Raw genomic sequence first — 57,671 nt, 5'->3', positions numbered from 1 at the left:
ACCTCACAGAACGTTATTGTCATTATTACGTGGAATACCGTATCTGAAAGTTATGTTGATCCTGCGGGAATTTCTCTGGCTGTACAACAGAATGTTGCGGATTACATCAATGCGATAGAAGTCGGTAATCCAATTAATCTACTTCAGATTCAGGATATTTTCAGGGATTCGGTGAAACAGCTTGTTGATGCATCCTTAATATCCATGATCGACGTACAGATAGGAATTAACGGCAATATTGTTTCGCCTACAACAGGTTCGAGTTTGGTTTACGGTGATACATATGCTTACTTCACAACAATAACTTCGCAAATTCAAGTTCAGAAACATGCAATTACCGATTGATAAAATCATTCCTGCTTATCCTTTTATTCAGTACCGAGACGATCCGAATGTTGTCGCATTCTTTGAGGCTTATAACGAAATTGCGCAAGAATATCTGGATTCACTGAATAATCTTGCTTTGCCTTGTTGGACGTCCGAGTCAATAACAGGTTTGTTATTGGATTGGGTCGCTTTAGGAATTTATGGTGTTGAACGGCCATTACTTCAGGTATCGGAAGAGGCTATTGCACGCGGAGTGTATAACACTATTGAATATAATGTGATCCCTTATGCCGTTATGAGAAATTATGTTCCGGGTTCATCTTCGTATGTTCCGGATGATTACTTTAAACGCATCCTGACATGGGATTTTTATAAAGGTGATGGTTCTCATTTTTGTATTGATTGGCTGAAGAGACGTATTGCGCGATTTATTCATGGTGCCAATGGTATTGATCCACCATTACAAAGCACATTTGATATCAGTGTGACGGTTGCGAATGGAGTCTTTGTTATCGTGATCCCTGATTATGGGAATGGTGTGGGTTATTTCCTTAAGGACGCAATAGATCAACAGCAGGTCAAACTTCCATTTATTTATAAATATTCGATAACGGTGATTGAAAAATGATTATCGGTTTCGGGAATAATGTCATTTCCTCATTAGCTTCGGATATTACAGCATCACAAACCCAAATTACTGTAATGCCGGGAACAGGGGAAACATTTCAAAAATTATTAACAACAGATATATCGAACGACAGTATTTCCCATCATATTTACGCCAAAATAACGCTGACAGATAGTCAGCAATCGGTATATGAAATTTGCCATCTTACCGCTGTATCGCAAGACATGTTAACGGTTGTTCGAGGTCAAGAGGGAACAACGGCTAGGGGCTGGCATTTAAATGATGTGGTAGCAAATTTTGCCACTCGTGGCTCCGAGCAACATTTTGTCCAGGTTGAGCAATTACAGGCCGGTGATTACCTTTCGGCAGTGGCTGGTGGCACAGAGAATAATCTGACAATATCGCTTCCATCGACATCTTCTGCAAATGACTGGGTGCTCAGGTCTCCGATTCTTGTCTTGCCGACAAAAACCAATACAGGGAAGGCAACTTTAATGGTGACGCTTGCAGGGAGAGTCATGGGAGCTTATCCCTTATGTAAGGGGAATAATGTTCAGTTGTGGGCCGGTGATATTGTAAAAAATGTTCCTATAGTCGTTGTTTTTGCACCAGAACTGTCTTCATTCCTGATTTTAAACCCCGGTAATGGCGTTGTAGATGAAGGATTATTTCTAAAGAAATCAGAAAATGGCGCTGATATTCCGGATAAAACACTCTTTATTGATAATATCGGCTTACGAAATACTGTCAATAAAGCCGCTGGTGCACTGCAAAAAAGCCAGAACGGCGCTGATATACCTGATAAGAACCGCTTTACGCGCAACATAAACGTATTTACCCAGACTGAAAGCGACGCTCGTTACTTAAAAACAGCGGATAACTTGCCTGTCGGTATCCCTCTGCCTTGGCCTTTGGCTACACCGCCAGCAGGCTGGCTGGTTTGTCATGGTCAGGCATTTAATAAGACACAGTTCCCGCAACTGGCAAAAGCCTATCCGAATGGCGTATTACCTGATTTGCGCGGCCTGTTTATTCGTGGCTGGGACAATGGACGCAACCTTGATGGCGGTCGTGCATTGCTCAGTTTTCAAGGGGATGCCATCAGGAACATTACCGGATTCTACATACAAAATCTGGCCGGTAACTCATATTGGAATGGCTGCGGAGGCGCGTTCTATCAGGAAGGTAATGCTTTTGGACACCATGCCAATAATAGTGGTGGTAATGGAGCAACAACCAAGAGATTTGATGCGTCCCGCGTAGTGCCTACTGCCCATGAAAACCGTCCCGTCAATATGGCATTTAACTACATTGTGAGGGCAGCATAACCATGACTTTTAAAATGTCTGACAAAGCGCAGATTGTCACTGTCTTTAATTATCACTATAAAACCAAAGAGTTTACCGGAGAAACGGATGAATATATTGCTCCTTATACTGGTATTCCCGGCTCCAGCACCCTTATAGCCCCTTTGCCGATTAAAGCAGGGTATGCGGTTGTGTTTAATGAAGACGCCCAACAGTGGAAATATACCGAAGATTATCGCGGTACAGAGGCATACGACACACAGACGGGGTATTCACGCCCGGTCATCACTTTGGGGCCACTACCCGAAGGCTTCACATCACTGGCACCAACCAGTCAATTTGACTGCTGGGATGGCTCACAGTGGGTGAAAGACGAAAACGCCGAGAAAAAGCACCATCTGGCCGAAGCAGAGCAGAAGAAACGGGCTTTGCTCAACGAAGCAAGCGCCAAAATTCAAATCCTTCAGGACAGTATTGAATTGGGACTGGCTACGGAGACCACCGAAGCCGAGTTATTAGCATGGCGTAAATATCGCGTCTTGCTCGACCGAGTAGATATTTCAGTCGTGCCCAATATTGAATGGCCTGCAAAGCCAGAGTATTAACGGTATCTTGATGATGACATAAACCGCTTCGGCGGTTTTTTCATTTGGAGTTGAATATGTCAGTGAAAATATCCGGTGCGCTAATTGATGGCGCAGGCATCCCCATGTCTGGATGTCAGATTATTTTAAAAGCGCGAGTGAACACCGCAGAAGTGGTGATGCGCACTATTGCAACAATTACCACGGGCAGGAATGGGGAGTATTCATTTGAAGCGCAAGTGGGAAGGTACTGTGTTTATCTACGACATGGATGGAGTAATGAATATTGTGTCGGTGATATCACGGTTTATGACGATTCAAAACCCGGCACCCTGAATGATTTTCTGATTGCTCTGGACGAAGGCGATTTAAAACCTGATGTCGTCAAACGATTTGAAGAGCTGGTTGCACAAGCACAACAAAGTGCGGATATGGCCGCCGAAAGTGCTCAACAGGTAAGCCAGAGTGTGCAAGATGTGACGAAAGTTAAAGACGACGCAAAGAGATATGCTGCTGATGCACAGACCAGTGCGACAGCGGCGGCCGAAAGTCAGAGCACAGCCACAGAGAGTGAAAAGCGGGCCGCATCAAGCGCACATTCTGCAACTCAGTCAGCGCAGAACGCGCAGGAGAGCAAAGAAGCAGCACAACAGGCAGCCCAAAATGCACAGAACTGTCGCAATGAAGTAGAGGAAGTTGCGAATAATTTGGCAAACGAAGTACAGACAAAAGCCCCTCTCGACAGCCCTGCATTGACAGGCACCCCCACAGCGCCCACACCTGATATATCCGCGACAGGGGGAGAAGTGGCAACGGCTGAATTTGTCAAACAGGCGGTATCAGCGCTGGTTGACTCTTCACCCGAAGCACTGGATACATTGAATGAACTGGCTGAAGCGTTGGGGAATGACCCGAATTTCGCCACCACAATGACAAATGCACTTGCGGGTAAGCAGCCATTAAACCCTGCTCTTACATCTCTATCCGGTCTGGTTACAGCCGAGAACAAGCTGGCATATTTTAGTAATAAAAATGTGATGTCTCTCGCGAACCTGTCAGCGGTCGGGCGTGTGATTATTGGTCAGAACTCAAAAAGTGAAGTGCTTGAGTATCTAGGTGCACTGAAGAGCACCAACAACCTGTCAGAAATTGCCACTGCCGGAACTGATGCACAGCAACAAACACGTCAGCATCTGGGGCTGGGTGATGCAGCGACAATGAATGTTCAGTCGGATATCCATGACCGCACAGAGGGACGGCTGGCGTTACCGGGGGCCTTTGGTTATGGAGCGTATTTTCGGCAGAGCAAAACGTTCAGTGGAAATAACGGGCCAGCAGAATTTCTGGCATGGGTAAGGGAAACGCCACCCGGACGGTATTATGTTTCTCAGTTTGCGGGCAGCCAACAAATTATACCGGGCGTGGTTTTTTCGGGAATGATTGAAATCATTATTCCGTCCACAGTAGGTCACAATGAAGACCAGAGGCAAAAAGGGAAGCTCATCCTGTTTAGCGGGGTTAATGGCGACCTTTATCTTAACCGGTTATATACCAATAGTATCAGCGCCGATGGCTTTATCGGTTGGGAAAATCTCAAGTTAAAAATCAGTGATTTTACTAACGCATTGCGTTCAACCACCGGTAATTCGTGGAGGTCACCGGGTGTCGGCGGCCTAATTTTTGCGGCTTACTGTGGTGATTCAGATAATGACAATCACCGTAACCTTCCCAGAGGAAAAGGTGTTTCAGGTTCGCGATTGGGAATGTTATCAATTTCAGCAAAATGTAGCACATCAGGTTCTTATGCCTCCACGCCACAGTTTATTGTTACATCGCCAAACTCACACCCACAAGCAGGAAGTTTTATTGCACTTTCAGGTAGTGCCCTGACAACAGTCAGCAAAACGGAAGCCTTTGTTGGACTATTCATACGCATAGCGTGAGGTCAAATGGACATTAAAAACATTATCAATCCTCGCTATCTGGAAAGTGGGGCAATTGATTGCGAAGTTCAATTTGCAGGAATGGAGGAATACTTGTCCTATACTGCCACTCCCGACGATACCACCGAAACGGGACAGAGCATTTGGCGGGCACTGATCAGGGGAGATTATGGCAATATTGCCCCTTTTGAAGTCACCCCCGCAATATTACAGGCCGCCAGAGAGCAAAAATGGCAGGAAATCAACATGTGGCGACTGGAACAGGAGGCACAAAGTATCACTTTTGAATATGCAGGTCGGACATGGAATGCTGACCAACAGTCAATGGCGCGTTTATCTCCTGTGGCCGCTGTTGCTAACACAAACTCGCGTGATGTGATGTCGTGGGGTGATGTGAATAATAAATTAGTATCACTGAGCGTGGAACAACTCAAGGGGCTCAGTGAGGCAATGGCACTGGCCTTGATGGAACATAATGACAGGATTTACCAGCGACAACGGGAAATGAAAGATGAGGTGGCGGGGTTAACGGACTTAAAACAAGTGAGGGAGTTTGTCGTTATTTGGTGAAATGCCGATTTGTACCGAAAAATGTTAAAGCCCCGAGTATCTAGGGGATTCGGGGCATTGTATAAGTAATGTTATTCTTTGCGAGATGTAGAAGAGGGGAATAATCCTCTTATTACGCCCAAAAAGGCAGCAAAAACATTAAGAGTAACAGCGGTGGTAATTGCTATAAGCACTTTATCTGAAAAAATATCAACACCAATCAGAGAGAACCATCCTTGAATAAAAAGAAGTAATGCCCAACCATAGAGTGATTTTTTGGCTACTTTGTAGGCTTTCTCTGCGAAAACCTCCCTGAGCTTTCTATAAGATTTTGCATCTTCTACTAGCTGAGGTGCAATATCGTCAGCGCCGGTAGAGGATTCACTACAAGGAGGTTCATCACGAAGACTTGGTGTTGATAATGAACCCAGTGATTCTTTCCCGCTGGGGATTGAGATATCTTCGAGCCAAGACATTAGTGAATAAATTCCGCCATATCTTTGTGTGATATAGGTCCACCGTCAGTAGCCCCTTTGCTCCATGCTGTATTGGGGGCATGAGTCATGCTCGATAATTCAGGGCCGCTATATTCACCATACACTTCGATGATTTTATCGACGAGTTTTCTGGTTTCCTCATCATCTTTCTGAATAGATGGCGTTATACGTTCAAAGTCGCCATCGCTTTCTTGAATAAAGCTAATCTTGCTATCTATTTCATTGGCACCGTATTTTTTTAGTAGCCTATATAATGTTGGTATAACTGGTCCAAATTTCCAGCGAGCAAACAGATCATCAAAAAGTGGTGTTCCTCCACGCAATTTCAGATGCCATGACTGTGTGTAAAACAGTAATTTTTGCAGTTTCATTGGCGTGAGCTCTTTAAGCTCACCTTTGAGTGCCTTTTCAATGAAGGCATTTGCTACTGCAACAGCTGAATAAGCCATGTTATGCCCCCTATCCCATTGGTTCAGTGGATATTTTCTACTCTTTGTATAGTCGTTATGGTGCAAAATATGCTGTTCTTGTTTTTTAGTGTCAACAGGCTTCGAAAAAATTTTTCCAGAGGATAAGTCAGTGTTTCTGTGGGGGAGGGATGAAGCCTTGTGGGCAGCAGCTAGATATTGTGTAACCAGCACCATCTAAAAGTGGTTGGCCGTACAGTTGTACTGTGTTGAAAATTTCGGTCCGAGCCAGAAGTAGTTTAATGTCTGTTTTTGCTCATAGCAGGCCTGACAGCAATTCAGACAGGCTGCTTTGTGCCAGAAGCGGAAGTTTGCGATTTTAACTTATAGACAGTTAATTGAGTATATCATCTGGAATATTTAGTCCTACAATTGAATCACTATTGGTCGCATTACATACTCACTTCAAGTGTTAGATATTAATCAGAATCTAAACGTACACTCAGAAAATATCAGTGAAATTAACTTTATTCGGTGGTATGAATCAGAAACTCTTACGTTTAAAAAAATACCAGCCCGATACCACACAAAGAACATCTTGTAAGTTACATAACGTAGTGCTGAATTGGGGAGTTTACGGATTGACTCAAAAAAGACCGACGATTTTAATAAAATACTTCATATGCTTAAATGGAAAAGTAGATGTAATTAATATTGGACTTATTAGTGAGGCTCCTACTAAAAATTAGAACTTCAATATCAGCACGGCTAATCCACTCATTAATTTTAAATGTATTTCCTTTCAATTTTACTCAACTCCACAACCTGATGGCTAAATGATAGATTCACTGTATCAATATACTCAAAAACTTGCCCCTCAATATCGATAAAAGTGTTTTTTGGACCATTGCTAATGCGTATGCCTATTTCACCAAGTACTGTGATTATTTTTCTTTGATGGGTTTTATATTTGTAATCTTTATTTTCATCAGTTATGTATGCATTCGCCTCATTAATAACATCCTGAATATTATTGATTATAGCCAGGTAATGATCAGATACGGAAATATCCCCATCTTTTGCCTTTGGAAACATTATCTTATACCACCGAAATAGGTTTATACCTTCAGGGTAGATACTCGTTCTTTTGGAAAGTTCAGCACTAGAGAATTCGCGAAACATTGTAAGGTGAGCAGTGTAATTACTATTATTATTATTTTTAACACCGGAATAATAAGTCATCAAGGCAATAATTACACCAAAAACAGTTACAAAAGTCGTCATTAGGTAACCAAATGCTTGAAAATACAGCGTAATTCCTGAGACCTCTTTTGCAAGATTTTCCAGACATTGACTACTAAGGCAAAAACTTCTTTCATAAAGTCTTTTACCATCAATCGTCTGATACAATGATATGATTGTAAAAATAACAAAAATAATGGTTGCGAATACAACTATATAAATTAACGCTTTTAACTTCCCATTCACGCTGGCTTTACCTTTTTTAATCGTTCTTTAAACGTATCGACTATTCTATCAAATACTTTCGAGCGAGTTAGAATGATTAATTTATATAATGTAAGATTATATTTTCTCTTATACCAATGTTTGTTGCCATTGCCTTTTGAACATGAAGTTTCGAGACTAGTTACAGCAGACTCAACAATTGTAATATCTCTTGGTGATGGCATTGGTTTTATTGCCAACAACTGTTCTTTAAATAACTCATACTTATCATGACCAACACGCCCTAGCTTGTTTATGCGTCCCATGCATCTGTTAAATTCTTTTCTGTATGCCATGCTTGTTTTGGTGTTGTTTTTTACAGCAAGTTTTTTGAGATTATGTAGAGACGCTCTAATACGCTTCACTTCATCGCTAGGTAGTCGTGGGGAATTGTAATCCACTCGTAACCCATGTATTTTTATCGGCTCTGATGAACAGTGAAATATTTTAGTCTTACGTTTATTTACAGGTAAATCATGAGTGGAAAGCATATTTTCAATATGACTTAATATTTGCGTAAAATCATAACCATTAATTTGTGATGATACAGTAATATCATCAACTAAACGGGTGTATACAAGATTTTTTCTTATGGCTCTTTGATAAACATTCCCTTCTTGTGCGTAAAGACATAGAGTTGCTATATAACTTGATGTTAATGCTCCCTGAACTACAAAGTCACCCTTACAACATAAATTTGTGACATATTCCAAAGCTTCGTCTCGAATATTCAACACATTGTTAAATACATCACGAACCAAATCCTTATGAATATTATCAAAGAAATTACTTATATCTACTTTTAAAACTGTTTTTGCTCCACAATGAGCCTTTGCACAGGATACATAATCGCGTTTGATATTGGAATTTGCACCATCATTTTTACCAGGTACAGAACCAAAAAGAAACGGAGGGAAAATCACTAATTCTTTGAAAATTCTCTTGTTAATTCGAGATTGTAACAATCTCATCTTTGGATGAAGGGAGTAGACTACTCTTTTACTTCCATCTGCTTTTGGAAGTTCTTTTCTTACGTATTTTTCATCTTCCGGTAGTGCTGCAATTCCATTCAACTCATCAATTGAGATAGATAAAGTTTCAGCTAGTTTCTGAAGCGTTGAAATAGGGGCTTTTGATTTACTGTATGGTTTGAATTTGTCCATAATTTCACCAAACAAAGTTACGTACGGTCTACCCATGCTCAAGGGTGGAGACAACAAAGATGTTTACATCAACAATCGTCAGTAGCAGCCAGTGTTGTCTTTTCGACCGTACGTAATGTCGTCGGCTACGGCACCATCGTAGGTGGCGATGGTGGGGCCTTACCGATAGGTCCATAAAGGACGCTTTAATTAAAAAGCAAAATCTAACGATTTAAAAAGTTGATTGTCACATACTAAGCGGAACGCTAGTGCTACGTGTATGTTGCAATGAAATTTATCAGATTTCAACCAAATTTTATTGCAATTGAGACTTGCATGGTCGCGCAATACTTTCCCAGCCAGACCTTATCTCTTTAAATGGTGCTTACTCTTTAATGTCCGCTCCTAGTAAATCGCGAACTTCCGCTCCTCGCTCTTAGCTGACGGTTGGCTATTTATAACTAGTCTTGTCACTACGAAATCCTTTGAGAAGTTTGATATTACATGTTCGGTAGAATAATTAAGCGACAGGTTTGAAACCCTCGTTCCCGAGGGTTTTCGCCAAAAAATAGAAACAGAGAAATTATTTTAACTTAAGGTGATTTCTGTTGATTCTACTGAGCTTTAGAAATTGGTCTAGCGTCATTTTCATCATATCTTCGCTATGAATAACCAGATATCCAGCTTTTTCGGCGCACTCTTTGAAAGTCTCGAATGAAAGAAAGCATTCATCTTCCCTGGGCATTCGCACGCTAACAACTTTTCCATCTCTTACTGTGGTGAGAAAGGAATAATTTAAACGATTGGGAATTTGTTGCGGGGAGGGTAAACGATGCTCTTTGTTTTGGCTAAAGTAGCAGTCTTCCAGTTTTTCGAACACTTCCCAAGCTTGGTTTGTTTCAAGCATTTTGGCATGACGGGCAGCACCGCGTTCTGTCCAGAGAATGAGGGAACGAGTTTTGGGGGAAATTTGTGAGTAACCGAAAGTTACCCGCAAATTTTTCAGGTCATCTCCAACTAGCTTGAAGTAATGTTTTCCATCCTCGAAGCGAGTCTGGTTTCGGGAGTAGTTCATCTTGATGTTCGAAACATCGGTGCCATACAGTTGTGCTAGTAACTCAGTAGTAATAACAGGGATTTGATTATGCAGAATTGGTTTCAGCGTATCGATGCTGCTCATTTGGCACCTCCCATCACTACTTTAGCGACAAGAGAAGTTTTAGCATTAGATACGGCCTGATCATGGCTGGCAATACGCATTGCCTCGCGCTCTATAGCTTCGGCCAGCCGGAAACGATCAGCATATGAAGATTTTTTGAGAAGGATTTTTACAAGGTTGACGTAATAGTTATGAGGAAGGTTTGTCATAACGACCTCCGTTGCTTTTTTCGAATTACCACAATTGGGTGTGGTGCCAGGAGGTTCGAAACGGCGCAACAGAAGCCGCGGACTTATTTCCCTTTCGGGTGTTGTATTCGTCGCCCTCCCGACATTGATCGGGGATGTGACCGCACTTAGTGCCATCACTAAATGATGGGCATAAAAAATCCAACACTGACGGGGTTGGGGGTGACCGCTGTTACGAGGTTTCGACGCCTCTAGGCGGAGTATAGTCAGTGTTAGATATTTGAGTCAATCGTTGGGTGGTGAGACGTATAGGGTTGGAACTACCGGATCACCGACCGGCGAGCTTTTTAGCTCTCTGTACGCCCCACCATTGAATAGGGAGTGTCACTATTCCTGCCAGAGAACTAGTCTCTCATAGCTTTTTCGTACTGATAGTTGCAATCTCCACATAACCCATCATTGATTTGATCATCTTGATTAAGTGATACTTCACAACAACTACATTCTTTATATTCAAGCTCACAACTACACCAAAGACATTTTTGTTCAAAATTAGCAAAAGCTTCATGATTGCATTCATTACAGCTTTCGATTGACGCTTCTCCTCCATCTCTGGGATCGAAATAATGAATTTCATTTAATGTTTTAATTAGCAACTGAGCGGCTAGACTCGAATGCCCACACACTAAACAATCGTATCGAAATTTTTCTTCATCATACTCAACTGACCAATCGTCTTCTAATTGTTCTGCATTTGGTATTATTAGCAGAGAATTGCATGATTCACATTTAATTTCTTCAGTTAACGAAAGCAATCCTATTGGTACCCCTGCCTGATCCCAACGCCTGCCACAATTAGCTCTTGTATCAACAAAAAACTGATGGTGTTCCAACATGCTTTGCCACACATGACCGAGAAGTACACCTGGATGCTCTCTTAATTGTGACTGAATAAAGTCCCTTAATATCGGAAACAGCTCTGCTACAAAGTTTGCTACTTCACCATGAGTATTAGCAGGGTGAAGATGTTCTAAATGGTTTCGACATTCTTGAAGCTTTTCGATCACCACCCATTCAACCTCAATACCAAATCCTTCAAATCGTTTTTTTATTGTCGCTAGATCTATAGTTGTTTTTTTGAATTTACCGCTAGGAACCCATTTAACACCGCCTTCCCCATCAGTAACTGGTAATACTTCTGGAGGATTAAAAATTAATGATGATGCGTATTCTGGGTCATCAACAGAAATAGCAATTTTATATTTAAATAATAGAAGCACACCTGAAAATAAATTTCTTATCGCTGATAGTGCTCTAGACGGATCACCTCCTTCAACCAGATCTTTTCGGCATGTATTAAAATCTTCTACTCCAAGACGTATTGAGGTTAATGCATTTTCTCGCAACCGATCAGCATCCAGTTCAGGTATTATTTTATTGTGGCTCATGAGCCAAACCTCGTAGTTAAAAGAATTGATGATTTTAGACCCTTAGTACTTTATACCAAGAAAAGCATGAAGTTCATGTGCATTGCAAAGTAGGGGCGCTTTGGAAATGATATGGCATGGTATTTATGTTCGAAACTTGTCCGAATTCATCCGAAAATAATGATAATTATTTGATTTTTTGTGTATGAAAAATAACATTTTTCTGAACAAAAAATAATCGATATCTATATTTAACTATTTGATTGTATTCAGGTTTTATCATCCTCTTGCGAAATTAGGAATCGTATTCGGTCTTTTTTTAACTTGTTGACTTTAAAGGTGAATTTTTAGTAAAAACGAAAATACACGAAAATTACACGAATTTTGATATTCGGTCTTTTATAGCATCACGTATTCTTTTCCCCTCGTATCAAGATACTTGTTCGTCATCTTCTCCGATTTATGCCCCAGCAGTTTCATCGCAAATTCCTTACCTTTTTCCTTTTCATACAATCGTCCGGCTAAACTTCAGATCTCATGAAAAGTTGGCGGACTCTCATCAAAACGAAAATCTGTTCCTTTTCTCGCCGTTACGAATTTCTTTGTTAGGCTAGAGATTATGGCTTAAACACGATGGATGACTGCATGGACTTCAATAAATCCAGCGAAGCGGCCGCAAAATATCTGGCAGATCTACTCAAAGATTTTGATGGTGATGTGAATAAGGCAGTAGCTTCCTACAATTGGGGACAGAATAACGTCAAGAAATATGGATTAGGAAAAGCATCCACTGAAACTCGTAACTATCTCCAGAAGATTATGCCGGGCTTGCCCGCCATTCACCCTCAGCAAAACGAGTTAACTACCGGCCTCTCGGATATTAACGCATTACCTCCAATATTCTATAAACGCTCCACAACAAAGCTATGTCGGTGGTGCTGATCAGATTGCCAGCGCTATCGTCCAAGCTATGAGAGATAACAAAGCAGAGGTAGAACTGACGATTATTGATAGTAGAACGGGTGAACGCCGGGTTATTGCTGGGGATCAAAGTGGAAAGGTGGCAACTTCCATGAACTATCCATAATCTGATAGTATGTGAAAAATACAATTTTAGGGGATAGAAATGAGTGCTTGGCAAACTTTGTTATTTTTCTTCTTTGTTTTTCTGGTGGCTTTATTTTATTCATTCAAAAAAGAACCATCCAGAAAGCGGACTGTAATGAGGTTTATTGCAATAGGAATTGCGGTCTGTGGCGGGATAATATTCTTTATACTTTATAATAAAATGCAAGAGTTAAAAGTGTGCCCCAGTGATGTAAATAATTTTTATGCGAAGAATGGAACACTATGTTTTAGTTATCAAAATGTATCAAAAATGCTTAATGAGCAAAAGCAGATGGAAATTGCCAGCTTCAGGATTGTTAATCTTAATCTAGTCGTTATAGAAACACCCAATAATGGCCGGTTTAAAATAACAAAGGAATCCGGTGAGGATGGGTTTTATATTAACCCACTGGAATGAAAAAGTTATAAATAATTGTTGAAGATACTGACTCGCCTTGTGCGGGTTTTTTCATTTATGGAGGGGAGTGAAATGTCGCTGATCAGTAATGCACTTTCTGATTTATTAGGTACCGGTGGTGATAGTTGGCAGTGGTCAGAACGCTTGCATCCCGCATCTTTTCGTGGTGTTCCTTTTGCTGTATTGGCCGCTGACGGGTTTTTTGGCCGTCGCCAAGCCATTCATGAATATCCTTATCGAGATACTGCGTGGATTGAAGATTTAGGTCGTACTACTCGCAGCCTGACTATCCGTGGTTTTCTTATTCAGAATAGTGGCCTTTATAACGCGCCCGATGTCATGACTCAGCGTGACTCACTAATTGCTGCCTGTGAAATGCCGGATGCGGGAACATTAGTACACTCAACGCTGGGTCAGAAGCCGGTTATTCCTGATTATGAATGGATCACATACGGGGAGCGGGTCATGAAGCGGACATTACGAGCATCGCAGTATATTAAACAACGGGGAGCAGGTCAGAATAGCTGGTGAAGAAAACGGCATACCCTACGGTTTTACCTTCACTTTCACAGATCAATGCTTCGGTTTTACTTCCAGCGCTAAACAGTGTTTCGCGGATCTCATCCGGCGTGGTGACCACTTCTTCCGGCGCTTTTTCATACACCGCCAGTTCATAGATCATATCGTAAATTGCCGTTGCGTCTTCCGGGCGGGCCTGGCGAATCGTGATGCTCATTAGTTTTCCTGTCATTTCTGTATAGTGTCGGCATTGATAGCGCCAAGCATAAGCGTTATTGTCAGAAGAATTAAGTGCAATGAAATCACTCAATGATGAATATTATGCATCCAACGCTAAGACGTCTTGATTTAAACCTTCTGCCTGTTTTTGACGCGATTTATCGTCACCGTTCCGTTCGTCTGGCTGCGGATGAGCTGGCGATGAGCACATCGGCGCTGAGCCATGCGCTTTCGCGGCTGCGCATCACACTCAATGACCCCTTATTTTACCGGGAAGGCCACCGTATGTGCCCCAGTGTGTATGCTATTCAGCTCGCTCCGTCTATTGCTTCGGCACTGAACTACCTCAATCAGGAGCTGACTCCGCAGCCGAAGTTTGAAGCCTCCAATAGTACGGAGTGTTTTCAAATTGCGATAACAGATTTTACCGCGTTTTGCATTTTTCCTACCCTGATGCACAAACTACAGCACGAAGCGCCCGGCTTGCGCTTTGAGTTACTTTATTTGCCGCATAGCCCAGCGCTGACGGAACTGCTGGCGGGCGAAGTCGATTTGGCGCTTGGATTCAGCACACCGGATGAGATCCGGCATCCTGAACTGGAAGAGATCAACTGGTTCGAAGATAAGTATGTCGTCATCAGCAACAAAAGCCGAACACAGCTGACACTGGAAGATTATCTCGCCGCCCGGCACTTGGTTGTAACGCCTTGGAATGAAAAGAGAGGTGTTCTGGATTTACAGCTTGAGCAGATGGGTTATACACGGCAGATAGCGATCAAAACGCCGTCCATGCTTAGCGCGCCATTTATTGTTGCGGAAAGCGATCTGCTGATGGCGATTCCCCGTTTTGCCGCTGAGAAGCTGATTCCAGCAATGAATATCAAGATTTTTGCATTACCGTTCGAGATACGCTCGTTTGAAGTGAAGATTTATTCGCATAAACGAAGCGGTAAGCGAGAAGCGACTAACTGGCTGAAGGCGGTACTGCTAATGCTGGCGGAAGAGGCTAACTCAGGGCGGTAATGCGGAAAAGCTGATATTGTGAGGAGCCTTGCTTTCTTGAGTTTGGAGCGCTTTGTTTGGCTGTGACTTACGCCCCATGCATTAACATAAGTCATTAGAATCGAAAGTTTCACCTAAACTTTTTTCGCGGACTTTGTTTTTAGTCAAACTTTCATTGTTATCTGATTGCCTTGCTAAATTGCGGCTGGTATATCCGCTTCTCGCTCATAGTTGACAGTCAGTATTACTAACGAGTCCTTTCAGTACAAAATATTTTGAGAAGCTTGATTTTGCATGGTCGATGGAATAATCCTGCTTTTTCAGCGCACTCCTGGCAGTCCTCCAGTTTTTCGAACATTTCCCAAGCCCTACCTATTTCAAGCATTTTGGCATGGCGACAGAATTTATAAGTGGTAAGGGAATTTGGGTGGGGCGCGTTGGAATAAACTTGGCATGATATTTATATCCGAAATTTGTCCGAAATTTCATATTCGGTCTTTTTGGCGAGGGGATAGCCCCGTCTTAAAAACGGAGGAAATGTTATAGCATCACGTATTCTTTGCCCCGTGTATCAAGGTATTTATCGGTCATTTTTTCTGATTTATGTCCCAGAAACTAATTACAGTGAGCTGCAATTAAAAAGGTAGGAATAATCGACTCGTGTGACAAGGTTTAGTTACGCTCAGGGTACTGTATCAATATCCATATTTACATATATATCATGGGTTTGGCATCATTCTCTTCGCCATATCAGTGATATGGTTGTTGTGTTAGATATTGTTATAATGATCCGGATGATTTTTATGAAAAAGACATTATTGGCCAGTTCTTTGATTGCCTGTTTATCAATCGTGTCCGTTAATGTATACGCTGTAGGTGAAAGTAGTATTTCTTTAGGTTATGCGCAAAGTCATGTAAAGGCGAATGGACATTCTTTAGATAAAGACCATAAGGGTATTAATGTAAAATACCGTTACGAAGTTAACAATGACTGGGGAATGATTAGTTCGTTTACTTATACTGATTTGGATCACGATTCTTATCAGGGAAATACTAAGATTGGTGAAGGTGATTCTCGTTATTATTCACTGACTACAGGACCTATTTTCCGTATTAATGAATATGTTAGTCTGTATGGATTAATGGGGGTAGCTCATGGGAAAGTTAAATTTTCCACACCTGATGAATCAGTGAGTGCGAGCAAAACATCAATGACCGCTGGTACAGGGGTACAATTCAACCCATATCCAAACGTTGTTTTTGATGCCTCATATGAGTATTCCAAACTCAATGATGTAAAAGTTGGTACCTGGATACTTGGTGTAGGGTATCGATTCTAATCGTCCCCTTAGACAGTGAAAACCCATCTAAATGGTGGGTTTTTTGCTATGGCGGTTCACATTACAGGCGGTTCTTGCAAGAGTTATCGATAATGCGCACGCAAAGTTATTAACGGCACCCGTCGCTCAATCTGACCATTGATGACTTTTCTTATTTAGGGAAAATGGGTGACAGCCAGCAGAGGTTACTGTTGGCTGTCATCATCATATCTCTAGCATAGTGTCCGGTTTGCTTAGACCATTATAATTAATCAACGGAGGAGCAGGTCACACAAGCACTTGCGAGATATTTTTTCATATCAAATACCGGTTTTATATTGAGCTATTCGGCAGCATTATTAATACAATGACTGAAGAATATAATTAGCCGCTTCTATTCGGACAGGATTAGGGTAATTTTTATTAGCTAACATCACTATTCCGATCTTCTTCTCTGGGATAAAAGCAATATATGCGCCGAAACCATTAGTGCTACCCGTCTTGTGTACCCAAGATGCTGGAACCGCAGAATATGGAGGCATCAATGCGTTAATTTTATGGGGTTGCAAGGCAATCTCATTGCTACTGGAATCAATGACTTCTTGTGGATTAATAGGCCAGTCATACATTTCCCATCCCAGACCTTGGAACATGTTCCCTGAGCGGTAATAACGCGATTGGGCACTGATGATGGCTTTCTTTAATTTATCATTATCAGCAAGAAGTGTTTCCGGCTCAATATTTGCCTGCATAAACTTTACCATATCTTGTGCAGTAGATTTTACTCCGTAGGCTTCAGCCGCCAGCACACCCGGAGTGACACGAACAGGTTGGCCATCTTTATATCCCCACGCGTAGTCTGACTGCATGGAATCGGGGACAGTTATAAAGGTATGGGTTAACTTTAAAGGTTGAAAAACATGTTTGACCATATAGTCTTCAAACGACAAATTACTTTTTGTCACTGCCAGGGCGCCGAATAATCCAATACTGGCGTTGGAGTAATTTCGCATCACGCCGGGAGCCCACTGCGGCTGCCATTGTTGATAGTATTGCCACAATAGTTTCATGCTAGTGACAGAATCAGGAATCTGAAGAGGGAGACCACCCGCGGTGTATGTCGCCAAATTCAGCATGCTAATATCTTTCCACTGACGGCCCGTTAGCTCTGGGCTGTATTTTGTTACAGAGTCACTTAGGTTAAGAATACCGGTTTGCTCAGCATATCCACCGACTACCCCAGTGAATGTTTTACTGACTGAGCCGAGTTCGAATAAGGTATTTTCCGTTACAGGGCGGCGATTTTTTATATCGGCAACGCCATAGTTAAAGAATAAGGGTTTGCCGTCGTAAAACACAGCAACGGCCATACCGGGAATATCTTGTTTTTCAATTAATGGGGCCAGGGTGTTATTGACAATAGTGGCTATCTGCTGCTGGGTGAGAATCTTTTGTTCAGATGCATAAAGCGGCGAAGTTGCAAGAGTGGCAAAAATTAGAGAACTGATAATAGAGGTTTTCATTGTGAGGACATCTTCCATGGGTTATTAAACGGCAAACAGTCACTTCTGTCCGTATCTAGTTTAGCTTGTATATTATAACGCACTATGCGCTGTTGACCACTGAGTCAGAAAATGAATAATTGAACTAAAAATTACAACGTAATTAATACGTTAGATTGGGTGTTAGTCTATGTTGTGAGAAGAGTGAGGAGAAATTGTACTGCTGAACGGTCGCATTAGTAATGTAGTAATCAGCTGAGTAAGGCGGAATGTACCGCCTTTACTGGTTATTATCCCTTGGTGGCAATAACATCACACTCCGTAGTTACGTGGTTTTTCTCTGAAAGGAGATACATGCGAAATTTAGATTCAGTAATGGCTGTTACGCTAAGTCGATTGGACCGGAGATAAGACTCGGTATTATCCCTGAAACTCAGTTCGTTTGCGGTGTTAATACCTTGGTAAGTCATTTTAATACCATGGAATTCCATGACAACATCACCATCTTCCGCCACGTACTGATGAGCCTTTGTACCATCGTTGCATTGATAGAAGAATTCTTCTACGGCATAAGAAGATAAGGGCATTACCAGCGCAATAAACAACAAGAGCCTTTTCACTGGGCATCCTTTTGATAATTAAATTATGAGCCGTAGATTTTACAATAAATTTCAATTTCCAAAAAATCATTGATCCTCAATATCAGCGCTAGCACTAATCTCTAAGCGCTTTCTGTGATGTTGCTATGACTCCGCTATCTCCCAGCTAAGCAGTTTTGTAGAATTTGTAACGTATCGTGGTATAGTCCGATTTTTACGGAAAATTATGCTGACTAACTCATCCATTCGTCTTAACAAATACATTAGCGAGAGCGGTATCTGCTCGCGCCGCGATGCTGATCGTTACATCGAACAAGGAAATGTTTTTATTAATGGCAAGCGGGCTGCGGTTGGCGATCAAGTATATGTCGGGGATGTGGTGAAAGTTAATGGCCAACTTATCGAGCCGCGTGACGAAAACGACTTGGTGCTGATCGCGTTAAATAAACCGGTTGGTATCATAAGTACTACGGAGGATGGTGAATCCGATAACATCGTTGATTTTGTTAACCACAGCAAACGCGTTTTCCCTATCGGGCGTCTCGATAAAGACTCTCAGGGTTTGATCTTCCTGACGAATCACGGCGATTTAGTCAACAAGATCTTGCGCGCTGGGAATGATCACGAAAAAGAGTATGTAGTGACGGTTAATAAACCGGTGACTGATGAGTTTATTCTCGGCCTGGGTGCGGGTGTGCCAATGTTGGGAACGGTGACCAAAAAATGTAAAGTAAAAAAAGAAGCCGCCTTTGTATTTAGCATCACGCTAGTGCAGGGGCTTAATCGCCAGATTCGTCGTATGTGTAAGCACTTTGGTTATGAAGTGACTAAGCTTGAACGAACCCGCATTATGAACGTCAATCTGAAAGGCTTGCCACAAGGCGAGTGGAGAGATTTAACCGACGATGAACTGACAGAATTATTCAAGTTGATTGAGAATTCGTCGTCTGATGAAAAACCGTCAAAAAAGCCGAAAGTCAAAGTTGTTGCAGATAAAAAGCCCGTCATTGCCCGAGCTAAAAATACTGAGAAATCAGAAGGTAATTCTGCTGCCCGTAAGCGTTTCACTCAACCAGGACGCAAGAAGAAAGGGCGCTAATTACGCGTGATTTTTACTCCCCTGGTGGCTAATTAATCGTATTTTTTGTGAACCAAATGGCGTTGTATTTTATAACAACGCCAAATTTTGAGTTCTTTTTAATCGGGTACTTAATTGAATCAACCTAATGGGGTAAACATCGGGAGTAATAAAGACAACTTAATCACGATAGCATTGGCTATATCCAAGAAAAATGCCCCGACCATCGGAACAATAAGAAACGCAACATGAGATGGCCCGAAACGGTCGGTTACTGCTTGCATATTGGCAATTGCCGTTGGTGTAGCGCCTAAACCTAAACCACAATGCCCCGCAGCAAGAACCGCAGCATCATAATTTTTCCCCATAACTCGGTAAGTCACAAATATTGCGTATAATACCATTAACAGTGTTTGCACCAGTAAAATAGCCAACATTGGGAGGGCCAGGGAGGCTAACTCCCATAACCTTAAGCTCATCAACGCTATTGCCAGGAAAAGGGAAAGGCTGACGTTACCCAATATAGAGACTGCACGGTCAAATACCTGATAAAACCGAGTGTAAGCGAGTATATTACTGAGAATAACCCCAACAAACAGGACATAAACAAAGACGGGTAATTCAAATATTGACCCTGCCAGCAGTTCCCTAATATAGCCGCCGATCATCAGACAAATGGTAATCATGGCAATGGTTTCGACCAAAACCAGTGAGGTGATCATTCGCCCTGATTGAGGTTTTTCGAAAGTTGTTGGTTGCAACGCATCCTCTGGTCTTCCATTAGGTGTCGCAGAATGCTTAATGAGATAAAGTGCAACAGGCCCGGCGATTAATCCACCTAATACCAAACCGAAGGTCGCACAGGCCATCGCAACTTCAGTAGCATTAACTAATCCATAATTCTCAACAAATACACTGCTCCAGGCGGCCCCAGTACCATGTCCGCCAGACAGAGTAATAGTCCCGACTAATAATCCCATTAAGGGTTCCAGTCCGAGTATTTTAGCCATACCAATGCCAATCGTATTTTGTAATAACAACAGACCAATAACGACGATGATAAATTTTATTAATACTTTTCCACCGGCCCTTAAACTGGCGAGATTAGCATTAAGACCAATTGAGGCAAAAAAGGTCAACATCAATGGATCACGTAATGATGTATCAAAGTGAGCTTCCCAACTTGTGGTTTGGTGTATAAGCAGAAATATTAATGCAACCAATAGGCCACCAGCGATGGGGTCAGGGATAGCATATTTTTGTAATAAAGGGATTTTTTTGACGCATTGCCGTCCTAGTAATAGAACCAGACTTGCAGCGACGAGTGTGCTATAAGCATCAAATTGGAACATTTTTGGAATCCTTTATATGTAAAAGTAATAACCCGTTATTTACGGTGTTCTTTACACATATTCAGATATTTTATGAAGGAGGATTCATTGTAAAACTCCTGGCAAAAGGGATGCTTACTTATGGTCTTTTTTGATGAATATTTATATACCATAATTCAATGCTTATATTGCACTTGATGCTTAATTAAAGCGTAGCAGGGATTTTTATTTTATTACTCCCAGCGCCATAAAAATTTTCGTATAACATGTTGTTTACACTATGAAGAGGGCATACGGGGTTATTACTGTAGGGAGAGTTAAATTTAGGCAGTAAAACTAACTCTAAATGTATTACTCAGATTTATCGCTATCAGAGTGGCGGTAGACTTCACCACAAATCAATACTACATCGGGCCTTCTTTCATGAAGACGAGCAGCTACAGCCATACACTCATGACGTGTTGCATAAATATCGTCAGTGACGGGCAGAGCCTCGCAAGCATCCATTCCGCAGGTGCTAACCAGTAAAGCAAATCCTATGAGCATATATTCTCCTTATTTATAGGATTTATATGAGTATAGCGTATTTACAGAAGAGGTCGCTCACTCGTTTTTTATCGAAGCGATAGGTATTCCCTTGGAAGGTGAAAAATTAACCAAATTTGGTAATGGCCACTCCGGCCATAATAATGGCACTGGCTATAAGCCGTAATACCGAGGGTTTTTCTTTTAACATCCAGATAGAAATCACCATCGCGAAGAGGACGCTGGTTTCACGAAGTGCGGCTACTAAGGCGATTGGCGTACTTTTCATGGCCCAAATGACAATGCCATAAGCCAGTAATTGCATGGCCCCCCCGATGATGCCGTGACGCCAATGTTGTCGGATTTCACGAAAAACCACATTGCGATGCAGAATCCAAAGTAGCCCAAACATGGTCATGCCATTGAACATAAATAGCCATAAAATATAACTGAGCGGTTCAATACTGGCACGACTCCCCGCCCCATCGGATAGGGTATAACAGGCGGTAAATGCCGCAGTTGTTAATGCATAGAGGGTAGCCCTGAGATTAAGTTTATTTGGGCCATGGCGGCCATCAAATGTCATCATAATGACCCCAGAAACCAAGATAACAGCCCCTAATAATGCCATTGCTCGTGGGATTTCAGATAAAATTAACCACGACAGCAGGGCGCTTAATAATGGTGCTACACCACGGGCAATCGGATAAATTTGTCCAAACTCTGCTTGTTCGTAGGCTTTGCTGAGAAAGAGGCAATAACCGGTGTGAAAAGCGACAGACAGGAGTAACCAAGGGATCGCGCTAAGTGAGGGTAAACCTACAAAGAAAATACCGAAGAATGAGATGACACCGGAAAAAAAGGCCATCACCGAAATAGCCACTAAACGGTCAGTACCAAATTTGACTAAAGCATTCCAGCTAGCATGCAATAGCGCTGCACCCAATACCGCAATAAATATTTCCGTGCTCATTTCATCTCCTTATTTAGGCGCATCAGTTTACCGTGGATTACTTTGTTTGGCATGAAAATTAGTGGGGTAAAAATCAAATAGGACTCTTACCATTATGATTAGAGGGTGTTTGAAATTTAATGAAAAGGAATATATCTATCGAACGTCCTCCATATAAAAAGGTATTGAAAATGAGACTGAATAGCCTGAAGGCTAGTGCTTCCTAAAAAAGCGGTATTTTGGCATTATACCGGTATGCAGTATTTTTTTAGGATAAGTGATGAAACAGTTCCCTTTTGATAAACGTTATGAGATTGAAGATGCTAGCGGTGTTGTTGAGTACTATATTGATGGCGATGAGTATATTCGTGGTCAGGATGGTGTGCCGGGTTATCGAATTGCAGGTTATGAAGTGTACGAACATAATGCTGAAGCCAAACTCGCTGGTTTCCTGGAAGGGAAACATATCACAACCCCGGATGCGGATATTCTGCTGACGATTTTAGATGATATTCCCACAGAAGATTAATCTTCGTTAGTGTATTTTTCGGCTATGGGCTGCGATATAAATGTTATTCGCAGCCGATGAAAAAGCGAGAAGTCACACATGAGATATGTTTGAGGGCATAAAGCATATGGTTGCTCAATTTACTATGGAAAACCTTGTCGGGCTGGTTGTGGTAATCAGTTGTGTCATTGCTTTATTAATCGTCTCGGTGTGGGGAATGAGACGGCACCATTCTCGTTATAGTTTTATATTACAATTTGTCAGCTTCCTGCTGTGGTCTGTCATGGTGATTGTGGTGGGGAAGATCATCAATAATGCACTTGCTGATATAAAGATAAACTTTATCACGCCCAAGACAGTTAATTTTATCTGTATGTCAGTTATCCTGCTGATGTTGATGCGCCGGATGTTTGTATTATTTGATGTATTGGAAAAGCGACAGATAGCAAAAGGGAGTGATATCACCAGCGCTAAAATTATCTCGCGCATGCTGAAAATTACCTTTGTGGTGGTGGTCGTTCTGCTCTATGGTGAGCATCTGGGCATGAGTTTTTCCGGGTTGGTTACCTTTGGTGGTATTGGGGGGCTTGCCGTCGGTATGGCTGGAAAAGATATTTTGAGTAATTTCTTTTCTGGTGTGATGCTTTATTTTGATCGTCCTTTTAATATCGGAGACTGGATACGTTTGCCAGATCGCCATATTGAGGGTGTTGTTGTTGAAATAGGTTGGCGGCTGACAAAAATAATGACGTTTGAAAACCGTCCACTGTATGTTCCTAACTCCATATTCACCGATATTAGCGTTGAAAACCCAGGCCGTATGACCAATCGCAGAATAAAAACTACTTTGGCGCTGCGGTATGAGGATGCGGATAAAATGGGGAAAATCGTCGATGAGATGCACACTTTTTTAGCCAATAATGATGACATTGACCATCAACAGACCTTATTGGTCTATTTCAATGGGTTTGGCGAGTCTTCTCTCAATATTATGGTTTATTGCTTTACTAAGACAAGGGTATGGGCTGAATGGTTAGCCGTTCAGCAGAGCTGTTATTTGAAATTTATTGATATAGTACATAAGCATGGCGCAGACTTTGCGTTCCCCAGCCGCACACTTTATCTCGAAAATAACACAGAACCACCGGAAACTTCGGCGAAACAGTAAAATCGACTAATGTATCTTTTAGCAATAATCAGATGGAGCCACAATGAGTCAGCAAACCATTACGTTGTATACTGATACGGATTTTTTCAGCCCTTATGTTATGTCTGTTTTTGTATCACTGACAGAAAAAGCCCTTCCTTTCACTCTAAGTGCGATTGATCTGTCTGCTGGCGAGAATTTGCGTAAAGAGTTTGGCAAGCTCTCGACCACTCGTCGTGTACCAACCCTGATAATTGATGATTTTCGATTATCAGAATCTTCAGCTATTTCTGAATACTTAGAAGAGCGTTTTCCTTCACCGGAATATGCACGGATTTTTCCACAAAATAAGCAAGAGCGCGCTAAAGCGCGTGAAATCCAAGCTTGGTTGCGCAGTGATCTTATGCCGATTAGAGCTGAACGTCCCACGGAAGTTGTCTTTGGTGGAGTGAAAATGCCCCCCTTATCAGATGCGGGGCAACAAGCGGCGCACAAACTTATTTCAGGGTTGGAAACTTTACTTTCGGATGGTCGGAAGAATTTATTCAGTGAATGGTGCATTGCAGATACTGATTTGGCGTTAATGCTTAACCGGCTGGCGCTCAATGGCGACGAACTGCCGGTATACCTGCGTAAGTATGCAAGTTATCAATGGCAACGGCCATCAGTGCAGCAATGGCGTGCGTTGTCACATAAAGAGTAATAGCCCATACGGTGGGGGGAGAAACTCCTGAAACCGCAGAGTAGGGGGGATGACTCGTACCACTCACAGCAACAGTGGCTTAATCGATAGCCCGCATTTAGGCGATCTTCATCAAAGTAATATAAAGTTAGTGAGTTACCTATGGCCGTATTGTTGGAAAATATAATGATAAAAAGTGGGAAGTTAATACGTGCCGTGGTGCTACTGACAGGTTTTTTTTTATTAGGCGCTTGTAGTCAATTACCTAGAAATCCAGTACCTGTGGCGTTAATGCCTGAAGCGGAAATCCCTGGAATGCCTAATGTTCGCGCGGGAGCTGGGCATATTAGCCCAATATTTGAAGCTGACTTACTGCAATCTTATAAAGACGAACCGAAAGAGATGTTCCGCGTGGCTGATGGGACTCATGTTTATCCTCACTTAGCCTTATCAGGCGGAGGCCCTAATGGCGCTTTCGGTGCCGGTTTTTTGAATGGCTGGACTAAAACGGGCAAGCGGCCGATTTTTAAAGTGGTGAGTGGGGTATCAACCGGCGCTCTGATTGCGCCTTTTGCCTTCTTAGGCAGTGATTATGACCAGGCGCTGCATGACTTTTATACCACAACGACCACCCAGGATATTTTCCATCTGGATAATCTGCTGTTTCGTCTATTTTTCCGCGAATCCTTGGCTGATACTAGCCCACTCTCTCAGCTCATTGATGGCCATATCACCCCTCAATTACTGAGTGAAATAGCCAAGGCCCATCAACATGGGCGGCGGTTGTATATGGGCACGGTTGATCTTGATTCGCAGCGCTTTATTGTGTGGAACATGGGGCTGATTGCCACGAAAGGGACACCAGAAGCTTTAATATTATTCCGTAAAGTAATGCTTGCCTCTTCCTCTGTACCCGTCGCTTTTTCACCTGTATTTTTTGATGTGGTGGCTAAAGGTCAACATTACGATGAAATGCACGTCGATGGTGGAGTTGCGGCACGAGTTTTTTACAATGGAGGGGTATACAGCTCGAAAGTGGTGCGTGCCAGAGCGGGCTTAGCCGAGAGTAAAGAAGATATATATATTATTCACAATGGTCAGCTTGGCCCACAACCCGCACCCACTCCGCGATTGGTCCGGAATATTGCTTTACGCACACTGGATTCAACCAGTAAAGCGGCATTAGTCGGCGATTTATATCGAATTTATGCTTTCTCATTGGCTGAAAAATCAGGATTTCACTGGATAACTATTCCATCGGATATTGATATTAACGGCGCAGAGATTTTTGATCCGGTGAAGATGGAGCATTTATATCAGGCGGGTTATGCGCAGGCTTTACAGGGACCTAAATGGGCGTTACGGCCACCGGGTGCTATTGAAATGGGGGCTTTATTGCAATACGCGCTCTCTAATGAGAACGGGGTTACAGATTCACATTGAGTTACATCAGACTAAAATAACTACATCTGGCTAAATAGGGGCAGCGAGCCATCAACAACTGCGGCACTGATATAGATAATAAAAAGTGAATAGAGAAAGAAATTGCTGATCATTTGACACCTCGGTTACCTACAGGGGTAAAACATGTGACTATGTCAGAACCCTTACACTATAGACTTTAATTGAATAAAAAGCGCACAACAAATGAATAAATAATGAATTTATTGTTGCGGATTTGCGACAAAATAGGTTTTTTTAGAAAATATCGAGACTGCAGGTCAAATTTTGCCAGTCAATAAGGGCATGGGGTCAAACGAGCTAGAGGTATGAGTGGCTAATGATATTTATTGGATCTCGTTTTTTATCAATCGGTTAGCACAAATAGAAAACAATTTAAGCAGCATATGAGCAGAGAGAGTGAGATTGTGCTACACTATGCGACCGATAATCAAGGATAAAACATGAAAAAAGTCTCAATCATTGCTCAGTGCTTAATAAACGCTAAGAGTTTCAGTGAGATGTCCGAAGCTGAATCCTCGATAAAAAAGGTTTTCAACGACAGTTATGCCGATCATTCGTTTGATGAATGGAATACGGATGTTTCTACGTTGAGCGCGAACCGTATTATCAGCCTGGTTGCTGGTGCTTCCAAGGTTCGGGTCAGAGGGTTGATCCAAGAATTATGGAATCACTGATCCCAGACCAAGGGTTTCCAATAACCTGCCTACCATTTCACTACGCCAAGCATGCCAGCCATGCAGCGTGGTGAATATTCCCCCTCGTATCTTTCCATTTCCTGCTTGTTTCTTTCCATTGTCTCCTGCAAAACCGGTTATTTCCACTGAGTCACATCTCATCCGGTAAAGATAATCTGAGTAACGCTGACCACTCCACGGTTTAGGGGCGTTGGTTAACGAAATCTAATGAGGTTGTACAACTGAGAGGCGAGCATATGTCATTTCTTGATAGCATCAGAAAATTGGTTAGCAGTGTCAAAGTGAGCATTAAGTGCCCGGATTGCGGCGCGACATCTGAGCAGAGCACAGAAAAAGTGCACAAAAATACAGCGCTAGTGTGCCCAAAATGTGGTTGTTTATTCTTGCCTAAAGACAAAAAATAGTGGCGCTTCACTCAGCCAAAAATCATAGATGCCCACCGCAACAGCATTAATGCGCCACAGATGCAAAGTAACACCACAAACATTTTCCAATGTTTTTTATGCAAGCGTTTGGTCACCATAGGTCTTTATTTTTACCTCGATAGCTTTGTTTGATTTGAAATTGCTTTGCGGGATTTATTTTTTTACCGCAATTTAGGTATAGTAGCGAAAATTTATGTTGATGCGAGAGTGAGTTCGTAGCGTTAAAGCATAATATGCGCTGCATCAATAATATTACGAATAGGAATAATGAAACTATGGCTGCAATTCCAAAAAAATATGAAAACGCCGAACGTTGGGCTTTTGGTGATACTGAACAAGTCGCGGATGATTTATTGGCATTAGTCCTGAATGGCACTAAAACAGCAACTTGTGCTGCATTGGATGAAGAAGGTGTCCCACAGGCGGGTGATGTATTTGTTGTGGTTAATGGCCGCAATGAGCCGGTTTGTGCAATCGAGCTGACGGATGTTGAGTTGAAAACTTTTGATCAGGTTGATGAGGCGCATGCTTTGGCTGAGGGGGAGGGCGATCGTTCTCTGACGTATTGGCGTAAAGAACATCAGCGTTTTTTTGAAGAATACGAACTATTTTCGCCGGATATGATGTTGATTTGCATGCAATTCAAAGTGTTAGAAATATTCTGATAACAGCGGTTGTGATGCAAACATCAAGTGATTTTTAGCCGTCGGCTTTATCGGATGTAGCAGTTTTATTGAATGTAAAATGAAGAAACCGCCACTCATAAATTTTAGCTATGGGTGACGGATCTTTGAACAATCAAGTTACCCTCATCACCCAGGCGTCTTGATGTTGGTCATAATGTTTTTTGTAGAGCAGCGTATCTTTACCGTCTAGTGTTGCAGGAATACTGGTATTTTCGTCCCACCCATCTAGCTGCATACACAATTCGGGATCTGATTTACACGGGATACTGAGCGTGTTTTCACCTTTATCCAATGGTGCGGATAATACTGCGTCATCCACTTCGAAACTTCTGATTTTTACCACAGTTTTTCCCATAAAGACTCCTTCTTTACCGAGTGGTATGAGGTATGACCAGATTGGCCACCTTATTGAGAATAGCCGAGCTAAAAAAAAGCGCCAGAAGAGTACACGAAAAAATACCGCTCGTCATTCGTCTCTAACGGGGAAGTTCGGCCAAATTAAACTGATTACGACCATTCTTTTTAGAATAGTAAAGCGCCTGGTCAGCTGTCTGCACCAAGTCAGCCTGATCAGTAATACTGCTGTGCAGCTGAGATTGATAGACGGTGACCCCCAGGCTGATGGTAACTTTGCGGAATTTGCTTTCACCGTGCTTGATACCCATTGCCCGGATAGATTGTAAAATATGCTCCGCAACCAAACTGGCACCTTTTGGGTCTGTGTCTGGCAAGATAGCGGCGAATTCCTCTCCGCCATAACGGGCGACAATATCGGTGCTGCGTTTCAATGATTTGCGCAATGCCCTGGCGACCAATCGCAGACATGCGTCGCCAGAAATATGGCCGTAACAATCATTGAAATTCTTAAAATAATCTATATCAATCATTAAAACGGCCAATGGCGAACTTGAGCGCCTTGCCCGCATAAATTCATGAGCCAATACTTTCTTGAACTCTCGGCGATTAGGTAATTTGGTTAGCGAGTCTGTTCGAGCTTGAATTTCCAGACGTCGATTAGCCTTAATCAGCTTAAGTTCTAGTAACTTGCGTTCATGGATATCTTCCGCCGTGCCGTACCAGCATTCCACATTACCGAGCTCGTCAATGCTAGGAACGGCGCGGATACGCATCCAGTTCCAGCCTTTTTCTACATGGCAAAAACGTATCTCGACGTCGAGTGGCTCTTGTGTTTGCAGAGAATGTTCCCAACTTATCAATGTAGGGTGGCGGTCATCCACATGGATGGTTCGCAGCCATCTGTCTGCCAGTGCTTCTTCACGAGTTAACCCCGTAATTTTTTCAAAGCGAGAGCTGATATTGGTGATCATACCGTCTGGCGAGGCCGTCCAGGGGATCTGTGGGTTCAGTTCCACCATATTGCGATAATGTTGTTTACTGCTGCGTAGCTTTTCTTCCATCTTTTTCAGTGCAGAGATATCGATCATCGCGACAGACAGGCCACTGACCTGACCGCTCGGATATCTGGCGGCATTGATACGCATGAAAAATACCCGTTGTTTATCCGGCATCTGAAACTCAGCATCTGGGATGCTATCGTTACAATAGGCTTTTAGCAGGGCATTTTGCAGAATAGGAACGATGCCAGGTAAGAACTCTGCCACTTTACGACCATTAATATCTACGGTTTTTTTACCCAATAATTCAGCAAGATAGTCGTTTACTGTAAGGTAACATATGGTTGTATCGATAAAACACAGCCCGGCTGGGGCACTGGAATAAATCGATTCCAACTCAAAGAGGCGTTGACTGGCATTATAAGGTAAATTGCTCAGATTACGGTCTATCCCCCGATAACCTTTGAATTCCCCATTATCGTCAAAAAGCGGGATACCACTGCTTTCTACTAAGACTTCGCTGCCATCTGCACGGATACTACGATTTTGTATACCCGCAAACGGAATACGTGCTGCCGCGATCTCGGCAAATATCTCACCCACCCGGTTAGCCTCATCTTCGGGCATAAAATCAAATGGGGTTTTACCAATCACGTCATGCGGAAGACGACCTAGTAGCTCGATAGATTTTGCCGATGAAAACGTATAATGGCCGGTAACATCAACCTCCCAGATCCAGTCTGAGTTATTTTCGATGATATCCCGTAAGCTGTTCATTTCTTTTAATAGAGTAATGTCAGCTGATTTCTCCCGATTATCATAATCAGTCATGGTGCCCACTCCTGTTTAATCGCGGCTTTCCTTAGGTAGAAGTCTTTCGGCTATTATTTAAGCCCGCAGATTGTATAACAGGGATAGATTTAGTACAGCTCATTCGGAATTTTCTTAAATTTAAGTTGTTTTTTAACTTTTATTACACTGAAAATTAAAGGGAAACTCATAATGTCCTACTCCAATACAGGATAAATATGACGTCCCCATAATTAACAATTAATACACAAGTACCAGACTCACATTATCCTGATAGTCACCTGGAGTGCGTTGGTGCTGATTGGCGTTAATCACGGCGTGATAAGGAACGAGTTGCGCGGTGCCAGTTCCTGAACCGGGTTGCATTGAGGTTGAATCCCATAATGTGCTGCCAGAAGCACCTTGGTACAGCTGATATTGTAAATAGTCAGTGACGGTCGTGGAGTTTAATTTCATTTGCCGCCAATTGGTCACAGGGTTATCCCCAGCGGTGACATAAGTATTAAAGGTCGAGCCTTTGGTACAGGTGAGGGTGATATTTTGGCTGACAGGGTTGAATTGGCCGACTAAAGCAAAACCACCGAAATTGACGTCTGGGGTGCTATTAATCGCACAATCTTTACTGACTACTAAGGTGACGGTCACTGTTGTGATATCAGTTCCAGTGCCATTCCCTGACCAGGAGCCAATACATGCCCCCAACAGATTTAGCACCTTGCAAATATTATAATGCCACCCCAAAGTGATCACATCGGTATAGGTTCCTGCACTAATGTTGGAGCTAATCACGCCATTGACGCCGGTACGAATATAGATAGGTAAGCTGGCGTTCAATGACCCTAAGTTAATTGAGAGTAAACTGGCGCTGCTATAATCGAGTGAATCACCCACTTTCAGTGCCGGGTTAAAAGATCCCGTGCGATAAATAGAGTAAGGGATAAGGTCGCCAGCCGCGTTTTTAAGGTTCAGGCTGTTCGTCGTGCTGGATATTGTGGCTGATAAGGAAAATGTCCCTAATAGTCCAATCGTGATTAATGCCCCAGAACAAGACATCGCGCTGTTTCCTTGAGCATTGACCGCAGTGGTGCCAGCAGCCACAGACGAACTGGGGGGAAGGGTGACGGTGCCGGGGGAAAAGGTGCAAGAATCAGCTCGAGCGGCCGGAGCAATAAGTCCTGCCAGTAATATTAGCAACGCGATAATAGCCGAAAGATTATCTGCAAAGCTTATTCCCACTTTATTCTGGGTCATATTTTCTCCATTATTTTCGCCAGGGTTGAATTATTTGCATATCACGCTGCCGATATTCTGTATTCCTACACTATTTTTCAGTGTGAATTGCACAGAGCAATGCGCACCATTATCCGCTCGGATTATTTTCAGTTTGTTATGGGGATTCGTTTGTTCAATATAAGCAATACCCTCCCAGCCCACATAGCTGACGGGGGGGGTATCGAGGCCAAATATCGGGCTGCCTTTGGGTAAATCTTTCCCCGACTCATCAGTAATATGTAGCGTCGCGGCAGTAATTTGTTCCAGCGGGAAATCGACTAAATAACCGCTACGTTCGCTAATAGCCAAGCGGCGCTCAACTTCTGGCATGGAAACATCCGCCGGTAGGCTCATCGGATCTATCTGGAATTTAGCCTGATAATAAGAGGTGACATTCGGAATTAATAAATAACCGTCGTCATTGGTGGTGCCTATTAACTGATTTTCATAACTTACAGGAATTTTGCCAAAGCCGCGGGTTGATACCAACGCAAATGCATCATTAATGGTATTACTGGCATAGATTCCATGGTTCATCATGACCAGTGATCCGCTGACTTCTCCCCAGCTACGATATTCGTTGGCATTGCCATACACACCAACCCGGCTCTCCATCACACGGGTTCGCCAGATGAGGTCGGCCTGTTGATAACTGCTGCTTTCACCGGTGCCATTGGCATAAGCCAGATTCCAGCCAAACCCACCATTCGTCGGGGTGGCGCGGCTATAGTTGACACGTTGACTCCAGGCGTTGTTGGTATCACGCACGCTGCTGATACTGCCCGCACCCCAATCTCCCAGAGGGAGACTAAAGACCATCTGCGCGTTGTAGCCTTTTGTGCCCAGTTCCCGGTTGACCGAGAAATAAAAACTGGTGTTACCCATTACGGTGGTGCTGTAACTGAGGTTGACCAGACGGGTTCGCTCCCCTAATGCATCACGGACATCAAAGTAACCGGAACCGATAGAACCATAGGCACCTAACCCGAGGCTGCCGGTGATTTGGTCTGTGCGGCGACTGGGCCGGTATTCACTTTTATAATTTGCCAAGTCGCCGTAGTTTTCACTGCGAGTAATACGCTGCGCATTCAAGCTGAAAAATGCATTGCTATAGCTGTAACCGAATGCGTATTGATCACCGCGCCCGCCATAGCGCAGAGACGAGGAGGCGGCCGGTAAATCGGCATTTGTTTCGGTGGGGGCGATGCCGCTGCCGAGCACGTCATCACCGGCTTCACTGATACTGTAGGAACCATTTAAAACACCATAATTACCGACACGTAAGCTGGCGCCACTTCCCGCGACATTCAGTTGTTTGGCAATATCTGCCCGGCCCTCAAGTGTTAGCCAGGGAGTGGTGCCATAGCGAAGCACTCCGCTGGCTACTGGGGAACCATAATCAGTAGAACGAATACCATAGTTTTGGCGTAGCATGCCGCTAGAAATACTGAAATCCCATAAACCGGGCTTGAGCAGATTACTGGCGACATAAAAAAGGATTGAGGTGCTGACCTGACGGCCTAATGCATCGGTGGTGACCACTGTTGCTTGCCCGGCACCATTGATTCTTGGCCCATTATCAATGACAAAAGGGCCGGGGTTAACGATTGCCGATTGGGTTCTAAAATTATCAATGTAGAGGTCAACGGTACTGGGGATTGCTGCCTGACCGGCAAACTGGGGCAGTGGGTAAGTGACTAAGTCCGGGCGGATGGCAAAGTTGCGCGATATCTGAACCCCACCCAAGCGGACTGAACTGCTCCACGTTAATGAGTTGGTTATCAGATCACCCGCCGTGTAGCTGATCATATGATTTTCATCATTTAATCGCCACTGAGTATCGTATCGGACATACCCCTTTTCGACAGTGATGTTATCGGTATCCGTCAAACTAGTGCGATAAACCCCGGTGTTACTGAACAAACCGAAGTGGTCGAATAGGCGCTGTTCCGTCCAGGCCGAAACATTACTGGGGTGGCCACTGTTATCTCCCTGACTGGCATAGACATCGTAGTTAAATAGCAGTCCAAGGCTGCTTTGAGCCAGATTATAGTCCTCCGTAGCGGCGGTATTGACCCGCTGCTGTGGTAACCATTCACTAGGGATATCAATGAGTAACCGTTGGTTATCGCCTTGGTAGGTAACATGCACTTTCTCCATAGCATCAATGGCAACTTCAGATGTATTCGCTACGGATGAGGGGAAACCTACCGCTTTTAGCTGCTCGGAGGTCAGATAATAATGCCCGCCACGGTATATCACTGGCACAGCTTCGCCGAAGTTGCGGCCATTAATCACCAGTTCAAGATATAAGGTCGTGTCAGGCATTACCGCAGCAGATGGCGGAGGGGGCAAATCATCCCCCAATACCGTTAGTGGTATAAATACAGGAGATATCATTGAGGCATACATCAATGTCAAAAATGGCGACAGCCTGAACTTGATAATCATGCCCAACCCTAACGTGTTTACAGTTATTCTTGTTTATCAATGCATTAATCCTGCATCATTCAATAGAAACTCTTCATCTGGATAATCTATTGATGGGGAATAACAATAGGTTTGGAGTGACTATTCACCAAGGCTGTCAATTGACCACCACTTGCTGACGCCGGAACTTGAAAACGCATTTCATTACCTGGCAGTACATAGCCCATCAGTCCGCTATTAATATTTTTATTGTATAAACTGACGCGAGAAATTCGGGCATGAGTCTGTCCTTGATTACGGATCGCCAACCACGATTTACCGTTATCCTGAATGAGTTTGTAACTAAGATTCAGTGGAAAGAAGGTCGCGGGGTTATTCGCATCTTCAGATTTCAGACCCGCACCATAGATAAATAACGGGATGGAGTAGCGCATCTGAAATTTCAGTCCCATAGCCAAAGAGGGCATCGGCGCGTCTTCGTTAGGGTCTTTGCGGGGTATTTCATCAATCAATATCCGGAAAGCTTGTTCCTGGCCTGCGGGTACCGGGGTGTTTTTAATCAGGCGGATCAACTGGCGCTTACCCGGCAAAATAGTCGCTACTGGAGGGCTGGCGATAATAGCCGATTGATTGCTGTAATCTTCTTGTCCGGCTTTTTGCTGCCAGCCTAATACGCGGATTTGCATATAAACCGGCTGACTGTCTTTATTTTCCAGCCACAGCGCCGTAGCTTTCTCATCACTGTTTATCACCGGATCAATCGGCCAAATTAATACCGAGGAAGCGGCATGAAGTGGGCTGCTGGCAAGGGCTGTGGCGAATAAAACTATTGATGCGAGTGATGTTAATTTAATCATGGCAAACTCCTTGTCGGTAAAGTACCCACATTAAATAAAGAGTTATTTAATAAGTGACAGTCACTAATAGCGTATCGGTATAATTCCCCGCAGTGGGGAGTGTGCTGCTGGCAAACAATTGCGCATATAAAATGATTTGTTGTAGCGTGCTGTTCGCACTAATGACTTGCGCCGTTCCGCCATTACTGCCATTGCCCCAAATAACACTGCGGGCGCTATCTTGGAATATTTGGTAAAACAGATATTCGCCCGTGGCACTATTGAGTAACCGCCTGCCAGCGGAAATATTGCCGGTGGTATTTGCCCCGCTATTGAGTGCCAGAGTGATACTGGGGGTGCCACTACATTGAATAATGATTGAACCGGCGTTTTGGCTGGAGACGATATTAATCGCTGTTGACAATGAAGAGATATTGCCAAAATTGAGCGAGCCAAAACTGCTGCTATCGGCAGTCCCACTGCCTAAAATACAACCGGGTAATATCGTTGCTTTGACGGCGAAAGGGCTATTTAAGGTATCGCCATAACTGCCGCTGACGGGCAAGCCGAATAAGCTAAACACCAGCAATTGAATTAAGGTGGGATAGAAACCGTTATATATCATATTGCGCCCTCCCTACCAATTGACAGTGACTTGAATGGTATCGGTGTAAATACCCGCCGCTGGTGTGCTTTGTATCGGGATCAGCCCATAAACCGGGAGGGTGACGGGTTGTCCGGTGGCAACTTGTGACACGCCCACGGTGTTGTCCCAAATATGGCTATGAGCGGCGTCGGTATATAGGTTGTAATTCACACGCTGACTTGTCGGCCCGCCCGCCAAATAGCGACTACTGACACTGCCGCTTTGGCCGGGGCTTAACAACACGGTAAAGCTGGTGTTTTTGCTGCATTGGACGGAAATCGCCCCGGTGTTGGCTTGGCCGGTAACCGCTATCGGGGTGTTCAACACGGTGGTTGAGCCAAAATTTAATGTGCCAAAGCTGGTGGCACCACTCACTGAGGTTCCCGCCATGCAGGTGGGCAATAACGTGGCATTGACCGTGATATTAGCGGTTTTGGAAACGGCATAAGCCGGATAAGTTCGCAGTAATAACAGCGAAAAAATAAACCATAATAGGGCCGTTTTATCACGATTTATCGGTGAGTTCGCCGGGATGCTATCCAGTGTCATGCCGGTTACCAACTGACGGTCACATTAACGGTGTCGGTATAGGTACTGACACTCGGCGTCGCCTGCACCGGAACTTCAGTGTAGACAGTGAGTGGGATAGGCGTGGCGATAGCGGTTGCGGTTCCAGCGAGAAGGCCCGCACCACTGGTCCCCCATGGGACAGTATAAGCATTGTCGTTATACAAATTGTAATTCACAAACTCGGAAGTCCCGCCAGCCAATCGACGTTGGGTACCGGAAGCATGGGCTCCATTATCTATCGCGATGCTATAGAGCGTCCCGGCGCTACAGTACAAATTCAGCGTGCCGTTGGCTGTGCTGCTATACGGTTGCCTGATCCGAACATTCAAGTCTGGTACCGAGCCAAAGTTGACTGTGCCTAAGTTAGCCAGGCCGCCAGGGGCAGAACCGTCATTGATATAACAGCCAGTAATAATCGTTAATGTCGCGCCTAACGTCCCGTTGACCGTACCGGCACTTTCTGCTGACGGAGCTGACTGTAATAAAACCATCGCACCTAGAATAAGTAAGGGTTTCTTCATTGTTGCTTCCTTAATCATATAATTTACAGCCAGGCAATCTAGAGTTGAGTTGGGCCAATGACATAGCGCAACTTATGATGACGACACGAATGATTAAAAAATCTAGATAATTAATTAATAGCAGCAAGATGTGAAAAGTGTCTAATTTTAATAAAAAATTACGCATCCATCTCATATTTATCATTTAATATGTTTTTTACTGGAAAAATAATGTGGGTGGCCTAAAGTCTATTTTCAAGGAAAATTGATGTTTTATGGTTTTGATTTTGAATGTGAATCCTTTCAGCAGAGTCATAAGTCTGCCGTGTCTGTGGGGTGAAAATCCTTATTGATTAGTTTTATTACTTAATGGAATGATGGAAATTCCTAATGCTAACGCGGCTAATAGTGCTGTGACGCCATAAGTTAATTGCATTCCTTGGGTAATATTCATCACTGTTGCTAATTGGCTATTTTGAGATGCTGACGCGAGGGCGAAAACAGCCCCCATGCCCGATGCGCCGGTTATCAGCCCAAGGTTACGTGAAAGATTGAGCATGCCGGAAACAACCCCTCGCCGTTCTGCGCCAACTGATTGAATCATTGAGGTATTATTGGCTGTTTGGAAAATGGCATAACCCGCCGTCATCACACAAACGGGGATGATATAGCCAAGCACACCCAAACCTGTGGGGATTATCGCCAATACTATGGCCGCGAAAGTTATTCCGACCAAACCGCAGGTAACCATGATTCGAACCCCCAATTTATCCACCCCATAGCCAGCCGGAATACCGCACAGCGCCGCGACTATTGGGCCAGCAGACATCGCTAACCCAACCCACTGCGCGGGCAAGCCCAAAGCACCTGAAAGATAAAATGGCCCGACAATCAGGGTCGACATCATGATGGTGCTGACCAACGCGCTCATGATTAAGCCCCCGCGCAACACGGAATGGCGCAATATGGCGGCTTGAATCAAGGGGTTTTTCGCGCTCTTTTCTGCCCAGATCAATAATCCGGCACTGATAGCTGCCCCGCCTAATAGCCCTAAATTATCAGCAGTGAACGTGCCATGCCCCCAAGTCATTGACAGCGCATACAGTGCGAGAGTCAGGCCTAACAGCAACATTCCGATGGGATCAAAACCTGAGCGAGGTTGCAGTATTTGAGTCTGATTGGTGGGTAAGTAACGCAATGCCAGGAATAGTGCCAATAATCCAAACGGAATATTGATGAAAAACATAGCGGGCCAGCCGAAGCCCGCAATTAGCATGCCACCGAGAGAGGGGCCAAGGGCGGTGCCGAGAGCGGATACTGTGCCGAGCATCCCCATGGCGCGCCCTGTTTTTTCCTGACTAATGGTTTCACCGACTAACGCTAAAGTGAGTGTCATCATGGCGGCGGCCCCTAAACCTTGCAGGATGCGGGCTGTAATCAACATTTCGATGGTGGGGGCAAATGCACACCCCAGTGACGCTAGGGTGAATAATCCGATTCCCGCGATTAACAATAGGCGCTTGTCGATAATATCGCCCATGCGCCCAATACTGATTGCCGAGGTGGTCATCGCCAGTAAATAGGCCAATACCACCCATTGCGCCTGTTGAAACGAAGCATTTAAAGCTTGGGTCAATGTGGGTAATCCGACATTAGCAATACTGGTGGCCAGGGAAGAAAGCAACATCGGCAGTGAGAGACTGAGAATTGTTTTTCGTAGCGCGGCATTGTCAGCTTTGAGTGAGTTTAGGCGGTGGGAAATCGTTTTCATGTGTGGATTAGCTCCAAATAAGACGTATTGAGGAGACTATTTCATTACATGGTAGGGCGGAAGACGCACTGGATGCAGTTTATTGATGCATACAACGCTATGTCATGGCGTTATATGCTAGAGTCACTGGATGACAAAACCTGATCTCAATTTGCTTATCACGCTCAATGTTCTGCTCGCGGAAGGTAGCGTGGTGCGAGCCGCTCAGCGATTGGGGCTGAGCCCATCGGCGATGAGCCGGGCACTGGCCAGATTGCGCCAAACCACCGGCGACCCTTTATTGGTTAGGGCGGGGCGGGCGTTGGTTCCGACGCCAAGAGCACTTGAGCTGCGTGAGCAAGTGAGCCAATTGGTACAAGAGGCCACATCGGCTCTGCGCCCGGCGGAGACACTGAATCTTGCGCAACTGACGCGCATTTTCACCTTGCGAACCAGTGATGGGTTTGTGGAAAACTTTGGTGCGGCGTTGTTAGCCCGAGTTAATCAGGATGCGGCGGGTGTGCGGTTGCGCTTTATGCAAAAAATGAACAAAGACAGTACGTTACTTCGCGATGGTATTGTCGATTTGGAAACCGGAGTGGTGGGGGCTTCTACCAGCCCTGAATTGCGCACGCGGGCGTTATTTGGGGATGGTTTTATCGGCGTGGTCAGGGCAGGGCATATATTGAGTGAGGGGGAGATAACCGCTGAGCGCTATGCTGCCCAAGGCCATATTATGATTTCACGGCGTCAGGGTCATAAAGGGCCGGTTGATGATGCGTTGCAATTATTGAGTCTTGAAAGAAACGCGGTCACTTATGTTGATGGTATCTCGACCGCACTGGCCTTAGTGAAAGGCTCTGATTTAGTGGCCACGGTTCCTGAACGTCACACCCTGAATTTGCGCGATGGAATGTACAGTTTCCCGCTGCCAATAACCTCACCGACTATCAGGGTTGCTATGCTGTGGCATCCACGAATGGATGCTGACCCAGCACATCGCTGGTTGCGAAAATGTGTGTTGGATGTCTGTGATGATAGCTATCAGGGCAGCACATTCGCTGCCCTGTAGGCCTGTTGTATTAGAACCGTGGTATTGCCGTCCCCCAGTTTCGCCAGTCTTTGGGCTCTTGTGGATTCAGCAAGAAGTGTTGATTCGCATTGGCTTTCGGGGCCAGTGGTGTGGTGGGGGGGGGTAGCGAAAGCAATGCCACCGCGAATAAATTGCTGGAAGGTGCCACTTTTCACTACTCCGCCAGTCAAGCCGAATTCAAGGTTATAACCGGATGCCAACCAGAATACGGTATTTTGCCGCACTAAGTGCTGGAATTTCTGGCTGATGCGCAGAGAAACTTGCACCCGATCAGACATTGCCCCCAGATTAAACCCAGTGACGGTACCCACCTCCAGCCCACGGAACAGCACTGGAGTGCCAATTTGCAACGAACCTGCTTCTGCGGTATCGAGAATGATACTCAGGCCATCAAGATAGCGCGAGTCGGTAATGGTGGCGGTTTGCAGCTCAAACGTGCGCAATGTATTACCTTTACCCGGCTCGACATTAATGTAGGGCTGGAACAGCGTATCCAGATTATTGACCCCTGCTGCGGAGATCTCCGGTGACACAATCGAGAAGCGGGTACCGGCGCGGGTAAAACTTTGCACGTATTCTGGATAGAGCACCGCTTTGGCTAATACTTCATTGCGCTCAGGGGCCAGTTTGAGTGATTCAACTTGACCAATATTGATGCCGAGATAGCGAATTGGCATACCAGCTGCCAGTTTACTGGCATCAAAGGTGCGTAAGATAATCTGGCTGCCGACGGCGCGAGCGGCGGTTTCATTAACATAAAGTGTGCGTTTTGCGCCTTTATCCAGCGAGACACCCTCGAGATTATCAAAGCTGATAGCGCCTTTTAATGCCCGATTCAGTGGGGAGGCCTGCACGGTGAGGCCACTGCCATTAAATTGCACTTTCGCACCGCCCTCGGCCCAGAAAATACTCTTATCGGTGAGCAGCTTGCGATACTCCGGCTCAATATAAACCTCCACTTCGAATTCATTGGCTTTCGGCCTAATCTGGGTAATTTCACCCACCTGGAATTTCCGATACAGCACCACGGAGCCGGTTTGCACATCGGGCAAACTGGTGGCCGTCAAGGTGAGGGTGGTCGCCGGGCTGTTGCCTAAAATGCCATCAAGGGCTTTGTCCACACTGCTGTACAGCGGGTATTTATTGAGCGGCTCGCCTTTGCCGCCCGGCAGAATCAGAATGCCGCCATCAATCCACTCCTGCGCACTGGCACCTTGGATGTCAATGCCGTCGATGCCGAGTTTTACATTCAGTCGACTGTTCACCACAAACTTACTGTCTTTATGCACTAAATCCCGGTATTTCGCTTCAATTGCTGCCGTAAAGCTGACGCCATCGGTGGACAGGTCGCGCGTCAAAATCTGACCAATCTTAATGCCATGCAGTGAGATTGGCTGACCCACATCAATGCCATAGCTTTCCGGTGCGGTGAGTTGCAATTCAAGCACATTGGGTTGTTGTAACAGGCTTTTGTTGCTGGGCAGCACGGTAAAACGCTGTTGGGGTTCACCCTCGCCGGGGATAAGTTCCAGTGTATTGCCGGTTAAAAGTTCACTCAGTTTGGCATCATTAAGGCTGATTCGTGGGCTGTTCATCTCAATACGCGTGCCAGTGCGCATTAAATCCACCACTGACGGATCAATGGTCAATTCGCCGGTCACTTTACTGTCCGGCTGAAGGGTCATTTTTGTCAAAGTTCCGACTTGTAAACCCTGATAAATCAGTGGGGTGCGCCCCTCACTCAAGCTGCTACCGCTGGGTAAATCCAGGGTAATAGCCACACCGCGCTGGCTATGCGCTAAATCGGGATAGAGCTGGAAAGGCTGATCGGGCTTTGCATTCTGACTGTTTGGCGGGGAATCAAAGGCAATAGCGCCATTGACTAAGGCGGCCAGGCTTTCCATTTGCACAGAAGCGCCACTTAGGCTGAAATCGCCTTTAAAACCAGACACATTCCAGAAACGGGTGTCATTCTTGACCAGTTTGGCAAAACGCCGGTCAATCAGCACATCAATGACAACGCCGTTATTATCAGGCGCGATGTTGTAATCATAAACTTTGCCCACCGGAATTTTACGGTAATACACCAGCGAACCGCTATTGAGCGAACCTAAATCAGGCGAGTGAAGATGCACCATTAACTCACCGGTATTCAGACGGAATTTGGGCTGGGTATCTAACGCGGTAAAGTGGCTTTGGGGTTTGCCTTCTCCCGGCATCATGCCGATGTAGTTGCCGCCCACCAAGGCATCTAGCCCGGAAACGCCAGCCAATGAGGCTTTTGGGGTCACCAACCAGAATTGAGTCCCTTCGCGCAGCGAATCTTCCATATCATTTTTGATACTGGCGGTGACTTTAATATTGCGCAGGTCATCATCCAGACTGATGGATTGCACCATGCCAACTTCCACACCTTGATAGCGAATCGGGGTACGCCCCGCGACAATCCCCGCTGCTGATTGGAAATCAATAGTGACTTCGGTGCCACGTTCCTGCCAGTTGTTATAAACCAGCCACCCCGCAATCAGCAGGGCAATAAAAGGCAGTAACCAGAACGGCGATATCCGGCGTTTATGTTTAATTTGTGCCTCAGTCGGTGTATTCGGCGTTTCCTGTTGCATGTGCATCCCAAATCAATCGGCTATCCAGCCACTCAACAGCAAGGATAGTCAAAATGACCGCAGACCCAAAATAGAAGGCTGCTGGCCCCATAGTGAAAGAAAGGAGCTGATCGCGATTAATCAGCGACATCATTAGTGCAATAACAAAGAGATCCAACATCGACCAGCGGCCAATCCAGGTTATTAGGCGCAGCAACCGCATTCGGGTTTTCAGACTGTGCTGTGTCTTGAGATGAATACTCAGCAACAATGTTATTAAGACAATAACTTTGGTAAAGGGCACCAGCACACTGGCGATAAACACCACGGCGGCAATAGGCAGGTTACCCGATGAAGCGAGAGAAACCACGCCTGAGAAGATAGTATCTTCCATGCGCACGCCGTTGGCATAAACAATTGATATCGGCAATAGGTTAGCGGGCAATAACAATACAATAGAGGCAATTAATGCCGCCCAAGTTTTTTGGATACTGTGACGGCGGCGATGGCGCAAAGGTGTATGGCAACGCGGGCAGCGCCCCTGCACATCAGGGTGCCCAGTATAATGACAGGAGAGACAAGCTCGCAGTGTCTCTCGAGGGCCGGGGGGGGGCTCTTGCGGATAAAAGCGCTCCCACAATTGCTCCAGATTCAAATGCACCAGCACCAGAATACTCAGCAATGTTAAGGTCAGATAGGCTATTAATCCGCTACCGGCCATTACGTCGGCGTATTCTTTGACTTTAATACAGGCCACCGCCATGCCGATAAGATAGATATCCAGCATGACCCACTCTTTCAAGCGCTCCAACATCAGCAAAATGGGACGCAGGTTCATGCCAATCCGGCTACCAATCCGCAGATACAGTATTGAGACGGTCAATGTAATCGGTGCACCCAAAATACAAAATGCCACCATACTGGCGGTAATCGGGTGGCCCTGACTGCTCATCTGCCAAATCCCCTCCAGCAAACTGGCATCAATGCGCGTACCGAGCAGGCGGATAGTAATGAGCGGCTCAGTAAAGGCAAACGGCATCAATAACAGCATAGCGACAGCGATGGCTGTCAGGCGGGTCAATGACCAATCGCGACCGCTGGCTATTTTCGCACTGCAACGCGGGCAATAGGCAGTCTGCCTGCTATTGAGAGGGGGCAAGGTAAACAGCGCATCGCACTGACAGCACCGCTGACCCCTCGCGGTGGACAATGGGCGTTGAATGGCATGTATCTTCATCAGATAAGAACCCTGACCCAATATATAAATAATAAAGCGGATGGTAGCAGAGCAATGAGTCAAAACAAGGGGCAAAAAGGGGCAAACCCCTCTGTGAGCAAATCTTTTACAGGGTAAGCGCCGAATAACCTTGTAGCAACGCGCATTTAATGATTATTTTATATAAGCTAGGCGTATCAATTGTCTCTAGCTATTCTTAGGTTTCTAACGGTTATTACATGAAAAAAGCAGAATTCTACGCGGAATTAAAACGTGATTTGAGTGCCCTGATTGCAGGTGAAACCAACTTTATCGCCACATTGGCTAATGCCAGCGCTTTAATTTATGAACGCCTTGAGGGTTTGAATTGGGCGGGGTTTTATTTGCTCGATGGCAATCAATTGGTATTAGGCCCTTTCCAGGGGAAAATCGCTTGTGTACGCATTCCTGTTGGGAAAGGGGTGTGTGGAACTGCGGTGGCAGAAAATCGCGTTCAGCGGGTCGGTGATGTGCATGCATTCCCCGGTCATATTGCTTGTGATGCCGCCAGTAATGCTGAAATTGTGCTGCCAATCACAGTTAAAGGAATAGTTATCGGCGTTTTGGATATCGACAGCATTGTTTATGATCGCTTTGATAAAGACGACGAATTAGGCTTAATCTCAGTCGTGGCGGGGCTTTGCGAGCATCTTGAGCTTTGTGACAGTTCAAAATATGTTACAAAGAGTGCAAGTTGATAGACGGATAACGTGGCAATTGCTGATGGCGTCATTATAATGACGCCTGTTCATGCCTGCGCTGGTTGGCAAACCCGTTGTAATCAGGAAATTTCATGGAAAATCAACCTAAGTTGAACAGTAGTAAAGAAGTCATAGCCTTTTTGGCTGAGCGGTTCCCGCTTTGTTTCACCGCCGAAGGCGAAGCACGTCCACTGAAGATCGGTATTTTTCAAGATCTGGTAGAACGTGTTCAGGGGGAACAGAATTTAAGCAAAACGCAATTGCGTTCTGCGCTGCGTCTCTATACATCTAGCTGGCGTTATCTTTATGGGGTCAAAGTCGGTGCTGAGCGTGTTGATTTAGACGGCAACCCTTGTGGTGTGCTGGAAGAACAACATGTCGAACATGCCCGCAAACAGCTGGAAGAGGCGAAAGCCCGTGTTCAGGCACAACGTGCTGAACAACAAGCTAAAAAGCGCGAAGCTGCCATTGCTGCGGGTGAAACCCCAGAGCCACGTCGCCCACGTCCGGCAGGTAAAAAACCTGCGCCGCGTCGTGAAGCGGGTGCTCCGGTGGAAAACCGCAAGCCGCGTCAGTCACCTCGCCTACAACAGGCTAATCAACAACAGGCTCGGCCACCTCGTCCACAGGCCGAGGAAAACCAGCCACGCCCTGTGCCGGTCACAGATATCTCTAAACTGCAAATTGGTCAAGAAATCAAAGTCAGAGCAGGCAAGAGCGCGATGGACGCAACCGTATTAGAAATCGCTAAAGATGGCGTACGGGTGCAGCTGTCTTCAGGTCTGGCGATGATTGTGCGCGCAGAACACTTGCAGTTCTGATACGGAGGCCAACCTAGGCATGAACAAATTTGTCAGACTAACAGCAATCGCAGGCTTGTTACTGGCGGGGGCAAGTTACGCGGCTGATACAACGTATCGCATCGATCAACTTCCTCAATTGCACCAGGAACCAGAGCATGCAACCGTGAGTGAGCGCGTAACATCGCGCTTCACTCGCTCTCACTATCGTCAGTTTGCATTGGACGATCAGTTTTCCGCCAAAATATTTGATCGCTTCCTCAACATGCTGGATTACAGCCATAACGTGTTGTTGGCATCAGATGTGGCACAGTTCGCGGATAAAAAACATTCGCTGGACGACGAGTTAAAATCCGGCCAGCTAGATACGCCGTATGCATTATTCAATCTGGCGCAAAAACGCCGTTTTGAACGCTATCAATATGCGCTGTCAGTTTTAGACCGGCCAATGGATTTCACCGGTAATGACACCATTGATATTGATCGCAGCAAAGCGCCTTGGCCGACTAGCGAAGCTGAGCTGAATAAGCTTTGGGACGCTAAAGTCAAGTATGATGAACTCAATTTGAAATTAACCGGTAAAACGGATAAAGAAATCAAAGAGACGTTGACCAAGCGCTATCAGGCTGCCATTAAGCGCTTGACGCAAAGTAATAGCGAAGACGTCTTCCAGCTGATTATGAATGCGTTCGCTCACGAAATTGACCCACATACCAATTACTTATCCCCACGAAACACCGAACAGTTCAATACCGAAATGAGCTTGTCTCTGGAAGGTATTGGTGCAGTTCTGCAAATGGATGATGATTACACATTAATCAACTCCATGGTTCCAGGGGGCCCGGCAGCGAAAAGTAAAACTATCGCCGTGGGTGACCGGGTGATCGGTGTAGGGCAAACCGGCAAACCGATGGTGGATGTCATCGGCTGGCGTCTGGATGATGTCGTCGCGCTAATTAAAGGGCCGAAGGGCAGTAAAGTCCGGTTGGAAATTTTACCTGCTGGTAAAGGGACTAAACCGCGCACTGTGACCTTGACGCGTGAGCGTATTCGTTTGGAAGACCGCGCGGTGAAAATGTCGGTGAAAACCATCGGCAAAGAACGTGTCGGGGTGCTGGATATTCCGGGCTTCTATGTTGGCCTGACCGAAGACGTCAAGGTGCAATTGCAGAAGCTGGAAAAAGAAAATGTCAGCAGCATTATCATTGACTTACGCAGCAATGGTGGTGGGGCTCTGACTGAAGCTGTCTCGCTGTCGGGTTTGTTTATTCCGAGTGGGCCGGTGGTTCAGGTACGGGATAACAATGGCAAAGTGCGCGAAGACAGTGATACTGATGGCGTGGTGTATTACAAAGGCCCGCTGGTGGTCTTGGTTGACCGCTATAGTGCCTCTGCTTCCGAGATTTTTGCTGCTGCAATGCAAGACTATGGCCGTGCATTAATTGTCGGTGAGCCGACCTTCGGTAAAGGCACGGTTCAGCAGTACCGTTCGCTGAATCGCATTTACGATCAAATGCTGCGCCCTGAATGGCCAGCATTGGGCTCACTGCAATACACTATCCAGAAATTCTATCGGGTAGATGGCGGCAGTACTCAACGTAAAGGGGTTGTCCCAGATATCGTGATGCCAACGGGGGTTGATCCGGCAGAAACCGGTGAAAGCTTCGAAGATAATGCCTTGCCTTGGGACAGCATTAATGCTGCCAGCTATACCAAGACGGGCGACTTGAAACCGCTGGAGCCGGAGTTGCTCAAAACGCATGCCGCACGTATCGCCGCTGATCCTGAATTCCAACATATTCAGCAAGATATTGAGCGTTATAAGGCACTGAAAGATAAGAAGAACATTGTCTCTCTTAATTACGCTCAACGTGAAAAAGAGAACCATGAGGATGATGCCACGCGGCTGAACCGTTTAAATGAGCGCTTCAAACGTGAAGGTAAAAAGCCGCTGAAGTCATTGGAAGATTTACCCAAAGACTATCAAGAGCCGGACCCTTATCTGGACGAGACAGTTCATATCGCCTTGGATTTGGCCCATAAAGAAAAAGCGCAGCCGCAGGTTGAATCCCAACCAGCAGCACCTGCGCAGTCAGCAACCGCCGCAAAATAATTAGCGGATGATAAACATAATCCGGGTTCTTAGAGCTCGGATTTTTTTTACTTTTTTTTCATGCCACAACCCTTTGATTGATGAAAAAATAGCTTAATATGTAATAAAAAGTATCCAAGTTTGTAAAGTTATGTTGATTTCCTCTCTTAGAACTTAACAAGCCTTGAAAATTTGTCAGATGCCCATACGATCAGCATATCTCAGTAATCATTTAGCTAAGTCATCATGACGATTTTGGCTTATACGATGTCGATTTAATACGGTCGTCAATTAACAGAATAAGGAAATAACTTTTTATGATGCGTATCGCTCTATTCCTTCTCACCAACCTGGCTGTCATGTTGGTGTTCGGGTTGGTGCTTAGCCTGACAGGTATTCAGTCCAGCAGTGTGCAGGGGCTGATGATCATGGCCGGTCTGTTTGGTTTCGGCGGCGCATTCGTTTCGTTGCTGATGTCCAAGTGGATGGCGCTGCGTTCCGTGGGCGGTGAAGTGATTGAACAGCCGCGTAATGAAACTGAACGCTGGTTGTTGGAGACGGTTCGCCGTCAGTCTCAGCAGGCAGGCATTGCTATGCCACAAGTGGCTATTTACCAGGCGCCGGATATTAACGCCTTCGCCACCGGTGCTCGTCGTGATGCTTCACTGGTCGCCGTCAGCACCGGTTTGTTGCAGAACATGAGCCGCGATGAAGCCGAGGCAGTTATTGCCCATGAAATCAGCCATGTGGCAAATGGTGATATGGTCACCATGACCTTGATTCAAGGTATTGTGAATACCTTTGTTATCTTCATTTCGCGCTTGATTGCACAGGTGGCTGCCGGCTTCTTGTCGGGTGATCGTGATAATGAAGGGAGCAGTTCAGGTAACCCAATGGTTTACTTTGCGGTATCCATGGTATTGGAGCTGGTGTTTGGTATTCTTGCCAGCATTATTACCATGTGGTTCTCACGTCATCGTGAATTCCATGCCGATGCCGGCTCAGCCAGATTGGTCGGGCGTGAGAAGATGATTGCCGCATTGCAGCGGTTAAAAACCAGCTATGAGCCGCAGGAAGCAGGGACTCTGATGGCTTTCTGCATTAACGGTAAATCTAAATCATTCAGCGAGCTGTTTATGTCCCATCCACCGCTGGACAAACGTATTGAAGCTTTGCGTTCGGGTGAATACCTGAAATAACCTGCATTGAAGCTCAATAAAAAACCCCGCTTCGGCGGGGTTTTTTTATGGTTGAGCAGCCAGGTTAACTGCGTTTCTGGCTGACTCGCAGTAGGCTGACCAGTGCTGCAATACTGGCGAAACAGCCCGCCAGGATGAGTGATGCATGTGTCCCATTAGTTGCAAATAGATTAAACATCAAAGCGACCAATGCAGCCCCTGATGTCTGCCCCAGAAGGCGTGCGGTGCCCAGCATACCACTGGCTCCACCGCTGCGATTTTGGGGGGCAGCAGAAATAATCGTGTGGTTATTGGGTGCCTGAAACAGGCCAAAACCTGCACCGCACACCACCATGCGCCAAATAATATCCATATCACTGGGATTGGTTGGCAATATGGCTAACAGAAATAGCCCACTGGCAAATACTGCCAGACCAATCCCACCGAGTAATCCGGCATGATAACGCTCAACTAATCGCCCGGCGATAGGGGCGATCACCATGGTGGCGAGTGGCCACGGGGTTAATAGCAGCCCGGTGGCGACTTCATCACGGCCCAATACTGTTTGTAAAAAGAAAGGCAGCGAAACCATGGCCAGCATTTGTGCGGCAAAGGAGCACACTGATGTGCCGATCGACAGCGCAAAAATAGGAATGCGTAGCAAATCCACGGGCAGCAAGGGGAAGGGCTGGTTGAGTTGGCGGCGCACAAAGAAAAAGCCGATGACCAGCAATGCAATCACTTCAGCGGCAATCAGTGTCGGGCTTTGCTCCTGGGCAAAACCACTGATGGCGGTTATCAGTAAACCAAAGGTCAGCGCGTTCATAATACTGCTGGTGACATCGAAACGGTTGCCGTTGCTTTTCATATTGTTGGCAGGTAAGAACTTCATGCCCAGCCCCCAAGCGACCAGGCCTATCGGCACGTTTATGGCAAATAGCCACTGCCAGGAGGCAACTGACAACACTGCGGCGGCAATGGTTGGCCCCGCAGCCGCAGAAACCGCCACAATCAAGGCATTAATGCCGATACCTCGCCCTAACTGAGCTTTGGGATAAATAATTCGGATCAGAGCGGTGTTCACACTCATTAATGCGGCGGCACCCAACCCTTGCAGTACGCGAGCAAATGTGAGAGTCCATAAGGAATCGGACAAGGCGCAAAACAGGGATGTCACACTGAATACCAGTAAGCCGGCCTGATAAACCCGTCGATAACCAATAATATCGCCCAGTGATGCCATTGAAAGTAAAGATACGGTGATGGCTAACTGATAAGCATTCACGACCCAGATAGAAGTGGCGGGGCTGGCATTAAGGTCACGGGCAATGGTCGGTAATGCGACATTGGCGATAGTGCCGTCCAGCACCGCAATCATAATACCTAAAGCAATAACAACGACGGCGGCATAGCGTTGTGGAACCGGCATTCCATCGGTTGCAGATGGGCTCATAGATTTTGTCTGTAAAAGTCATAAGGTAGCAGAATCTTTCCATGCTAACGGCTATCGTGCTTGAATGCACTCTTGCGGCCAGGGTTATTTGTAAAAGACCATTTTTAGATGGAAGATCGAAGTGAATCACCCTTTTAGCCCATATTAACCGCCTGATAAAGACCATGATTTATGTAAATCAGTAAAAATAGAACCGCGATCACGGAAAAATGAAACATCGTTTCTATAATGTGGGGTAATATTAGCCGAACAGGTTCTCCTGCAGGTAAATTTTAATTCTCTGATGATTTTAAGGACTTTCCGGATGGCTAAAGGTAAACAAATCCCTCTGACATTTCATACTTATCAGGATGCCTCTACCGGCGCACAAGTTACACGGTTGACGCCCCCTGATGTGACTTGCCACCGTAACTATTTCTATCAAAAATGTTTCACCCGTGATGGCAGTAAGTTGTTGTTCGGCGGCGCTTTTGATGGCCCATGGAACTACTACTTGCTGGATCTTAATACTCAGGTGGCCACACAACTGACAGAAGGGCGCGGCGACAATACCTTTGGTGGTTTTTTATCACCGGATGATGACGCGCTGTTTTATGTCAAAGATGGCCGTAATCTGATGCGTGTTGACCTTGCTACATTAGAAGAAAATGTGGTTTATCAAGTGCCTGAAGAGTGGGTTGGTTACGGTACTTGGGTGGCTAATTCAGATTGTACCAAGTTGGTTGGCATTGAGATCAAACGCGAAGATTGGCAGCCTCTGACGGACTGGAAGAAATTCCACGAATTCTACTTTACTAAACCTTGCTGCCGCCTGATGCGGGTTGACCTTAAAACAGGTGAATCGGCGGTGATTTTACAAGAAAATCAATGGCTCGGTCATCCAATTTACCGTCCTTATGATGACAACACAGTTGCGTTTTGCCATGAAGGCCCCCACGATCTGGTTGATGCGCGGATGTGGCTCATCAATGAAGATGGCAGTAATATGCGCAAGGTGAAAACCCATGCAGAAGGCGAAAGTTGCACCCATGAATTCTGGGTGCCAGATGGCTCAGCGCTGGTGTATGTTTCCTATCTAAAAGGCAGCCCAGATCGCTTTATTTACAGCGCTGATCCAGAAACACTGGAAAACCGACAATTGACCTCAATGCCAGCGTGTTCGCATCTGATGAGCAACTATGACGGCACGTTACTGGTGGGCGATGGTTCTGATGCGCCGGTCGATGTGCAAGATGACAGCGGGTATAAAATTGAAAATGATCCATTCCTGTATGTTTTCAACCTGAAGAATGGCACTCAGCATCGTGTTGCTCGCCACGACACCTCATGGAAAGTATTCGAAGGTGATCGCCAGGTCACACATCCACACCCTTCCTTTACACCGGATGATAAGCAAATCCTATTTACCTCGGATGTTCACGGTAAACCGGCATTATATTTAGCTACATTGCCTGAATCAGTCTGGAAATAGTTGAATTTTACACTAGCCTCTTTCATGGGAAGAGGCTAATTTGCTGTCTGCAAGGCTAATATCTTATTATTCACATTGGTTTATTGCACAGTCTCACGACTTCCCTTTATAATAAAACCACTGTTCTATTTTTTTTAAAACATATTGTTTTATCAAACACAGAAAATGAGTAGGGTAACCAAAAAATGGCTATTGCAGATTTAGATAAACAGCCCGACTCTGTTTCGTCGGTTCTGAAAGTTTTTGGCATCTTACAAGCCTTGGGTGAAGAGCGGGAAATAGGTATTACCGAGCTTTCTCAGCGTGTAATGATGCCTAAGAGTACAGTGTACCGCTTCCTCCAGACCATGAAGTCTTTGGGATATGTCGCACAGGAAGGCGAATCAGAGAAATATTCCCTGACTCTGAAGTTATTTGAGTTAGGCGCTAAAGCATTACAAAACGTCGATTTGATCCGTAGCGCTGATATACAAATGCGTGAATTATCCAATGAAACTCGTGAAACTATTCACTTGGGTGCCTTGGATGAAGATAGCATCGTTTATATCCATAAAATCGATTCTATGTATAACCTGCGGATGCATTCTCGTATTGGCCGCCGTAATCCACTGCACAGTACTGCCATTGGTAAAGTATTGTTGGCGTGGCGTGACCGTGGCGAAGTAGAAGAAATCTTGTCTCATGTCGAGTTTACCCGCAGCACCAAACACACGCTGGGCAGTGCCGCGGCCCTGTTGCCAGTGTTAGATCAGGTTCGTGAGCAAGGCTTCGGTGAAGATATCGAAGAACAAGAAGAAGGTTTACGCTGCATTGCTGTGCCGGTTTTTGACCGTTTCGGTGTCGTCATTGCGGGTTTAAGTATTTCATATCCGACGTTGCGATTCTCTGAAGACAGCAAAAGTAATATTGTGAAATCTTTGCATCGCGCTGCACGTAATATTTCTGAACAAATGGGGTATCGCGATTATCCTTTCTGAGGAAATCTCTTTTTAGGGTAAATACTGTATAATTATTGGATATTTTAAGTCAGCTGTTAATTATAACTATTTATTCCTTCCCATATTCCAAACGGCTCCCCTTATCAGGAGCCGTTTTTTATTCGAATTGTATGTAACAGCAACATCAACTAATTTATAGATATAAGTCTTATCTGATGATATTAGTTATCATTTGAACATACTGTTGACGGGCCATTTAATTTAGTGGGTTCACTATAACCGTGCTTAAGCATCATTACAGGGAGAAAAAAGATGAGGAAGTTATTAAGCATAGGGTTATTACTGCTACTGGCTGGCTGTAGTAGCTCTCATCGTGATAAACCGAATAAATTGATTGATCGCGGTGAGTATAAAGTGGATACCAATATCCCTTCTGTTGCTCAAAATACGCGAGTGAGGTTTTTGGTTCTTCACTACACCGCAACAGATGACGCAGAGTCACTGAGATTACTAACACAAGGTGATGTTAGCGCCCATTATTTGGTCAAAACACATCCTGATAACCTTGATGGCAAACCTATCGTTTTACAATTAGTTCCTGAATCTGAACGCGCCTGGCATGCCGGTGTTAGCTATTGGCATGGGCGTAATAGCCTCAATGATACCTCGATAGGCATTGAAATCGTCAATAAGGGCTTTACTGAGAAGATGTTGGGTAGGCAGTGGTATCCATACAACGAATCACAGATTCAATTGATTGAGCGGCTAACCAAGGACATTGTTGAGCGTTATAATATTGATCCAACTGATGTTGTCGCTCATAGCGATATTGCGCCACAAAGAAAGTCAGATCCTGGACCATTATTTCCGTGGAAGCGTTTAGCGGAGCAGGGCATCGGGGCTTGGCCTGATGATGCGACGGTCACAAAGTATATTGATGGTCGAAATAAAAATGATCTCGCATCTGTCGCTATTATCCAGCAGGCATTAGCGCGTTATGGTTATCAAATTCCCCAAAGTGGCGAGTTAGATGATGAGAGCAAGCACGTTATCGAAGCATTTCAAATGCACTTCCGGCCGCAAGATTTCAGTGGTGTGCCGGATGTAGAGACGGAAGCTATTGCATTGGCATTGGTAGAAAAATATCGTCCCCTTCATCCTTGAAGTCGTGGGGTACAGGTTCCAGCGAGTGGTTTAAAAATAAAAAGCCAGTCACGGATGACTGGCTTTTAAGGACTCATCAGCGATGTTTATTGATGGGCTAAATCGCCATCATCATCACTGTTGAGAATGTCTTTATCTGTTTGTTTCATCAATTGGCTGGTAATGGTACCGGCAGTCATTGAACCGCTGACATTCAATGCAGTGCGCCCCATATCTATCAATGGTTCAACAGAGATAAGCAAAGCAACCAAAGTGACGGGTAAGCCCAGCGCTGGTAGTACGATTAGCGCAGCGAAAGTTGCACCACCGCCAACACCAGCAACACCGGCAGAGCTGATAGTGACAATGCCGACCAGCGTGGCAATCCATACTGGGTCTAGCGGGTTAATCCCAACAGTGGGGGCCACCATTACGGCCAACATTGCAGGATAAAGCCCTGCACAGCCATTTTGGCCGATAGTTGCCCCGAAGGATGCTGAGAAACTGGCGATAGATTCAGGAACACCCAAACGGCGAGTTTGTGCTTCTACATTCAGTGGGATACTGGCAGCACTGGAGCGGCTGGTAAATGCAAACGTCAGCACTGGCCAAACTTTGCGGAAGAATTTCAGCGGGTTAATACCGGTGAAAGACAGCAGCACGCCGTGTACCACAAACATAATGGCCAGGCCAAGATAAGAGGCAACAACAAAACTACCCAGCTTGATAATATCTTGGATATTAGAACCGGCAACCACTTTGGTCATCAAGGCCAGTACGCCGTAAGGGGTCAATTTCATCACCAGACGCACCAACTTCATCACCCAAGCTTGCAGCGTATCGATAGCTACTAACACACGTTGGCCTTTCTCTACATCATCTTTCAGTAATTGCAGGGAAGCTATTCCCAGGAAAGTGGCAAAGATAACCACACTGATGATTGAGGTTGGGCTAGCACCGGTCAAATCGGCAAACGGGTTTTTCGGGATAAAGGAGAGAATCAACTGAGGGATTGTCAGATCAGTCACTTTACCAAGGTAATTGCTTTCGATAGCACTCAAACGCGCTGATTCTTGTGTACCTTGCACCAGACCATCAGCCGTTAAGCCAAATAGATTGGTCACCAGCACACCGACCAGAGCTGCGATTAATGTAGTGAATAGCAATGTACCTATGGTCAATACACTGATTTTACCCAATGAAGAGGCATTATGAAGTTTGGCAACCGCACTTAAGATTGAGGCGAATACCAGTGGCATAACAATCATCTGCAGTAATTGCACATAGCCATTACCCACGATATTAAACCAAGTGATCGACTCTTTCAGTACCGGATTATCTGAGCCATAGGCCCATTGTAGCCCGAGACCAAATAGTACACCCAACCCCAGACCGGCCAAGACTTTCTTGGACAGACTCCATTGTTTATGCCGGGTTTGTGCCAACAGTAATAGCAGTGCTACAAATAACAGCACGTTAATCACAAGCGGTAGGTTCATCCCCAAATCTCCAAATTATTATTTTAAATACTGGCCACATATTCTATTTCTATTTTTATCTAGAATAGAGCCACGCACAGACAACTGCGCAAATTAGTCGCGTATGTTAGCAGTTACTTAGGAGACTCACTTATACTCAAAAAGAATGTTATATAAAATTCTTGCATTATTTGTATGTAATTAGCACAAATTGGTTATTATTTAACCGTTAAAGTGTGATCAAAATCTAAAATTCTTCAATTGCTCCATATAGGATTGCAGAGGAATCGTTGTGTCAGTTTGCCAATAGACAGAAAAACAAACTAATAGAACACATAATACGCGCTCTAATTGATTACCTTTTTGTGGCCGTAATATAGGAATAGAAAAACGCCAACGGCATGGCCATAAGAGCGGGACACCGGCAGGTGTAATCATATCGGCCAATAGATGACTGAAATAGCCAATAATCATTGCGTGAAATGCATCCGCGGGAATAATCCAGTCGCGAGAAATATCCATTTGAAAAAGCGCGATACCACCGAGCACCGCCAACAGGCTATGAGTAAACCCGCGATGGCCAAATGCACGAGCAATAGGTGTGGATATCCACTTTAATCTCTGACCAAGGATTGATTTGGGGTGATCAATGTCTGGCAGCAGGGAAGTTAGCAGGGTGCCAGGAATAATATGCCACCAATCGCCATGTGCCAGTTCAGGCGTGAGGCCGACTTTCTTGGCAAAAATAACGCAGGCGACAGAAAAAATAAGGTGTCCTTCCCCTGTCATACTTGAATTCCGAATCTGTAGCTGTTGATTTATCCAGTATATGAGATTTTTAATGACATGAATAGCCGTTACGCTGTAACTAAATGTCTCATTTTACGTGGACTAAGGAAGTGTCATTTAACATGAGGTTCAATCATGTGAATATCGGGTTTTGGGATGAATTAACGGAATCAGGTAGGGGGGCAATTTTGCTACAACCGTTCCCACACAGGGATGGGCCTAAAAAAGGGGAAAAGCAACGGGTAGTCAGCTTTTCCCCAAAGTCATGCGGGTGGGGCATAATTAACAAATAATGATGAGGGTACTAATAACTACAGATCTATTCACAATTACAGATTTATTAACAGCTACAGATTTATTAATATCGACAGGTCATTTTAGCCGGTCGAAATTAGAAAGTGTACTGCACACCAACACGGTAACGTGTTTGGCGCTCATCAGTTGATTTGCTGCCAGGGACGTTACCGATAGCCACGTAAGGCTTCCAGCTTTTATCCCATTTGTAGGCAATTTTCACATCATGAGCCCATTCGTATTTTTCTTTATTGGCCAGAATTTCGTCTTCAGATTTTTTGTAGTTCAGCTCGTATTCAGCTGAATAATCTTTCAAGAAATTATAAGCAAATAACATGGTGAACTCATGGCCTTTCTCAGTTTTTTTAGTCTGAGCAGGTTGGTTACGTTTGTAATATGGGCGGTAACGTAGTGATGTTGAAAAATCATCAGTGAAGGACACTTTACCGCGCAAATATGGACGGTAATTATTGGAGTCTGAGGTTGAATCTAATGAGAAACCTGGCTCAACTTGGAAAGTTTTGTTGATTTTGTAAACATAGCTAGCAACGACTTCGGTGCCATTACTCACTTGTTCATTGAATGGTTTATTTGGAGTGGTGTCAGAGCTGTGCTGGCCCCATTTCCCTTCTAAAGACAAACCAAAGCCATTAGCAAAGCGGTTGGAAATCAGCAAACGATCTTTATGATCAGATTTACTGGTGTCCTTCATTTCGTGTCGGTAGTCAATTGTTGTTGCAACAGAACTAAAGCTGATTACAGATGCCACTGCCAGAGTCAGTAGTTTAAATTTCATTTTTATATAATCCCAGGGGTTATGGTTATTTAAATCAAAATCAATTAACAATTCTATAAAAAATCAACATACGACTAAAAAACAAGCTCACAAACAAAGAAACGACGTTTCATTTATTGTGAATATACATTCTATTTATATTAATAATTATTTTTGTGATCCATGTCTGTGTTGGCAATTAATTTTCTAAACAGATATTAAATTGTGATGCCGATCTAATTGGCTATTTATTTTGTTTAAAACAAAAGAACCCTGCCAAATTAATGGCAGGGTTTAATAGTTACTTAAGTTAAATTTAGTCTGATTTATTAACGCATGGCGCGTTTCAGAATACGGTCACCTTGTTTATTAAAATATTCCGCGGTTTCTTGTACAGTCTTCTGACCATAATCTATATATTGGATGGCATCACCGAATAGTGAAACAATCTGTGGGTCATCAAAGTATGGTGAAGTTGTCATTTTATGTGGCAATTCCAATGCCATATTTAAACCGGCAACAGAAGGATCTTCATCTTTAATCACGCCGGTAGCGCGTAGTTGGGTCACTGCGGCCGCACTTAATGGGACGCCACGCTCCAGACCTAATGCCTCAATCCCTTCTTTGCTGTTCAATAAGAAGTTGATTAGCATAGCACTTTCTTGTGGATACTTAGTTGATTTACCAATTGAAAGCATTTGTGCTGGTTTAAAGAATAAGCCGGCATCTTTTGCTCCTGGCAACATCGGATAGGGGCCAAGCACCAATTTAGCGGGTTTGGTCAGGTTATCCGAATACTTAGTTATAGTGGAGTTCCACATATAAGTACCCGCCCATTCACCATTAATCCATGGCTTCATTTCATACATATTACTCTTACCGAATGAAGCATAGTATTTAGTGGATGGCATAACATGATTATCGACCATGGTTTTATACATAGTAAAGAATTCGACCCACTGTTCTGGTGTATAGGCAAATTTCTTATTAGCTTCATCAATGGTCGGAATGTTGTATTTTTGCGTCATATATGAGCGGATTAACGCTAAAGTATCCTGATGCTCTAATACCACTGGATAATATTGGTCACCCAGTTTTTCTTTGAATACTTTACCTGCCGCAAGTAACTCATCCCAAGTTTTAGGATATTCTAAGCCAGCTTTAGCCCAGGTCGCATCATTGAAATAGAAAATACGCGCAGTCACTGAAATTGGAATACCATTCAACTTGCCATTAACGGTGGTTTGTTGCAGTTCTTTCGGATCAAATTGCGATAAATCTAATTGTTCTTTTACGCTAAACAAATTATAGAATCCGGTACCGTCTTTAGAGAAGATAGGCAACCAGTTCCAGTTAGTTTGCATAACATCGGGTTCAGTTCCACCGGCAATCTGCGTGGTCAGACGAGATAAATGACCATCCCAACCGGTGTATTCTGCTTTAACATTAATATTCGGATGTTGTTTGTGGAATTCTTCTAATGCTTTCAAGGTAACTTGGTGGCGGCCATTACCACCCCACCATGACATGCGTAAATTAACCTCGTCCTGTGCTGCAAAGGCTTGATGTGATAATAGTGCCAGAGTGGATGCTATCAGCG

At 44.7% G+C, this 57,671-nt stretch carries 54 protein-coding genes and 4 pseudogenes (2 of these 58 only partly in view); 27 read left to right on the top strand and 31 right to left on the bottom strand.

Annotated elements, in window-relative coordinates; all coding sequences use genetic code 11:
- The 6 genes in view from DX162_RS17735 to DX162_RS17710 are tightly spaced (at most 56 nt apart) and all read left to right on the top strand, a layout consistent with a single transcriptional unit that may run on beyond the window.
- A protein-coding gene (locus DX162_RS17735; protein WP_244916311.1) for a baseplate J/gp47 family protein crosses the window boundary here: on the top strand, nt 1-345 show its end. 822 nt of this gene lie to the left of the window's left edge; only the last 345 of its 1,167 coding nucleotides appear in the window; its start codon lies beyond the left edge, outside the window; its stop codon occupies nt 343-345.
- Entirely contained in the window at nt 329-955 is a 627-nt protein-coding gene (locus tag DX162_RS17730; RefSeq protein ID WP_032821250.1) for a hypothetical protein, read from the top strand. The genes DX162_RS17735 and DX162_RS17730 overlap by 17 nt, the downstream gene beginning before the upstream one ends.
- The gene (locus tag DX162_RS22630; RefSeq protein WP_227744178.1) at nt 952-2,283 is read left to right on the top strand and encodes a phage tail protein; all 1,332 of its coding nucleotides are present in this window, start codon (nt 952-954) and stop codon (nt 2,281-2,283) included. The genes DX162_RS17730 and DX162_RS22630 overlap by 4 nt, the downstream gene beginning before the upstream one ends.
- A 2-nt stretch (nt 2,284-2,285) precedes the next feature.
- Nucleotides 2,286-2,867, top strand: a complete 582-nt coding sequence (locus DX162_RS17720; protein ID WP_098080846.1) for a tail fiber assembly protein — start codon at nt 2,286-2,288, stop codon at nt 2,865-2,867.
- A 56-nt stretch (nt 2,868-2,923) separates the two neighbouring features.
- A complete protein-coding gene (locus tag DX162_RS17715) occupies nt 2,924-4,789 on the top strand; it encodes a prophage tail fiber N-terminal domain-containing protein (protein WP_098080845.1) in 1,866 nt (621 codons plus the stop codon).
- A gap of 6 nt (nt 4,790-4,795) precedes the next feature.
- Entirely contained in the window at nt 4,796-5,359 is a 564-nt protein-coding gene (locus DX162_RS17710) for a DUF4376 domain-containing protein (protein WP_098080844.1), read from the top strand.
- Nucleotides 5,360-5,430: 71 nt separating this feature from the next.
- On the opposite strand, the gene DX162_RS17705 is transcribed toward DX162_RS17710, so the two are convergent.
- The 8 genes and pseudogenes from DX162_RS17705 to DX162_RS22625 form a co-directional block, all read right to left on the bottom strand.
- Entirely contained in the window at nt 5,431-5,814 is a 384-nt protein-coding gene (locus tag DX162_RS17705; RefSeq protein WP_032820973.1) for a hypothetical protein, read from the bottom strand.
- Entirely contained in the window at nt 5,814-6,284 is a 471-nt protein-coding gene (locus DX162_RS17700) for a Panacea domain-containing protein (protein WP_004392760.1), read from the bottom strand. Before DX162_RS17700 ends, DX162_RS17705 begins: the two co-directional genes overlap by 1 nt.
- Before the next feature lie 744 nt (nt 6,285-7,028).
- Nucleotides 7,029-7,730, bottom strand: coding sequence for a retron Ec48 family effector membrane protein (locus DX162_RS17695; RefSeq protein ID WP_032820972.1), 702 nt, complete (start codon nt 7,728-7,730; stop codon nt 7,029-7,031).
- Nucleotides 7,727-8,911 carry a reverse transcriptase family protein gene (locus DX162_RS17690; protein WP_244916310.1) on the bottom strand — a complete coding sequence of 395 codons (1,185 nt, stop codon included), beginning with the start codon at nt 8,909-8,911 and terminating at the stop codon, nt 7,727-7,729. The genes DX162_RS17695 and DX162_RS17690 overlap by 4 nt, the downstream gene beginning before the upstream one ends.
- A 562-nt stretch (nt 8,912-9,473) precedes the next feature.
- Entirely contained in the window at nt 9,474-10,070 is a 597-nt protein-coding gene (locus DX162_RS17685; protein WP_004392757.1) for an ORF6N domain-containing protein, read from the bottom strand.
- A complete protein-coding gene (locus DX162_RS17680) occupies nt 10,067-10,258 on the bottom strand; it encodes a hypothetical protein (RefSeq protein WP_032820969.1) in 192 nt (63 codons plus the stop codon). Before DX162_RS17680 ends, DX162_RS17685 begins: the two co-directional genes overlap by 4 nt.
- Before the next feature lie 383 nt (nt 10,259-10,641).
- Nucleotides 10,642-11,685: a hypothetical protein gene (locus DX162_RS17675; protein ID WP_004392756.1), complete on the bottom strand. Its 1,044-nt coding sequence runs from the start codon at nt 11,683-11,685 to the stop codon at nt 10,642-10,644.
- Between the two features lie 378 nt (nt 11,686-12,063).
- Nucleotides 12,064-12,273: pseudogene (locus tag DX162_RS22625) on the bottom strand (site-specific integrase); the annotation flags it as partial.
- A gap of 36 nt (nt 12,274-12,309) precedes the next feature.
- Here DX162_RS22625 and DX162_RS22620 point away from each other — a divergent pair.
- The 3 genes and pseudogenes from DX162_RS22620 to DX162_RS17655 all read left to right on the top strand — a co-directional run.
- Complete coding sequence (locus tag DX162_RS22620) at nt 12,310-12,606, top strand: lytic transglycosylase domain-containing protein (protein WP_004392755.1); 297 nt, start codon at nt 12,310-12,312, stop codon at nt 12,604-12,606.
- A 184-nt stretch (nt 12,607-12,790) separates the two neighbouring features.
- Nucleotides 12,791-13,189 carry a hypothetical protein gene (locus tag DX162_RS17660; protein WP_004392753.1) on the top strand — a complete coding sequence of 133 codons (399 nt, stop codon included), beginning with the start codon at nt 12,791-12,793 and terminating at the stop codon, nt 13,187-13,189.
- Nucleotides 13,190-13,261: 72 nt separating this feature from the next.
- A pseudogene (locus tag DX162_RS17655) lies at nt 13,262-13,615 on the top strand (DNA circularization N-terminal domain-containing protein); the annotation flags it as partial.
- An 82-nt stretch (nt 13,616-13,697) separates the two neighbouring features.
- Here the strand turns inward: DX162_RS17655 and DX162_RS17650 are convergent.
- Nucleotides 13,698-13,925: pseudogene (locus DX162_RS17650) on the bottom strand (N-acetyltransferase family protein); the annotation flags it as partial.
- Between the two features lie 92 nt (nt 13,926-14,017).
- Here DX162_RS17650 and DX162_RS17645 point away from each other — a divergent pair.
- Both DX162_RS17645 and DX162_RS17635 read left to right on the top strand, forming a co-directional pair.
- Nucleotides 14,018-14,950, top strand: a complete 933-nt coding sequence (locus DX162_RS17645; RefSeq protein ID WP_004392750.1) for a LysR family transcriptional regulator — start codon at nt 14,018-14,020, stop codon at nt 14,948-14,950.
- Nucleotides 14,951-15,732: 782 nt separating this feature from the next.
- A complete protein-coding gene (locus DX162_RS17635; protein WP_032820976.1) occupies nt 15,733-16,269 on the top strand; it encodes an Ail/Lom family outer membrane beta-barrel protein in 537 nt (178 codons plus the stop codon).
- A 338-nt stretch (nt 16,270-16,607) separates the two neighbouring features.
- Here DX162_RS17635 and ampC read toward each other — a convergent pair whose 3' ends face one another.
- Together ampC and DX162_RS17625 are read right to left on the bottom strand one after the other, a co-directional pair.
- On the bottom strand, nt 16,608-17,771 hold the full coding sequence (gene ampC, locus DX162_RS17630; RefSeq protein ID WP_071777701.1) for a class C beta-lactamase: 1,164 nt from the start codon (nt 17,769-17,771) through the stop codon (nt 16,608-16,610).
- Nucleotides 17,772-18,040: 269 nt separating this feature from the next.
- Nucleotides 18,041-18,370, bottom strand: coding sequence for a hypothetical protein (locus DX162_RS17625; protein WP_032820965.1), 330 nt, complete (start codon nt 18,368-18,370; stop codon nt 18,041-18,043).
- Nucleotides 18,371-18,575: 205 nt separating this feature from the next.
- Between DX162_RS17625 and rluF the strand changes: the two genes are divergently transcribed.
- Nucleotides 18,576-19,448: a 23S rRNA pseudouridine(2604) synthase RluF gene (gene rluF / locus DX162_RS17620; RefSeq protein ID WP_049560088.1), complete on the top strand. Its 873-nt coding sequence runs from the start codon at nt 18,576-18,578 to the stop codon at nt 19,446-19,448.
- 119 nt (nt 19,449-19,567) lie between these two features.
- On the opposite strand, the gene gltS is transcribed toward rluF, so the two are convergent.
- The 3 genes from gltS to DX162_RS17605 form a co-directional block, all read right to left on the bottom strand.
- Nucleotides 19,568-20,779, bottom strand: coding sequence for a sodium/glutamate symporter (gltS, locus tag DX162_RS17615; RefSeq protein WP_004392745.1), 1,212 nt, complete (start codon nt 20,777-20,779; stop codon nt 19,568-19,570).
- 330 nt (nt 20,780-21,109) lie between these two features.
- On the bottom strand, nt 21,110-21,304 hold the full coding sequence (locus tag DX162_RS17610) for a hypothetical protein (RefSeq protein ID WP_032820964.1): 195 nt from the start codon (nt 21,302-21,304) through the stop codon (nt 21,110-21,112).
- Between the two features lie 106 nt (nt 21,305-21,410).
- Complete coding sequence (locus DX162_RS17605) at nt 21,411-22,256, bottom strand: DMT family transporter (protein WP_004392744.1); 846 nt, start codon at nt 22,254-22,256, stop codon at nt 21,411-21,413.
- A gap of 259 nt (nt 22,257-22,515) precedes the next feature.
- Here DX162_RS17605 and DX162_RS17600 point away from each other — a divergent pair, with 259 nt between their 5' ends.
- From DX162_RS17600 to DX162_RS22465, 6 genes are all read left to right on the top strand, one after another.
- The gene (locus DX162_RS17600) at nt 22,516-22,764 is read left to right on the top strand and encodes a hypothetical protein (protein ID WP_004392743.1); all 249 of its coding nucleotides are present in this window, start codon (nt 22,516-22,518) and stop codon (nt 22,762-22,764) included.
- A gap of 106 nt (nt 22,765-22,870) precedes the next feature.
- Nucleotides 22,871-23,911, top strand: coding sequence for a mechanosensitive ion channel family protein (locus DX162_RS17595; protein WP_004392742.1), 1,041 nt, complete (start codon nt 22,871-22,873; stop codon nt 23,909-23,911).
- Between the two features lie 43 nt (nt 23,912-23,954).
- The gene (gene yfcF, locus DX162_RS17590; RefSeq protein WP_004392741.1) at nt 23,955-24,593 is read left to right on the top strand and encodes a glutathione transferase; all 639 of its coding nucleotides are present in this window, start codon (nt 23,955-23,957) and stop codon (nt 24,591-24,593) included.
- Between the two features lie 165 nt (nt 24,594-24,758).
- Nucleotides 24,759-26,015 (top strand): patatin-like phospholipase family protein, encoded by a 1,257-nt coding sequence (locus DX162_RS17585; protein ID WP_032820962.1) that lies wholly within the window; start codon nt 24,759-24,761, stop codon nt 26,013-26,015.
- A gap of 461 nt (nt 26,016-26,476) precedes the next feature.
- Nucleotides 26,477-26,710, top strand: a complete 234-nt coding sequence (locus DX162_RS17580) for a hypothetical protein (protein ID WP_005272441.1) — start codon at nt 26,477-26,479, stop codon at nt 26,708-26,710.
- A 257-nt stretch (nt 26,711-26,967) separates the two neighbouring features.
- Nucleotides 26,968-27,135: a YnfU family zinc-binding protein gene (locus tag DX162_RS22465; RefSeq protein ID WP_216360670.1), complete on the top strand. Its 168-nt coding sequence runs from the start codon at nt 26,968-26,970 to the stop codon at nt 27,133-27,135.
- 11 nt (nt 27,136-27,146) lie between these two features.
- Here DX162_RS22465 and yniD read toward each other — a convergent pair whose 3' ends face one another.
- Nucleotides 27,147-27,254, bottom strand: a complete 108-nt coding sequence (gene yniD, locus DX162_RS22615) for a small membrane protein YniD (protein ID WP_086017152.1) — start codon at nt 27,252-27,254, stop codon at nt 27,147-27,149.
- A 177-nt stretch (nt 27,255-27,431) separates the two neighbouring features.
- Between yniD and DX162_RS17575 the strand changes: the two genes are divergently transcribed.
- Nucleotides 27,432-27,821: an ASCH domain-containing protein gene (locus tag DX162_RS17575; protein ID WP_004392736.1), complete on the top strand. Its 390-nt coding sequence runs from the start codon at nt 27,432-27,434 to the stop codon at nt 27,819-27,821.
- 133 nt (nt 27,822-27,954) lie between these two features.
- Here DX162_RS17575 and DX162_RS17570 read toward each other — a convergent pair whose 3' ends face one another.
- From DX162_RS17570 to DX162_RS17530, 9 genes are all read right to left on the bottom strand, one after another.
- The gene (locus DX162_RS17570) at nt 27,955-28,197 is read right to left on the bottom strand and encodes a YebV family protein (RefSeq protein ID WP_032820961.1); all 243 of its coding nucleotides are present in this window, start codon (nt 28,195-28,197) and stop codon (nt 27,955-27,957) included.
- A 121-nt stretch (nt 28,198-28,318) separates the two neighbouring features.
- Nucleotides 28,319-30,028 (bottom strand): sensor domain-containing diguanylate cyclase, encoded by a 1,710-nt coding sequence (locus DX162_RS17565; RefSeq protein WP_098080843.1) that lies wholly within the window; start codon nt 30,026-30,028, stop codon nt 28,319-28,321.
- Between the two features lie 219 nt (nt 30,029-30,247).
- Nucleotides 30,248-31,258: a Csu type fimbrial protein gene (locus DX162_RS17560; protein ID WP_004392731.1), complete on the bottom strand. Its 1,011-nt coding sequence runs from the start codon at nt 31,256-31,258 to the stop codon at nt 30,248-30,250.
- A 30-nt stretch (nt 31,259-31,288) separates the two neighbouring features.
- A complete protein-coding gene (locus DX162_RS17555) occupies nt 31,289-33,730 on the bottom strand; it encodes a fimbria/pilus outer membrane usher protein (RefSeq protein ID WP_004392730.1) in 2,442 nt (813 codons plus the stop codon).
- A gap of 86 nt (nt 33,731-33,816) precedes the next feature.
- Nucleotides 33,817-34,566 (bottom strand): fimbrial biogenesis chaperone, encoded by a 750-nt coding sequence (locus DX162_RS17550; RefSeq protein ID WP_004392728.1) that lies wholly within the window; start codon nt 34,564-34,566, stop codon nt 33,817-33,819.
- A 46-nt stretch (nt 34,567-34,612) separates the two neighbouring features.
- Nucleotides 34,613-35,170, bottom strand: a complete 558-nt coding sequence (locus tag DX162_RS17545; protein WP_004392727.1) for a Csu type fimbrial protein — start codon at nt 35,168-35,170, stop codon at nt 34,613-34,615.
- 12 nt (nt 35,171-35,182) lie between these two features.
- Nucleotides 35,183-35,740 (bottom strand): Csu type fimbrial protein, encoded by a 558-nt coding sequence (locus DX162_RS17540; RefSeq protein ID WP_004392726.1) that lies wholly within the window; start codon nt 35,738-35,740, stop codon nt 35,183-35,185.
- A gap of 5 nt (nt 35,741-35,745) precedes the next feature.
- The gene (locus DX162_RS17535) at nt 35,746-36,300 is read right to left on the bottom strand and encodes a Csu type fimbrial protein (protein WP_004392725.1); all 555 of its coding nucleotides are present in this window, start codon (nt 36,298-36,300) and stop codon (nt 35,746-35,748) included.
- A gap of 307 nt (nt 36,301-36,607) precedes the next feature.
- On the bottom strand, nt 36,608-38,032 hold the full coding sequence (locus tag DX162_RS17530) for an MFS transporter (protein ID WP_115155881.1): 1,425 nt from the start codon (nt 38,030-38,032) through the stop codon (nt 36,608-36,610).
- A gap of 130 nt (nt 38,033-38,162) precedes the next feature.
- Between DX162_RS17530 and DX162_RS17525 the strand changes: the two genes are divergently transcribed.
- Nucleotides 38,163-39,083 carry a LysR family transcriptional regulator gene (locus tag DX162_RS17525; protein WP_032820957.1) on the top strand — a complete coding sequence of 307 codons (921 nt, stop codon included), beginning with the start codon at nt 38,163-38,165 and terminating at the stop codon, nt 39,081-39,083.
- Nucleotides 39,084-39,093: 10 nt separating this feature from the next.
- Here DX162_RS17525 and DX162_RS17520 read toward each other — a convergent pair.
- Nucleotides 39,094-41,725: pseudogene (locus DX162_RS17520) on the bottom strand (PqiB family protein).
- Complete coding sequence (yebS, locus tag DX162_RS17515; RefSeq protein ID WP_032820975.1) at nt 41,694-42,941, bottom strand: membrane integrity lipid transport subunit YebS; 1,248 nt, start codon at nt 42,939-42,941, stop codon at nt 41,694-41,696. The pseudogene DX162_RS17520 and the gene yebS overlap by 32 nt, the downstream one beginning before the upstream one ends.
- A gap of 218 nt (nt 42,942-43,159) precedes the next feature.
- Between yebS and DX162_RS17510 the strand changes: the two genes are divergently transcribed.
- From DX162_RS17510 to htpX, 4 genes are all read left to right on the top strand, one after another.
- Nucleotides 43,160-43,657 (top strand): GAF domain-containing protein, encoded by a 498-nt coding sequence (locus DX162_RS17510; RefSeq protein ID WP_004392721.1) that lies wholly within the window; start codon nt 43,160-43,162, stop codon nt 43,655-43,657.
- Between the two features lie 95 nt (nt 43,658-43,752).
- A complete protein-coding gene (gene proQ / locus DX162_RS17505) occupies nt 43,753-44,481 on the top strand; it encodes an RNA chaperone ProQ (protein ID WP_004392720.1) in 729 nt (242 codons plus the stop codon).
- 19 nt (nt 44,482-44,500) lie between these two features.
- Nucleotides 44,501-46,573, top strand: coding sequence for a carboxy terminal-processing peptidase (prc, locus tag DX162_RS17500; protein ID WP_098080842.1), 2,073 nt, complete (start codon nt 44,501-44,503; stop codon nt 46,571-46,573).
- Between the two features lie 296 nt (nt 46,574-46,869).
- The gene (gene htpX / locus DX162_RS17495; protein ID WP_025378445.1) at nt 46,870-47,751 is read left to right on the top strand and encodes a protease HtpX; all 882 of its coding nucleotides are present in this window, start codon (nt 46,870-46,872) and stop codon (nt 47,749-47,751) included.
- 64 nt (nt 47,752-47,815) lie between these two features.
- Here the strand turns inward: htpX and DX162_RS17490 are convergent, their stop codons facing one another.
- Complete coding sequence (locus DX162_RS17490) at nt 47,816-49,183, bottom strand: MFS transporter (protein WP_032821128.1); 1,368 nt, start codon at nt 49,181-49,183, stop codon at nt 47,816-47,818.
- 304 nt (nt 49,184-49,487) lie between these two features.
- Here DX162_RS17490 and ogl point away from each other — a divergent pair, with 304 nt between their 5' ends.
- From ogl to DX162_RS17475, 3 genes are all read left to right on the top strand, one after another.
- The gene (gene ogl, locus DX162_RS17485) at nt 49,488-50,654 is read left to right on the top strand and encodes an oligogalacturonate lyase (protein WP_049560151.1); all 1,167 of its coding nucleotides are present in this window, start codon (nt 49,488-49,490) and stop codon (nt 50,652-50,654) included.
- 185 nt (nt 50,655-50,839) lie between these two features.
- Nucleotides 50,840-51,631 (top strand): DNA-binding transcriptional regulator KdgR, encoded by a 792-nt coding sequence (gene kdgR, locus DX162_RS17480; RefSeq protein WP_004393245.1) that lies wholly within the window; start codon nt 50,840-50,842, stop codon nt 51,629-51,631.
- 273 nt (nt 51,632-51,904) lie between these two features.
- A complete protein-coding gene (locus tag DX162_RS17475) occupies nt 51,905-52,756 on the top strand; it encodes an N-acetylmuramoyl-L-alanine amidase (protein WP_004393246.1) in 852 nt (283 codons plus the stop codon).
- Nucleotides 52,757-52,842: 86 nt separating this feature from the next.
- Here the strand turns inward: DX162_RS17475 and DX162_RS17470 are convergent, their stop codons facing one another.
- From DX162_RS17470 to DX162_RS17455, 4 genes are all read right to left on the bottom strand, one after another.
- On the bottom strand, nt 52,843-54,234 hold the full coding sequence (locus DX162_RS17470; RefSeq protein ID WP_032821129.1) for an L-cystine transporter: 1,392 nt from the start codon (nt 54,232-54,234) through the stop codon (nt 52,843-52,845).
- A gap of 219 nt (nt 54,235-54,453) precedes the next feature.
- The gene (locus DX162_RS17465; protein WP_004393248.1) at nt 54,454-55,002 is read right to left on the bottom strand and encodes a metal-dependent hydrolase; all 549 of its coding nucleotides are present in this window, start codon (nt 55,000-55,002) and stop codon (nt 54,454-54,456) included.
- A gap of 391 nt (nt 55,003-55,393) precedes the next feature.
- Nucleotides 55,394-56,092: an oligogalacturonate-specific porin KdgM family protein gene (locus DX162_RS17460; RefSeq protein WP_032821130.1), complete on the bottom strand. Its 699-nt coding sequence runs from the start codon at nt 56,090-56,092 to the stop codon at nt 55,394-55,396.
- 308 nt (nt 56,093-56,400) lie between these two features.
- Nucleotides 56,401-57,671, bottom strand: the 3' portion of a protein-coding gene (locus DX162_RS17455) for an ABC transporter substrate-binding protein (RefSeq protein WP_032821131.1). 22 nt of this gene lie beyond the right edge of the window; the window shows 1,271 of its 1,293 coding nt (coding positions 23-1,293); its start codon lies off the right edge, out of view; it ends in the stop codon at nt 56,401-56,403.

The sequence above is a fragment of the Yersinia kristensenii genome (genome assembly GCF_900460525.1).
Lineage (GTDB): Bacteria > Pseudomonadota > Gammaproteobacteria > Enterobacterales > Enterobacteriaceae > Yersinia > Yersinia kristensenii.
This window is presented reverse-complemented; position numbering and strand designations above follow the sequence as displayed.

Excerpts from the sequence above, each read along its gene's own strand:
- DX162_RS17470 (WP_032821129.1), bottom strand. The coding sequence starts at position 54,234 with ATGAACCTACCGCTTGTGATTAACGTGCTGTTATTTGTAGCACTGCTA.
- DX162_RS17525 (WP_032820957.1), top strand. The coding sequence starts at position 38,163 with ATGACAAAACCTGATCTCAATTTGCTTATCACGCTCAATGTTCTGCTC.
- DX162_RS17540 (WP_004392726.1), bottom strand. The coding sequence starts at position 35,740 with ATGACACTGGATAGCATCCCGGCGAACTCACCGATAAATCGTGATAAA.
- DX162_RS17690 (WP_244916310.1), bottom strand. The coding sequence starts at position 8,911 with ATGGACAAATTCAAACCATACAGTAAATCAAAAGCCCCTATTTCAACG.
- rluF (WP_049560088.1), top strand. The coding sequence starts at position 18,576 with ATGCTGACTAACTCATCCATTCGTCTTAACAAATACATTAGCGAGAGC.
- gltS (WP_004392745.1), bottom strand. The coding sequence starts at position 20,779 with ATGTTCCAATTTGATGCTTATAGCACACTCGTCGCTGCAAGTCTGGTT.
- DX162_RS17550 (WP_004392728.1), bottom strand. The coding sequence starts at position 34,566 with ATGATTAAATTAACATCACTCGCATCAATAGTTTTATTCGCCACAGCC.
- DX162_RS22620 (WP_004392755.1), top strand. The coding sequence starts at position 12,310 with ATGGACTTCAATAAATCCAGCGAAGCGGCCGCAAAATATCTGGCAGAT.
- DX162_RS17545 (WP_004392727.1), bottom strand. The coding sequence starts at position 35,170 with ATGATATATAACGGTTTCTATCCCACCTTAATTCAATTGCTGGTGTTT.
- DX162_RS17570 (WP_032820961.1), bottom strand. The coding sequence starts at position 28,197 with ATGGGAAAAACTGTGGTAAAAATCAGAAGTTTCGAAGTGGATGACGCA.
- yniD (WP_086017152.1), bottom strand. The coding sequence starts at position 27,254 with ATGGTGACCAAACGCTTGCATAAAAAACATTGGAAAATGTTTGTGGTG.
- DX162_RS17560 (WP_004392731.1), bottom strand. The coding sequence starts at position 31,258 with ATGACCCAGAATAAAGTGGGAATAAGCTTTGCAGATAATCTTTCGGCT.
- DX162_RS17460 (WP_032821130.1), bottom strand. The coding sequence starts at position 56,092 with ATGAAATTTAAACTACTGACTCTGGCAGTGGCATCTGTAATCAGCTTT.
- DX162_RS17710 (WP_098080844.1), top strand. The coding sequence starts at position 4,796 with ATGGACATTAAAAACATTATCAATCCTCGCTATCTGGAAAGTGGGGCA.
- DX162_RS22630 (WP_227744178.1), top strand. The coding sequence starts at position 952 with ATGATTATCGGTTTCGGGAATAATGTCATTTCCTCATTAGCTTCGGAT.
- yfcF (WP_004392741.1), top strand. The coding sequence starts at position 23,955 with ATGAGTCAGCAAACCATTACGTTGTATACTGATACGGATTTTTTCAGC.
- DX162_RS17475 (WP_004393246.1), top strand. The coding sequence starts at position 51,905 with ATGAGGAAGTTATTAAGCATAGGGTTATTACTGCTACTGGCTGGCTGT.
- DX162_RS17700 (WP_004392760.1), bottom strand. The coding sequence starts at position 6,284 with ATGGCTTATTCAGCTGTTGCAGTAGCAAATGCCTTCATTGAAAAGGCA.
- DX162_RS17675 (WP_004392756.1), bottom strand. The coding sequence starts at position 11,685 with ATGAGCCACAATAAAATAATACCTGAACTGGATGCTGATCGGTTGCGA.
- DX162_RS22465 (WP_216360670.1), top strand. The coding sequence starts at position 26,968 with ATGTCATTTCTTGATAGCATCAGAAAATTGGTTAGCAGTGTCAAAGTG.
- DX162_RS17595 (WP_004392742.1), top strand. The coding sequence starts at position 22,871 with ATGGTTGCTCAATTTACTATGGAAAACCTTGTCGGGCTGGTTGTGGTA.
- DX162_RS17585 (WP_032820962.1), top strand. The coding sequence starts at position 24,759 with ATGATAAAAAGTGGGAAGTTAATACGTGCCGTGGTGCTACTGACAGGT.
- DX162_RS17530 (WP_115155881.1), bottom strand. The coding sequence starts at position 38,032 with ATGAAAACGATTTCCCACCGCCTAAACTCACTCAAAGCTGACAATGCC.
- DX162_RS17645 (WP_004392750.1), top strand. The coding sequence starts at position 14,018 with ATGATGAATATTATGCATCCAACGCTAAGACGTCTTGATTTAAACCTT.
- htpX (WP_025378445.1), top strand. The coding sequence starts at position 46,870 with ATGATGCGTATCGCTCTATTCCTTCTCACCAACCTGGCTGTCATGTTG.
- yebS (WP_032820975.1), bottom strand. The coding sequence starts at position 42,941 with ATGAAGATACATGCCATTCAACGCCCATTGTCCACCGCGAGGGGTCAG.
- DX162_RS17720 (WP_098080846.1), top strand. The coding sequence starts at position 2,286 with ATGACTTTTAAAATGTCTGACAAAGCGCAGATTGTCACTGTCTTTAAT.
- DX162_RS17680 (WP_032820969.1), bottom strand. The coding sequence starts at position 10,258 with ATGACAAACCTTCCTCATAACTATTACGTCAACCTTGTAAAAATCCTT.
- DX162_RS17610 (WP_032820964.1), bottom strand. The coding sequence starts at position 21,304 with ATGCTCATAGGATTTGCTTTACTGGTTAGCACCTGCGGAATGGATGCT.
- DX162_RS17555 (WP_004392730.1), bottom strand. The coding sequence starts at position 33,730 with ATGATTATCAAGTTCAGGCTGTCGCCATTTTTGACATTGATGTATGCC.
- DX162_RS17605 (WP_004392744.1), bottom strand. The coding sequence starts at position 22,256 with ATGAGCACGGAAATATTTATTGCGGTATTGGGTGCAGCGCTATTGCAT.
- DX162_RS17600 (WP_004392743.1), top strand. The coding sequence starts at position 22,516 with ATGAAACAGTTCCCTTTTGATAAACGTTATGAGATTGAAGATGCTAGC.
- kdgR (WP_004393245.1), top strand. The coding sequence starts at position 50,840 with ATGGCTATTGCAGATTTAGATAAACAGCCCGACTCTGTTTCGTCGGTT.
- DX162_RS17490 (WP_032821128.1), bottom strand. The coding sequence starts at position 49,183 with ATGAGCCCATCTGCAACCGATGGAATGCCGGTTCCACAACGCTATGCC.
- DX162_RS17510 (WP_004392721.1), top strand. The coding sequence starts at position 43,160 with ATGAAAAAAGCAGAATTCTACGCGGAATTAAAACGTGATTTGAGTGCC.
- prc (WP_098080842.1), top strand. The coding sequence starts at position 44,501 with ATGAACAAATTTGTCAGACTAACAGCAATCGCAGGCTTGTTACTGGCG.
- DX162_RS17580 (WP_005272441.1), top strand. The coding sequence starts at position 26,477 with ATGAAAAAAGTCTCAATCATTGCTCAGTGCTTAATAAACGCTAAGAGT.
- ampC (WP_071777701.1), bottom strand. The coding sequence starts at position 17,771 with ATGAAAACCTCTATTATCAGTTCTCTAATTTTTGCCACTCTTGCAACT.
- DX162_RS17660 (WP_004392753.1), top strand. The coding sequence starts at position 12,791 with ATGAGTGCTTGGCAAACTTTGTTATTTTTCTTCTTTGTTTTTCTGGTG.
- DX162_RS17535 (WP_004392725.1), bottom strand. The coding sequence starts at position 36,300 with ATGATTAAGGAAGCAACAATGAAGAAACCCTTACTTATTCTAGGTGCG.
- DX162_RS17730 (WP_032821250.1), top strand. The coding sequence starts at position 329 with ATGCAATTACCGATTGATAAAATCATTCCTGCTTATCCTTTTATTCAG.
- DX162_RS17715 (WP_098080845.1), top strand. The coding sequence starts at position 2,924 with ATGTCAGTGAAAATATCCGGTGCGCTAATTGATGGCGCAGGCATCCCC.
- DX162_RS17705 (WP_032820973.1), bottom strand. The coding sequence starts at position 5,814 with ATGTCTTGGCTCGAAGATATCTCAATCCCCAGCGGGAAAGAATCACTG.
- DX162_RS17685 (WP_004392757.1), bottom strand. The coding sequence starts at position 10,070 with ATGAGCAGCATCGATACGCTGAAACCAATTCTGCATAATCAAATCCCT.
- ogl (WP_049560151.1), top strand. The coding sequence starts at position 49,488 with ATGGCTAAAGGTAAACAAATCCCTCTGACATTTCATACTTATCAGGAT.
- proQ (WP_004392720.1), top strand. The coding sequence starts at position 43,753 with ATGGAAAATCAACCTAAGTTGAACAGTAGTAAAGAAGTCATAGCCTTT.
- DX162_RS17565 (WP_098080843.1), bottom strand. The coding sequence starts at position 30,028 with ATGACTGATTATGATAATCGGGAGAAATCAGCTGACATTACTCTATTA.
- DX162_RS17575 (WP_004392736.1), top strand. The coding sequence starts at position 27,432 with ATGGCTGCAATTCCAAAAAAATATGAAAACGCCGAACGTTGGGCTTTT.
- DX162_RS17635 (WP_032820976.1), top strand. The coding sequence starts at position 15,733 with ATGAAAAAGACATTATTGGCCAGTTCTTTGATTGCCTGTTTATCAATC.
- DX162_RS17465 (WP_004393248.1), bottom strand. The coding sequence starts at position 55,002 with ATGACAGGGGAAGGACACCTTATTTTTTCTGTCGCCTGCGTTATTTTT.